Genomic DNA, 53,592 nt, shown 5'->3' on the forward strand with positions numbered 1-53,592 from the left:
GCCGTCGCGCCGCGCCGGCACCAAACCGTTCTACGTCGAGGGCCTGGACACCGAGACCGGCGACTGGGAACAGCCGCGGGCGGGCCACCGCTACGGCGAACTGCAGGCCGGCGTGCAGCTCGCCAGCCGCAGCGGCGCGCTCAACGAGATCGAGTACTCCGAGTTCGTGCAGAAGGTGCAGGCCTTCTGCGAAGCCATCGGCGCGATGCCCGACTTCCCCGACATGCTGGAAGTCGTGGCCCGCGCCCGCGAGCTCGACGGCCTGGCCAGCCCGCTGGACGCCCAGCTGACCGTCACGCTGCGCTCCAACCACGTCGCCTGGTCGGTGGGCTACCTGCAGCAGGTGTCCCAGCGCCTGGGTTTCCTGCCCGGGGCGCTGCCGGGCCGGCTGGTGCTGCCGGGGCCCGAGGCCGGGGCGCCGCCGGTGCTGGTGCTGAGCTACGACTCGCAGGCCGCGCTCGCCGACGATGCCCAGATGGCGGCCGTGCGCGACTGCACGCTGACGCTGGACGTGCCGCAGACCGAGGCCCGCCACGAACCGTTCCCGACCTGGCACCGCGTGACGACGACGCTGGCCGACGAGATGGACGCGACCATCGTCGACGACCAGGGCCAGCCGGTCACGCTGCACGCCTTCGATGCCATCGGCCGCGAGCTGCAGCAGCTCTATGCCCAGCTCGAGCAGCTGGACCTGGCCGCCGGCTCGCCGGCGGCGCGGCGGCTGTTCAGCTGAGCGGCCGACCGGCGCATTCCGTCACGCCCGGCGCCCAACGACCCGCCGAGCTCGGGGAGAGCGGAGCGCTGCCGCGCGGCCTAGACTCGCTGCGCCGATGAAGCCGTGCCGCCCTGCCGCCGTCGTGCGCGCCGCCCGAAGCGGCCGCGCCGTCCTCGCCGCCACCGCCTGCTGGCTGGTGCTGGCCGCGCACGCGCAGGCGGTGCCCGACCTGTCGGCGCTGCCGCGGCCCGACACCCCGCCGCCCGAACGCGGGCCGGTCGTGCCGGCCCAGGTCGAACGCTGGCGGCTGGAGGCCAAGGGCCACGAGTACGGCGACGGCGTGCCGCGCGACGCGCTGCTGGCCGCGCAGCTGTATTGCCGGGCCGCGCGCTACGGCGACGCCGAGTCGCAGTTCAACCTGGCCTGGATGCTGACCAACGCCCGCGGCATCGAGCGCGACGAGGCGCAGGCCGCGCACCTGTTCGCTGCCGCCGCCGAACAAGGCCTGCCGCAGGCGCTGAACATGGCCTCGCACCTGGGCGCGCCGCTCGGGCCGCCGCCGCCGTGTCTGCGGCCGCCGGAGCAGGACCCGCTGACGGCCACCGCCCGGCCGCAGCCCCGCGCCGGCGCCGTGCGTTCGCCGTCGGCGCTGTTCGCCGCGCTGCCGCCGCCGGCCAACGCGCCGCAGCCCATCGTGCGTTTCGTCGACCTCGTGGCGCCCGAGTACAAGCTCGCGCCGCAGCTCGTGCTGGCGGTGATGGCCACCGAGAGCGGCTTCGACCCCGGCGCGCTGTCGCCGAAGAACGCCCAGGGCCTGATGCAGTTGATGCCCGACACCGCGGCACGTTTCAAGGTGCGCAAGCTGTCCGACCCGGTGCAGAACATCCGCGGCGGCATGGCCTATCTGCGCTGGCTGCTGGCGTACTACCAGGGCGACGTGCTGTTCACGCTGGCCGCCTACAACGCCGGCGAAGGTGCGGTCGACCGCTACCGCGGCGTGCCGCCGTACGCCGAGACGCGGGCCTACGTGCGCCGCATCCTGGCGGCGCTGGGCGGGCAGCGCTGGCACCCGTACGACCCCGAGGCGGCGGCGCCGTCGCCGATGTTGTCGACGCTGTCGGCCGCGGCCGCGTCGCCGCCGACGCGGCTGCGCTGAGCCGGGTTCAGGCCGTCACCTCGACACGCGTGCCGTCCGGCGTCGCGATCACCGCTTCGTAGAAGCCGTCACCCGTGCGGCGCGGCGCCGAGAGCAAACAGCCTTCGGATGCACTGAGCGTCGCCAGCGCATCGACGGCCGCCGCATCGCCGAGCGAGATCGCGACGTGATCCCAGCCGACGGCGTCGCCGGCCGGTGCGTCGGCCAACCAGGGTGCGGCCATCAGCTCCAGCCGCAGCGTGTCGCCGGGCAGTGTCGCGAAGACCGAGACGAAACCCGGCCGGCGTTGGCTGCGGTAGGGCGGGGCGATCGTGGCGTCGAACAGGCGGCGCCAGAAGTCGGCCGCGGCGTCGAGGTCGCGAGTCCACAGGGCGACGTGGGCGAGGCGCATCGGGTGTCTCCGGTGAAGGTTCAGACCGGCGCGTCGGCGCGCAGGATGGTGGCGCCGGCGGCGGCCAGCGCGGCGGCGTCGGCGTCGTGTTCGACGATCACCGTGCCCAGCGCCTGCAGCGCCGCGAAACGGTGCGGCGCACGCGTGCCGAGCTTGTCGTTCGTCACCATCACCACGTGCTCGCGGCTGGCGGCCAGCAGCGCACGCTTGAACTCGGCGTCGGCCGCGTCGTGCGCGCTGGCGCCGGTCTCGGCCGAGATCGCGCAGGCGCCGACGAAGGCGCGGTCGATGTCCAGGCGCTGCAGCGCCAGCAGCGCGGTCGTGTCGACGCAGCCGCCGACCGTCGGGTCGACGACGCCGCCCAGCATCAGCAGGCGCAGGTCCGCGCGGCGAAGCAGCGCCGCGGCGATGTCGACCGAGTTCGTCGCCACGGTCAGCGCGTGGTCCTCGGGCAGCAGTTCGGCGAGCGCGAGGTTGGTGCTGCCGTTGTCCAGGAACAGGAACTCGCCGCGGCGCACGGTGGCGGCGGCCGCGCGGGCGAGTGCACGTTTGTGCACGATGTCGACGCCACTGCGCACGGCCATCGGCAGCGCTCCGGGCGTCGGCGGCAGCGCGCCGCCGTAGACACGGCGGCAGCGGCCTTCGGCGGCCAGCGCGCGCAGGTCGCGGCGGATCGCGTCTTCCGAGACGGAGAACTCAGCCGCCAAAGCCGCGGCGGCAACGCCCTGGCCGGCGGCGAGCCGCGCGGCGATCAGTTCGCGGCGGGCGAGCGGGACGTCGTGGGTTTCCATGCACCGAGAATAAACGTGCACGAACAAGGATGCAAACGTGCAACTTCTGGCGAATTGTCGGCAGGGATTACGGCGATAGGCAGTTCCTGTCGACGTACGTAATGTCTTGGCATGGCCGCCGACCCCCGATCGCTGATCCTCAGCCTGCTGCTCGGTGCCGAACGCAGCGGCGACACGGCGCTGGCGGTGCCCGAACTGCTGGCTGCGGCGGCGCTGTTCGGTCTGCCGGAGAACACCGTGCGTGTCGCGCTGACCCGCGCCGCCGCGGCCGGCCTGCTGGTGGCGCCGGCACGCGGGCGCTACGCGCTCGGCCCCGCGGCAAGGCCGCTGGCCGACGCGGTGCTGGCCTGGAAACGCCTGCCCGAACGCCTGGTCGCGTGGCGCGGCGACTGGCTGGCGGTGCACGTCGGTGCCGCCGGCCGCAGCGACCGTCCGGCGCTGCGCGCTCGCGAGCGGGCTTTCGGCCTGCTCGGCCTGGCCGAGTTCGAACGTGGCCTGCACCTGCGGCCCGACAACCTGGCCGGCGGCGTCGAGGCGCTGCGCGAGCGCCTGGCCGCGCTGCTGCCCGACGGTGCCGCCGTCGGCACGGTGTTCGTGCTCGGCGGGCTGTCGGCCGCCGACGCCACGCGTGCTGCGTCGCTCTGGGACGGCGCGGCGCTGGACGCCGGCTACCGCGAAGGCACGGCGCGGCTCGCCGCCTGGCTGGACGCCGCGCCCGGCCTGGCGCCCGAGCAGGCGGCACGCGAGTCCTTCGAACTCGGTGGCGAGGCCATCCGCCGCCTGGTCTTCGACCCGTTGCTGCCGGCGCCGCTGGTCGACGCCGAGGCCCGCGCACGCTACCTGCGCACCGTCGAACGTTTCGATGCCGCCGGCCAGGCGATCTGGCACGGCTTTCTGGCCCGATCACGCGCTGCCCGTGCCGCCGAAACCGAGGAGATCCACCGATGAACCCGAACGACAGCGTGCTGGCCGAGACCCACGAGGTCTTCAACGTCGGCGCCGAGCTGCCCGACCACGACGCCTACCGCGCCGACGCCGCGCTGGTCGAAGCCGTCGTGCGCGAAGGCGCGGCCTGGGCCGACGACGAGCTCAGCGCCTTCGGCCGTCTGACCGGCGCTGCCGCCTACCGCGAACTGGGCACCGAGGCCAACCGCCACCCGCCCGAGCTCGACACGCACGACCGTTTCGGCCGCCGCGTCGACCTCGTGCGTTTCCACCCCGCGTACCACACGCTGATGCGCACGGCGATCGAACACGGGCTGCATTCGGCGCCGCACACCGCGCCGCGCCCGGGCGCCCACGTCGCGCGTGCCGCCAAGTTCTACCTGCAGAGCCAGGTCGAGGCCGGCCACGGCTGCCCGGTGACGATGACCTTCGCCTCGGTGCCGACGCTGCGCACGACGCCGGCGCTGGCCGAGGCCTGGCTGCCGCGCATCACCGCCCGCGTCTACGACCCGCGCAACGTGCCCGACGCGCAGAAGGCCGGCGTCACGATCGGCATGGCGATGACCGAGAAGCAGGGCGGCTCGGACGTGCGCGCCAACACGACGCAGGCGCGGCCGGCCGGTGCCGGCGGCGTCTACGAACTCGTCGGCCACAAGTACTTCGTCTCGGCGCCGATGTGCGACGCCTTCCTGGTGCTGGCCCAGGCGCCGGGCGGGCTGAGCTGTTTCCTGCTGCCGCGCTGGCGGCCCGACGGCACGAAGAACGCGCTGCAACTGCTGCGGCTGAAACGCAAGATGGGCAACGTCTCCAACGCCAGCAGCGAGACCGAGCTGCGCGGCGCGCTCGCCTGGCGCGTCGGCGACGAAGGCCGCGGTGTGCGCACGATCATCGAGATGGTCGCCTGCACGCGTTTCGACTGCATGGTCGGCTCCAGCGCCGGCCAGCGTGCCGCGGCGGCGCTGGCGCTGCATCACGCCACGCTGCGTTCGGCCTTCGGTCGCCGCCTCGCCGAGCAGCCGCTGATGCAAAACGTGCTCGCCGACCTGGCGCTGGAGAGCGAAGCCTCGCTGGCGCTGACGATGCGCCTGGCGCGTGCGATGGACACGCCCGGCGACGCCCACGAGCAGGCGCTGCTGCGCCTGGGCACGGCGATCGGCAAGTACTGGGTCTGCAAGCGCACGGCCGCTCACGCCGCCGAAGCGATGGAGTGCATCGGCGGCAGCGGGGTCATGGAGGACAGCCCGTTCCCGCGCCTGTACCGCGAGGCGCCGGTCAACGCGATCTGGGAAGGCAGCGGCAACGTGCAGTGCCTGGACATGCTGCGCGCCGCCGAGAAGGCGCCGGCGGCGCTGCACGCCTTCTTCGCCGAGCTGGCGCCGGCGCGTGGCGCCGACCGCCGGCTCGACCGCTGGGTCGCGGCGCTGCAGGACGAGTTCGCCGAGCTCTCCGACCTGGAGTTCCGCGCACGCGGCCTCGTCGACCGCATGGCGCTGGCGCTGCAGGCCTCGCTGCTGGTGCGCCACGCCCCGGCAGCCGTGGCCGACGCCTTCTGCGCCTCGCGCCTGGACGGCGGCGGCGCGCGCCAGTACGGCACGCTGCCGCGTGGGGTGGACGTGGCGGCGATCGTGGCGCGGGCGATGCCGGCGCTCTGACGGCTCAGCGCGGCATCAGAAAGGTGCTGGCCTCCTCGACCCGCGGTCCCGCAGCGCCGTCGGCCGGCTCGAACACCAGGCGGATCGCCCGCACCCGTTCGCCGTCGGCCAGCACCGGCGCACGCACGCTCAGCGGCAGCGTGTGTTCGCCGGCCGGCGCCAGCTCGATCGCGCCGGCGCCCAGCACCTCGGCACCGTCCAGGCCCTGCACCCGTGCCTGCAGCCGCCAGGCGTGTTCGCTGGCGTTGGTCAGGCGCACGCGGTAGACGTTCTCGACCCAGCCCGGCTCGGCTTCGCGCGCCATCACGCCGCGGTCGCGCATCAGGTCCACGCGCAGCGGCGAGCGCATCACCAGCCCGGCGGCCAGCGCGCTGCCGACGCCCAGCAGCAGCGCGCCGTAGACCGGCACGCGCCAGCGCCGCGCCGGCGCCGGCTGGCCGTCGAAGCGGCGCTGGCTGTCGAAACGGATCAGCCCGCGCGCGTCGCCCAGCTTGTCCATCACCGCGTCGCAGGCGTCGACGCAGACGCCGCAGCTGATGCACTCGCTCTGCAGCCCGGCGCGGATGTCGATGCCGGCCGGGCAGACCTGCACGCACAGCGTGCAGTCGACGCAGGCGCCCTGGCCGCGTGCGGCGGCGTTCTCGCCGCGGGCGCGGTGGCCACGCGGTTCGCCGCGCTGTCGGTCGTAGCCGACGACGTGCGAGTCGGGGTCGAGCATCGAGCCCTGGAAACGCGCGTACGGGCACATGTGGCGGCAGACCTGCTCACGCAGCAGCCCGGCGTTCAGGTAGGTGAAGCCGCCGTAGACCAGGGCCCAGAAGGCGTACCAGCCGGCGGTGCCGGCCAGCAGCGCCGGCAGCAGCTCGCGCATCGGCGTGAACCAGGCGACGAAGCTGATGCCGGTCCACAGCGACAGCGCCGTCCAGGCCAGATGCTTGCCGCCGCGGCCCGCCAGCTTGGTGGCACCCCAGGGCGCCGCGTCCAGGCGCTGGCGCGCCGCACGGTCGCCTTCGAAGCGTGCCTCCAGCCAGATGAACATCTCGGTGTAGACCGTCTGCGGGCAGGCGAAGCCGCACCACAGCCGTCCGGCCAGCGCGGTGACGAAGAACAGCAGCAGCGCGCAGAACACCAGCAGCCCGCTGAGGAACACCATGTCCTGCGGCACCAGCACCAGGTCGAAGAGGTAGAAGCGCTGCGTCTCCAGGCTGAACAGCACCGCCGGCCGGCCGTTCCACGGCAGCCAGGGCAGGCCGTAGAACACCGCCTGCGTCAACCAGACCAGCGCCCAGCGCCAGCGTGTGTAGCGGCCGGAGGTCGAACGCGGGTGGATCTTCAGCCGCGGCGTCAGCAGCGGCGTGTGGCCGTCGGCGGCCACGGGCTTCAAGGGGATCACGCGGGCGGGTGTGCTCATGGCGTCTTGCGGGAAGTCAAGCGCACTGTGCCGCGTCGAAACTGATCCGATAAGACTCAGAAGCCAGACAAAAAACCGGATCAGATAGCCCGCCCGAGGGCATCGCACCGGGCCGCTGCCAGCGGCGCTACAGTGGCTCGCCAACCGGGACCGGATCAGTGAAGCGCTACGAACGTTATGCCGAGGAAATCGCCGAACTGATCCGCAGCGGCACGCTGCGGCCGGGCGAGCGCCTGCCTTCGGTGCGCCAGGCCAGCGCCAGCCGGCGCATCAGCCCGGCGACGGTCTTCGAGGCCTATTACCGGCTCGAGGCGCGTGGCCTGATCCAGGCCCGGCCGCGTTCGGGCTACTACGTCGCCGAGCCGGTGGCCGCACGCGCCGCCGAGCCGGCGACGGCCTCGCCGAGCCCGCGCACCACCGAAGTCGAGATCAGCGAACTGGTCTTCGACGTGCTCGGCTCGACACGCCGGCCCGACGTCGTGCCGCTGGGCTCGGCCTTCCCGAGCCCGGCGCTGTTCCCGCTGGACGCGCTGGCGCGCACGCTGACGCCGGCGATGCGCCGCCTGGACGCCGGCCGCATCGTCGAGGAGCTGACCACCGGCAGCGAGGCGCTGCGCCGCCAGATCGGCCTGCGTTACGTCGTCGCCGGCACCGCGGTCGATGCACGCGAGTTGGTCGTCACCGACGGCGCGATGGAGGCGCTGAACCTGTGCCTGCAGGCCGTCACGCGGCCCGGCGACCTGGTCGCCGTCGAGTCGCCGACCTTCTACGCCGCGCTGCAGGCGCTGGAGCGGCTGCAGTTGCGCGCCGTCGAGGTCGCCACGCACCCGCGCCACGGCATCGAGGTCGACTCGCTGGCCGAGGTGCTGCAGCGCCACCCGGTGAAGGCCTGCTGGTTCATGCCCAGCTTCCAGAACCCGCTGGGCAGCCTGATGCCCGAGGCGAACAAACGCGCGCTGGTCGAGCTGCTGGCGCGCCAGGGCGTGCCGCTGATCGAGGACGACGTCTACGGCGAGCTGCACTTCGGTGCCCGCCGCCCGCCGCCGGCCAAGGCTTTCGACCGCGACGGGCTGGTGATGCACTGCAGCTCGTTCTCCAAGTGCCTGGCGCCGGGTTACCGCGTCGGATGGACCGCGGCGGGGCGCTACGCCCAGGCGGTGCAGCGACTGAAGCTGATGACGACGCTGACCACCGCGATGCCCTCGCAGGAGGCGCTGGCCGCCTACCTGCAGCACGGCGGCTACGACCGCCACCTGCGCCAGCTTCGCCAGGCGCTGGCCGACAGCCAGGCGCGCATGCTGGCCGCGCTGGTGCGCCACTTCCCGGCCGGCACGCGCGTCACGCGGCCAGAGGGCGGCTACTTCCTCTGGGTCGAGCTGCCCGAAGGCGTCGACACGCTGCTGCTGCAGCGCCAGGCCGCGGCGCACGACATCGGCCTGGCGCCGGGGCCGCTGTTCTCGGCCGACCGGCGTTTCGCGCGCTGTCTGCGGCTGAACTACGGCCACCCGGCCGATGCGCGCATCGAGCCGGCGCTGCGCACGCTGGGGCAGCTGGCGCGGGCCCAGCTCGGCGGTGGGCACTGAAGGCGGCCGCCGCATCCCTAGCTGGCCTGCGGGCAGGCCGGGGTTCGCGGCGTAGGCTGCCGGAGCCGGCGCCTCCCCGCGTGCCGGCCCCGAGGAGGGCCCATGTCACGAGATCCCGTCCAGTACGTGCGCGCACTCGCGCTGCCCGAGATCGAACGCCGCGTCACGCGCAGCGGCGCCAGCGTGCCGGAGTTCGGCAGCGGCCAGGAGGTGGTGGCCGTGGGCGCCCAGCTCGCCGAGTTCCGGCCGGTCGTCAAGCCGGCGCAGCGCTCGGCGGTGGCCGACTGCCTGCTGTTGGCGCAGCTGGCCGCCAACAAGGCTTCCAACGGCAACCCCGACGTGATGGCCTGGTACACGAAGTACGTCGAGGTGCTGCAGAACGTCGGCTGGACGACACGGTCGATGGAGTTCCACGACACCGCCGTCGGCGACGACAACGCCGGCGTGCACCAGGCGATCCTGCCGGTGCTGACCGCCGCGCTCGGCGGCGCCGCGGTTGCCGCGACCTCGCTCGTCGTCTCGGTGCTCAAGGGCCTGAAGGAGATGGACGCCGGCAGCCCGTGGATCACGATCTTCGACCGCAGCAGCATGCACGTCGGCGGCGCCAAGTTCCAGCTCGGCTCGGTCGACGCCGACGAGGCGGCCGGGACCGTCAACGTGCGGCTGGCGGCCCTGGCGATCGAGGCGCGCCGCCAGATCACCCAGGTGCTGTTCTTCAAGCTCGCGTCGGAGCACGCGAGGCTGCGCGCGGCGCAGGCGCACTTCGACATCGGGTTCGAGCGCCTGCTCGCGGTGCAGCCGGCGGTCGCGGCGCGGGTGCAGCCCTTCCTGCTGGACAACATCGGCAAGGTCGAACTCTGAGCCCGGCCGGCCCGACGCGACACCGCTTCGCGGGTGTCGCGGCGGGCAAGGGCGCCCGGGGTCCGACGCGGCGCCGCCACGCCGGGCTTGCGCAGCGATACTGTATGCCCATACAGTTACGTATCTTCACCGGAGCCGCCGCCATGAACACCGCCGCGAAGTACCGCCAGACCTACCGTCCCGCGCCGCCGGCTCCGGCCTGGTTGCGGCGCTTCTGGCTTCTGTTCTGAGCCGCTCGCCGTGCGTGGCAGACGCTGCGCGCACGGCGGCTCCCGTCGCCGGGGCGCGGGCTTGCATGACATCTGTCGCCCCGGCTGCGTCATCGCAGCTTCATCTATCGGTCGTACAGCCGATAACAAGGCGAATGGCGCGCCGTCAAGTCTCCTGGAGTGCGCTCGTGCTCGGCACGAGCCACGGCCGCCGCACGCGCGTCTCCCAGTCGCTGCTGGCGATGCCGCCGCTGCTGCTGATCCACGCGCTGCTCGTGCTCGCGTGGCGCCAGGGTGTGCTGCCGGGCGCGACGGTCGCGTGGTACGTCGCCGTCACGCTCGTCGGCTGCGTGGCCTTCTACGCCGCGGTGCGCAGCGGCCTGGGGGAGCGGGCCCGCGTCGAGCCGTCGCTGAGCGCGCCGCAGATGGTGTTCGCGATGCTCTGCACCGCCAGCGCTTACGCCTTGTGCGGGCCCTACCGGTCAGCGCTGCTGTGCCTGATGCCGCTGATCCTGTGTTTCGGCATCTTCGCGCTGGAGTCGCGTGCGTCGCGTGCGCTGGCCAACTTCGGCATCGTGCTGATGGGCGGCGTGATGGCCGCCCTGGCGGCCGAGTCGCCGCAGTCGCATCCGGCACTGGTGGAGGCCGCGAGCTGGGCCTTCCTCGCCACGTCGATGACGATGATGCAGGTTCTGTCCGACCGTCTGAGCCGCTTGCGCTCGCGGCTGACGCGCCAGAAGAACGAGCTGAGCCAGGCGCTGGAGCGCATCCGGCTGCTGGCCACGCGCGACACCTTGACCGGCCTACTGAACCGGCGCGCCGCGATGGACGAGCTTCGGCGAGCGGCAGGGCAGGCGGCCCGACACGAACGCCCGCTGGTCGTTGCGCTGGTCGACCTGGACCGCTTCAAACAGATCAACGACGGCCATGGCCACCAGACCGGCGACCGCGTGCTCCAGGCCTTCGCCGACGTCGCCCAGCGAGAACTGCGCGCCGAGGACTGCGTCTCGCGCTGGGGAGGCGAGGAGTTCCTCTTCATCCTGCCCGACACCTCCGAGGACGAGGCCTGTGCCTGCCTGGAGCGCGTGCTGGCGGTGTGCGCCGAGATCATCGTCGACGGCCTGCCGACGAACTGGCGGATCGGCTTCTCCGCCGGCGTCGCGCGCTGCCTGGGGCCTGCCGACCTGGAGCCCGCCATCGAACGTGCCGACCGGGCGATGTACCGCGCCAAGCTGGCCGGCCGCGGACGCATCCATCGCGCGCAGCCTCCCGAGACGCGCTGAGCGGCGTTGCGGCTTGCAGGTGCCGCCATCGTGTGGGCGGTGCGGAAAGCTGAAGACGCCAGGCTGCTGTGCGACCGCCTATTTGACATAATATACATTGTCGCTGTTCTCAGGATGAGAAAGCCTGACGCGACATGACGTTGCAACTGTTCAGCATCGAGCATGCCCCGCGTGCGCTCCCACTTTGGGAAACCGTGCTGGACGACCTCGGCCGGCCGCCGCCCGCGCGCGTCGGGCGCGCGCTGGGCGTCGGCACGTCCACGGTCTACCGCTGGAACGCCAGCGGCAACGCGCCACGCATGGCGGTGCTGGCGCTGTTCTGGCTGACCCGCTGGGGCCGCTCCGCCATCGACGCCCAGGCGACGAACGACGCCATCACCGCCGTTCAACTGGCCCGGGCTCTCGCCGAGGAACGCCAGCAGCTACGCGCCCAGGTGGCCGACCTCGAGGACCTCAATAGGGCACTTCGGCTGGAGCTATCGACTCGGCCGGCGCTCCGTGACAGTGGCGCCACTGATCCCCGCTCCCGCATAGGCACTTCGCCCGAGGACCACCGGGAGGCACCCGACGCAGCAACGCGAGAGCCTCTGGCGTGGCCTCCGGTCGACGTGGCGCTGGCTTGGCCCGCTCTGCCGGCGCTGGCTTCACAAGCTCCGGCCGAGGCGCCGAGTCAGCCCCCGCGACCTGGCGCCGACTGTTCAGGTAGTCGCGAAGCGCCACCGCCAGGAGCGCACTCACCGAAATCCCGAGCGTGTCAGCGTACGCCTGCGCCTCGTTTCGCAGCGCGTCAGGCAGTCGAAGTGTCATCGCCATGCGGTGGCCCCAAGGTAGCAGAGTGCCACCATTCTGACGCCGTTTCCCGGTTGTTGGTACTAGGACAAGCCCACCGACCCCCGGCCAACCGATCCGCCGACGCGCCGGCTTCGCCGTGCGCGGCCGCGCAGCCTGTCTCGCGTCGTCCGCTTCGGCCCGGTCCCGGGCCGGGCGACGCTCCGCGCGCCTCGGCCGGTCCCTTGGTTCTCGCAGCCGCCAGCGATCCAGTGCGCGCGGGCGCCGTGGGCGGCGCGGCCACGTCGGCTCACGCGGCCAGCAGCGGCGCCAGCTCCACCGACCTCGGGCTTGAGCTGGCCCGACGGCGCTTCGCGCCTGTCTCGGCTTCGGGGCCTAAACGGCCCCTTACCTGGGGGCTCGATAGCCCCCAGACCCCGGCGCCTAGGGCGCCAGGTTCCGCAACCCCCGCCAACGCGCAAGGAGGCTCCATGCCCAACACCTGCCCCACCCCGTACCACTGGCTCAGCACCGATGAAGTCGTGCAACTGGCCCTGACCGCCTACCACGCGGCGTGCCGCAACTACGACCAGTGGGCCGCCAAGCACCCCGAGGACGCCGCAGACGACGCAGCGAGCGGCGACATGGGCAACCGCGAGCTGGCGGCCAGTGTCGGCGAAATTTTCACCTACCAGCTCGAACACCTGGGCCACACCAAAGGCGTGCCGGGGTTCGACGGCGGCTGCACGGAATGGATGCGGCGCAACCCGGAGTATTGGGGCCTGGCCAGCGAGTATGTGGACAACTCTCCGAGAAACTCGGCCGAGAAACTCGCTCAGCCTGATATACATTGTCGTTGTTTTGGCCCCATCGCTGCTGTCGGATTTCGTTACATCTTCTCCCTGAGAACATCGTCACCCTCGCTAAGTGCCTGTGCCGACACGCCGTTTCTTCGAGGGCTCGGCTTTTGCTAGCGCGTGCGGTCCATCTTGCAAGCCCCCATCCCATGATTCGTGTGCCTGGGTCGCCCCGTGCGGCCGTCGTGTCGCTGGCTTTCGGCGCCTCGTGCTGCCTCGCGGCACCGGCCACGGGTGTTCCGGACACCCCGCCTGCGGCGCCGGGTCCGTCGGCTTCGACGGCCACGGCCGGCGGCATCGACGTCGTGCCCGGCGCGTCGCAGACCATCCGCCTGCTGCTGGAACTGCAGAACGGCCAGCCGCAAGCCGCGACCGGCAGCGACGGCACCAACCCGGCGCGCGCAAGACCGCAGGACAGCGCTCGCAGCGGCACGGCCGCCGTGATGCAGGAGCCGCAGGAGCACGACGTCGCTGGCGGCCACACCGAGGCCGCGGCCGAGCCGTCGACCCAGTGGACCGGAGGCCCGGCCGGCGCCGGTGGCGAACCGTCAGCTGCGCCCGCGCCCAGCCCGGTGCGCAGCGCCGAGCCGTCTGCCGTGCGACGCGCCGTCGCCTATCTGCGCGAGCACCGCCTGCAGGTCTTCGTCGGCGGGCTGATCGTCCTGGCGGTGGCCGCCATCGGCACGGTCGTCTCGGCGCGCCAGCGTTCGGCGCGCGCGCGACGGCGTGTCACTGCAGATCCGGTTCGCCCGACTCGTCATCGTCGTCCGCAGTCACCTCCGAGCCGATGACGGCGCGGAGCACCGGACGGTCCAGCGGGCGGCAGATCCGGCGGTTCAGCTGACCCAGTCGTTCGGAACGCTCGATCGCGGCGAGCACGACCTCGGGATTCATCATCAGCGTGAACGGATTGCTGCGAGACGTGATGCGGGCCATGGCGGACCTCCCGTTGGCCGGCGATTCCGGCTGATCTCAATGTACGGGCGGCGGCTCGGCCTGCCGAGTCGGGCCGATGCCATGGCGGATGTCGGCGGCTTTCCGACAAGCGTGCTGTCAGCGCCGCGCCGCGCCGGCCTTGGCGGCGGCGTCGAGCTGGTCGGCCAGCGCGTCGTGGCCGGTCTGGCGGGCGAAGTCGGCGGCACTGAGGCCGCGGGCGTTGCGCAGTGCCGGGTCGGCGCCCAGGCCGAGCAGCGCCAGGGCGTTGCGCTGGTCGCCGTAACCGGCGGCCATCATCAGCGGCGTGCTGCCGTTGGGTGATCGGGCGTCGATGCGGGCGCCCAGCGCGACCAGCCGGGTGACGATGCGCATGTCGGGCCCGCTGGCCGCGTAATGCAGCGGCGTCCAGCCCTCGCGGTCGATCGCGGCCCCCCGCGCGACGAGGCGCTCGACCCAGTCCAGCCGGCCGTGGATCGCCGCCATCATCAGCGCCGTCTCGCCGCGGGCACTGGCGCGGTCGATGTCGATGCGCGGGTCCTGCAGCAGACGCTGCGCGACACGATCGGCGCGCTCCTTGATCGCCAGCGCCAGAGCGAGCTCACCCTGCTCGCTGACCGAGTTCGGGTCGAAGCCGCGCTCGAGCAGCCGGCTCACGGCGCTGTCGTTGTCGATCTGGACCGCGCGGAAGAAATCGACGTAGGAATCGGCTGCGGCGGGAAAAACGCTCAGTGCGACAGCTGCCTGTAGGATGAACTTCAACCAACGCTTGAACATCTGGACAGATCCCGATCTTCCGAGAAAACTCATTTCAGGACAGCAACTTGTGGCCTGAAGCTGAAGTGTCTTCTCAAGCCTGCGCAGAGGCCGTCGAGACCCTGAACAGCCGCTCGAAGTTGCGTGTCGTCGCGGCGCCCACCTCGGCCGGGTCCAGCCCCTTGAGCTCGGCGAGCCTGGCCGCGACGTGGGCGACGTAGGCCGGCTCGTTGGTCCTGCCGCGGTGCGGCACCGGGGCCAGGTAGGGACTGTCGGTCTCGATCAGGCAGCGATCGAGCGGCACCTCCAGCGCCACCGCGCGCAACTCCTCGGCGTTGCGGAAGGTCAGGATGCCGGAGAACGAGATGTGGAACCCCAGGTCCAGCGCCGCACGCGCGACCTCGCGCGTCTCGGTGAAGCAGTGGAAGACGCCGCCGACCGCCTCCGCGCCCTCCTCTTTCAGGATCGCCAGCGTGTCCTCGGCCGACGACCGCGTGTGCACGACCAGCGGCAGGCCGGTCTCGCGCGCGGCGCGGATGTGCACGCGGAAACGCTCGCGCTGCCACGCCATGTCGGCCAGGCTGCGGCCGTTGAGCCGGTAGTAGTCCAGCCCGGTCTCGCCGATGGCGACGACACGGTCGCGGCGGGCCAGCGCCACCAGCGTCGACAGGTCGGGCTCGGCCTGGCCTTCGGTGTCGGGATGCACGCCGACGCTGCACCACAGCTCGCGGTGGGCCAGCGCCAGCGCATGCACGGCCTCGAACTCCTCGAGCGTGGTGCAGATCGTCAGCGCGGCGTGCACGCCGGCGGCGGCCATGTCGGCCAGCACGGCGTCGACGCGGCCGTGCAATTCAGGAAACGTCAGGTGGCAGTGCGAGTCGACGAACATGGGCAATGCAGGACCGTGCTCGCGCCGGCCGGGTGTCACGACGGGGTCAGATCGTCTGCGTCGGCTTGGACGAGGAGATCGACGTGCCGAGCACTTCCTCGATCTTCAGCCGCAGCGCGCGGGTCTTCTCGTCGGCCGGGAAACGCACGCCGACGCCCTGGGTGCGGCCGCCGGAGGCGTTGGCCGGGGTGATCCAGGCGACCTTGCCGGCGACCGGGTAACGCTGCGGGTCCTCGGGCAGCGACAGCAGCAGGTAGATGTCGTCGCCCAGCCGGTAGTCACGCGTGGTCGGCACGAACAGCCCGCCTTCGCTGAGAAAGGGGATGTAGGCCGCGTACAGCGCGCCCTTCTCGCGGAACACCAGCTGGATCACGCTGGGGCGGCTCTGCAGGCCGGCTGGCGCCGTGGCCGGGCCCAGCCCGCCAAGTCTCGACGGCACGCGATCTGTCATGAGCGCAGTGTAAGCGCGGCGCTCGCCTGGGCGACCAGCGCGTCGACCAGCAGCGGCTCGTGCCAGGGGTGCTCGTCGTGGCGGGCGACGCGCTGCAGCGCCTGATGCCAGTCGTGCAGCGCCTGCGGACTGCGCGCACGCGGCACGCTGCCGGCCGGGAAGTAACGCGGCGCGGCGCCCGCGCCGATCGCCGCCGCGTCGTGGCAGAGCTTCTGCAGCGCGTCGACGATGCGCGGCACCGGCCAGCCCGAAACGGCCTGCGCCTGGCCGCGCGCCAGCGCCGCCGGCAGCGCGCGCCAGGCCGCGGCGCTGACACCGTCGGCAGCCAGCGCCTGGGCATCCAGGGGCCGGCCGGCGGCCGCGGCCAGCAGCACCTCGGGTTCGGCGACGCCCTGCCCGGCCAGCCAGTCCAGCGCCTGCGCCGTCGGCGGGGCGGCCAGCGCGACGCGGTGGCAGCGGCTGCGCACGGTGGGCAGCAGGTGCTGCGGGTCGCCGGCGCCGAGCAGCAGCCGGGTGCCGGGCGGCGGCTCCTCCAGCGTCTTCAGCAGCGCGTTGGCGGCCTGCAGGTTGATCGCCTCGGCCGGATGCAGCACGACGACCTTGCCGCGGCCGCGCGAGGTGGTGCGCGCCACCCAGTCGATCGCGTGGCGGATCTCGTCGATGCGGATCTGGCGGCTGGGTTTCTTCTTGCCTTCGTCCTCGGTCTTGTCCCCCGGGGCCGGCCAGGCATGGCTCTGGCGGGCCGTCGCAGGCATCAGCACCAGCAGGTCCGGGTGCAGCTTGCTCTGCACGAGATGGCAGCTCGGGCAGCGGCCGCAGGCCGGGCGCGGATGGCCGTCGTGGCCCTCGCACAGCCAGCTCTGCGCCAGCGCGACGGCGAAATGCAGCGTGCCGACACCGGCCGCGCCGTGCAGCAGCAGCGCGTGGCCACGCTGGCGTGCCAGCGTGTCGGCCAGCGGCGCGGCCAGCCAGGGCAGCGGCGGCGCGCCGTGTTCGTCGACGACCAGGTTCACCACGGGCCGCGAGACTCCAAGGCGGCTTCGAGCTGCGCCCGCACCGCGTCGGGCGTGGCTGCGGCGTCGAGGATCACGAAGCGGCCCGGGTCGGCCGCGGCGCGGCGGGCGTAACCCGAGCGCACACGCTCGAAGAAGGCCTCGTCCTGGCTCTCGAAGCGGTCGGGTGCACGCACCGCGGCGCGGCGCGCGGCAGCGACCGCCGTCGGCAGGTCGAACCACACGGTCAGGTCGGGCTGGCGGCCCTGCTGGACCCAGGTTTCCAGCGTGGCGAGCACGCCGAGGTCGAAGCCGCGGCCGGCGCCCTGGTAGGCGAAGGTCGCGTCGGTGAAACGGTCGCAAAGCACGACGGCACCCGCAGCCAGCGCCGGCTCGATGCGCGTGGCGAGGTGGTCGCGACGTGCGGCGAAGACCAGCAGCGCCTCGGTCAGCGCGTCCATCGGCTGGTGCAGCACCAGTTCGCGCAGGCGTTCGGCGAGTTCGGTGCCGCCGGGCTCGCGCGTCACCAGCACCTCGCGGCCACGCTCGCGCAGCCAGCCGGCCAGCCACTCGATGTGCGAGCTCTTGCCGGCGCCGTCGATGCCTTCGAAGCTGAGGAAGCGGCCCGCCGTCACTTGCGGCCGCGCTGGAACTGGTTCACCGCGCGATTATGGGCGTCCAGCGTTTCGCTGAACTGGCTGCTGCCGTCGCCGCGGGCGACGAAGTACAGCGCCTTGGTCGCCGCCGGCTGCACCGCGGCGCGCAGCGAGGCGCGCCCGGGCATCGCGATCGGCGTCGGCGGCAGGCCGGGACGGGTGTAGGTGTTGAACGGGCCGTCGGTTTCCAGGTGCACGCGGCGCAGGTTGCCGTCGAAACGTTCGCCCAGGCCGTAGATGACGGTCGGGTCGGTCTGCAGCGGCATGCCGACACGCAGCCGGTTGGTGAACACGCCGGCAACCAGCGAACGGTCGGCCTCGCGGCCGGTCTCCTTCTCGACGATCGAGGCCAGCGTCAGCGCCTGCTCGGGCGTCTTCAGCGGCAGGTCGGCGGCGCGTTCGGCCCAGGCAGCGTCCAGTTCCTGCTGCATCTTGGCGTAGGCGCGCTTCAACACCAGCAGGTCGCTGACGCCGACGCTGTAGGCGTAGGTGTCGGGGAAGAAGCGGCCTTCGGGCGCGATGCCGGGCGCGCCGATCGCGGCCATCAGCTCGGCGTCGCTCATCTGCGCGGTGGTCGGCTTCAGCCGCGGCGCCTTGGCGAGCTCGGCACGGAACTGGCGCCAGGTCCAGCCTTCGATCAGGCGCACGGTGGCGAGCTGCTCGTCACCCTCGACCATCTTGGCCAGCAGCGTGCGCGGCGTCGCGCCGGGTTCGACGGCATAACTGCCGGCGCGGATGCGGCGCGCCTCGCCCGACCAGCGGAACCACTCGTAGAGCAGGCGCGGCGACGTGACGACACCGGCGCGCACCCAGGCCTCGGCGATCTGCCGCGGCGGCGTGCCGGCTTCGACCGAGACTTCCACCGTCGGCGCGGCCAGCTCCAGCGGGCGGCCGAGCCACCACAGCGCGATGACCACGCCGACCAGCGGCAGCAGCAACAAGGACAGGATCGCAGCCTGCCACCGGCCCGAGCCGGACCCCCTTCTAGACATGGGCGGCGATGATAATGGGCCGCATGAAGTCAACCGTCGCTGCCATGTCAAAGCTCCAGGGTGCCGTTCGTCTGACCGACTGGGGCGTGATCCGGGCCTCCGGCAACGATGCCGCCGCCTTTCTGCAAGGCCAGTTGACGCAGGAGGTTCTGCGCCTGGATGCGGGCACCGTGCGCCTCGCCGGTTACTGCTCGGCCAAGGGCCGGCTGCTGGCCAGTTTCGTCGTCTGGCGCCGCGGCCCGGCCGAGTTCCTGCTGGCCTGCAGCGCCGACCTGCTGCCGGCCGTGCTCAAGCGCCTGAAGATGTTCGTGCTGCGCGCCCAGTGCCAGCTCGAGGACGCCAGCGCCGAATGGCCGCTGTGGGGGCTGGCCGGTGACGCGGCGGCGGCCGCGCTCGGTGCCGGGGCGCCGGCTGCGGCCTGGCGGCGCGTCGCGCCCGACGAAGCCAGCGAGCTGCTGCGCCTGGACGACGTGCAGGGCGTGCCGCGCTGGCTGTTCGCCGGCGCCGAGCCGCCGGTGCTGCCGGCGCTGCCGGCGCTGGCGCCCGAAGCCTGGGCCTGGCTGGAGGTGCAGAGCGCGGTGCCGCGCATCGTCGCCGCCACCGTCGAGCAGTTCGTGCCGCAGATGGTGAACCTGGAACTCGTCGGCGGCGTCAACTTCCAGAAGGGCTGCTACCCCGGCCAGGAGATCGTCGCGCGCAGCCAGTACCGCGGCACGCTCAAGCGCCGCGCCTTCCTGTTCGACGCCGACGCCCCGGCCGCCCCTGGCCAGGACGTCTATGCCGCCGACGATCCGGCACAGCCGGCCGGCATGGTCGTCGCCGCGGCGCCGGCACCCGACGGCTCCGGCGCCTGGGCGGTGCTGGCCGAAACCAAGATCGCCGCGCTGGCCGACGGTGTCGCGCTGCACCTGGGCGCCGCCGACGGCCCGGCGCTGCGCCCGGCCGCCCTGCCCTACGCCATCCCGGCGGCCGAGGCCTGATGGCCGCGCCGGCGCGGCGCTACGTCTACTACCGCGTCGCCGAACGCGACGTCGAGGCTTGCGCGGTGGCGGCGCGCGCCGCCTTCGCAGCGCTGCCCTTCGCCGTCGAGCTGTTGCGCCGGCCCGAGACACGCGACGGCTTGGCGACGCTGATGGAAGTGCACGGCGCTGCTGACGAACGCGAGGCCGACACCGCCGAGGCGCACCTGGCGGCGGCGCTGGCACCGTGGATCGTCGGCGAGCGCCACGTCGAGCGCTTCGTGCCGCTGGCCTGAACTTGCGCCGCGCACCGGCTCAGATCCGGCGGCGCATCTCCTGGTGCACGATGCCGGCCTCGACGAAGCTCGGGCCGACGGCCTCGAACCCCGCCCGGTCGTAGAAGCCGATCGCGCTCTCTTGCGCGTGCAGCATCACCGTGGCGTGGCCCGCGGCACGCGCGGCGTCGATCAGGGCGTCGAGCACCCGGCGGCCGAGACCACCGCCTCGGTGCGCCGCCAGCACGGCCATGCGGCCCACACGCACCACGCCCGGCTCGTCGCTGGTCAGCCAGCGCCCGGTGGCCACCGGCACGCCATCCGCGCAGGCGACGACGTGCAGCGCGCCGGCGTCGGCCGCGTCCCATTCCAGTTCGGCCGGGATGCCCTGCTCGACGACGAAGACTGCGCTGCGCACGGCCTGCGCGTCGGTGCCGAGTTCAGCCCAGGTGCCGACGCGCAGCGTCGTCGGCGATCGGAAGGTGTCGTGCGTCGTCATGGGTTCCAGGCGTGTTTCAGCGCCGCGGCAGCCTGTTCGAGAGCCATGGCGGCCTCGGGCAGCGCGCGGCCCATCTTGATGAAGTCGTGGGTCAAACCGCGCGCGATCTCCAGCGCCACCGGCACGCCGGCGAGGCGCAGCCGGTCGGCGTAGGCGATGCCTTCGTCGACCAGCGGGTCGCATTCGGCCAGCAGCAGGCAGGCCGGCGCGACGCCATCCAGGTCCTCGGCCTCCAGCGGCGCGAAACGCCAGTCGCGGCGGTGGTGGTGGTCGATGTAGCGGTCGAAGAACCAGGCGATCGTCGCGGCGTCGATCAGAAAGCCGTTGGCGAACAGCGTGTGGCTGGCGGTGTCGGCGTGCGCCGTCGTGCCCGGCGTCAACAGCAGCTGCAGCGCCAGCGGCAGGCCGAGGTCGCGGGCGTGGATCGCGCAGACCGCGGCCAGCGTGCCGCCGGCGCTGTCGCCGCCGACCGCCAGCCGGGAGCTGTCCAGCCCCAGCGTGCCGGCGTTCGCCGCCAGCCAGGCCATCGCCGCCCAGGCGTCGTCGACCGCGGCCGGAAAACGATGCTCGGGCGCCAGCCGGTAGTCCAGCGCGACGACGGCGCCGCCGCTGCGCCGCGCGAGCTGGCGGCACAGGCTGTCGTGGGTCTCCAGGCTGCCGACGACGAAGCCGCCGCCATGCAGGTACAGCAGCAGCGGCAGGCGTTCGTGCGACGGCGCGTAGAGCCGCGCGCGCAGCGCCGTGCCGTCGGCGGCGGGGATCGTGAAGTCCTCGACACGCGCCAGCGGCGCACGCGGCAGGTCCAGCACTTCGGCGGCGGTTTCGTAGGCGGCGCGGGCGGCCGCGGGTTCCATCGCATGGAAGGGCCTGCGCTCGGCGCGGCGGATGCGTTCGAGCAGGCCCGCCATTGCGGGTTTCAGCAGATGCGTTCCCAAGGTGGCCGCGAGGATACTGGCCCGATGGCCCGAATGTTCTACGTCACCCAGATCGACCTCGATTTCGGCGCGGTGCGCCTGCTGCGCGCCGAGTGCGAACGCACCGGCATGCGCCGCCCGCTCGTCGTCACCGACGCCGGCGTGCGTGCTGCCGGCGTGCTGCAGCCGGCGCTGGACGCGCTCGGCGACCTGCCGCACGCGGTCTACGACGGCACGCCGTCCAACCCGACCGAAGCCGCGGTGCGCGAGGCCGTGCGCGTCTGGCGCGAACACGGCTGCGACGGGCTGGTGGCCGTCGGTGGCGGCTCGTCGATCGACCTGGCCAAGGGCGTCGCGATCGCCGCGACGCACGACGGCCCGCTGGCGCACTACGCGACGATCGAAGGCGGCAGCGCACGCATCAGCGAGCGTGTCGCGCCGCTGATCGCGGTGCCGACGACCGCAGGCACCGGCAGCGAGGTCGCACGCGGTGCGATCGTCATCGTCGACGACGGCCGCAAGCTGGGTTTCCACAGCTGGCATCTGGTGCCCAAGGCCGCGCTGCTCGACCCCGAGCTGACGCTGGCGCTGCCCCCGAAGCTGACCGCGGCCACCGGCATGGACGCGATCGCGCACTGCATCGAGACCTTTCTCGCCCCGGCGCCGATCCCGCCGGCCGACGGCATCGCGCTCGACGGCCTGGCGCGCGGCTGGGCGCACATCGAACGTGCGACCCGCGACGGCCAGGACCGCGAGGCGCGCTGGAACATGATGAGCGCCAGCATGCAGGGCGCGCTGGCCTTCCAGAAAGGCCTGGGCTGCGTGCATTCGCTGAGCCACGCGCTGGGCGGTGCCGACCCGCGGCTGCACCACGGCAGTCTGAACGCGGTCTTCCTGCCGGCGGTGCTGTGTTTCAACGCCAAGGCCGAGTCGGTGCGCCGCGACAAGCGCATGCAGCGCCTGGCGCAGGCGATGGGCCTGCCGGGTTGCGGCGACGACGGTGCCGAAATCGCCGAGGCCGTGCGTGCGCTCAACGCCCGCCTCGGCCTGCCCTCGGGTCTGGCCGAGATGGGCGTCACGCGCGAACTGTTCGGCAAGGTCGTGGCCGGCGCGCTGGCCGACCACTGCCACAAGACCAACCCGCGGCTGGCCAGCGCCGAGGACTACCGGGCGATGCTCGAAGCGTCGATGTAGTTCAGCCCGGGGTCAGCTGCGACCAGGCGTCGCGCAGCACCTGCGCCGAATGCGCCAGGGCCTCGGCTTCGTCGTCGGCGAGCGACGGCGGGATCACCTTCGTCGCGCCGTCGCGGCCGACGATCGCCGGCAGCGACAGCGCGACACCGTCCAGCCCCTCGCCCGCGTGGCAGCGTGTGACGGTCAGCACGCGGTGCTCGTCACGCACGATGGCGCGCACCAGGTCGGCGGTGACGAGGCCGATCGCGTGGTTCGTGACCCCCTTGCGCTGGATGATCTCGTAGGCCGCGCGCTTGACCTCATGGCCCAGCCGCTGTTCGTCGTCGCGCGTCCAGCCCGGCCAGTCGCGCAGCGGGCAGCCGCCGACCTGGGCGCCGGACCATTGCACGATCTCCGAGTCGCCGTGTTCGCCCAGCACCTGGGCGTGCACCGAACGCGAGTCCACCGCCAGCCGTTCGGCCAGCGCCTGGCGCAGGCGCGCGGTGTCGAGCATCGTGCCGGTGCCGAGGACACGCTCCGGCGGAAGCCCCGAGGACTGCTGCAGCACGCGCGTCAACACGTCGACCGGGTTGGAGATCGCGACGATGATCCCCGCATGGCGGCCGACGACGCGGCCGATGTCGCTGGCGACGCGGAAGTTGTCGGCCAGCAGCTGCAGCCGCGATTCGCCCGGACGGCCGTTGCGGCCGGCGGCGAAGACGACGACGTCGCAACGCGAGACCTCGTCGAGGTCGACCGCACGCACCGTGGCGCGTGGGTAGTACGGCGCGCCCTGCGCCAGGTCCATCGCCTCGCCTTCGGCGCGCGCGGCGTCGCGGTCGTGCAGCAGCAGTTCACGCGTGACGCCGCCGTGCAGCAGCGAGACCGCCACGCTGGCGCCGACATAACCGACGCCGATGATTCCGACTTTCATCGAGTCACCTCCTGGCGGGCCATGCTACGCCGCCGGGCTTCCCGCGGGGCAAATCCCGACTTCGCATGGCAAAACGGCACGACCCTCGCGGGCCGTGCCGTTCGCCTGTCTCCTCTGGCTTCCTCTCGGAACCGGTTGCGCGCCGGGCGCTGCGGCCCGGCGCGGGGCGCGTCAGTGCGCGCCGTCGAGGAACTGCTCGTCCTCGGTCGAACCCTTCAGCGCGGCCGTCGAGGCCTGCTTCTCGATCGTCGTCGTCACGGCGTCGAAGTAGCCGGTGCCGACCTCGCGCTGGTGCTTCACCGCGGTGAAGCCACGCTCGGCGGCGGCGAACTCCTTCTGCTGCAGCTCGACGAAGGCGGTCATGTTGTCGCGGGCGTAGCCGTAGGCCAGGTCGAACATGCCGTAGTTCAGGCTGTGGAAGCCGGCCAGCGTGATGAACTGGAACTTGTAGCCCATCGCGCCCAGCTCGCGCTGGAACTTGGCGATCGTCGCGTCGTCGAGGTTCTTCTTCCAGTTGAACGACGGCGAGCAGTTGTAGGCCAGCAGCTTGCCCGGGAACTTTGCGTGGATCGCGTCGGCAAACGCCTTGGCGAACGCCAGGTCGGGCTTGCCGGTCTCGCACCAGATCAGGTCGGCATACGGCGCGTAGGCCAGGCCGCGGCTGATCGACTGCTCGAGGCCGTTCTTCGTGCGGAAGAAGCCTTCGACGGTGCGCTCGCCGGTCAGGAAGGGCTGGTCGTTCTCGTCGACGTCGCTGGTCACCAGGTCGGCGGCCTCGGCGTCGGTGCGCGCCAGCAGCACGGTGGGCGTGCCCATCACGTCGGCGGCCAGACGGGCGGCGACGAGCTTGCTGATCGCTTCACGCGTCGGCACCAGCACCTTGCCACCCATGTGGCCGCACTTCTTGACGGCGGCGAGCTGGTCCTCGAAGTGCACGCCGGCAGCACCGGCGTCGATCATGGCCTTCATCAGCTCGAAGGCGTTGAGCACACCGCCGAAGCCGGCTTCGGCGTCGGCGACGATGGGCGCGAAGAAGTCGATGTCGTTCTTGCCTTCGCTCCACTGGATCTGGTCGGCACGCTGGAAGGTCGCGTTGATGCGCTTGACGACCTTGGGCACCGAGTCCACCGAGTACAGCGACTGGTCGGGATACATCTCGCCGTTGCTGTTGGCGTCACCGGCGACCTGCCAGCCCGACAGGTAGATCGCCTTCAGGCCGGCCTTGACCTGCTGCATCGCCTGGTTGCCAGTGAGCGCGCCGAGCGCGTTGATGAACGGCTCGTTGTTGATCAGCGTCCACAGCTTCTCGGCACCACGCTTGGCGAGCGTGTGCTCGATGGCGAGCGAGCCGCGCAGGCGCACCACGTCGGCGGCGGTGTAGCCGCGCTTGATGCCTTTCCAGCGCGGGTTCTCGGCCCACTCTTTTTCGAGTGCGGCGGCCTGTTGTTCGCGGGTCGGTTGCGTCATCGGAAGACTCCTGGTCCAAGGGAGAAACGATGACGCAAGCGTACCCTTCGCGACGCGCGCTGCCAAGACTTCTGTCTTATATAAGACAAAAGATTGAGTCTCGACAAATCAACGACTTAGCAAGACATTCCCGCGATGCGAGATCGCTTTCTTTCATATGGCGCATTTTGCTGCGGTGCAGCGTCGCCCGATCCCGCGATGCGGAAGAAGCCTTCCATCACGTGAGATCGATGCCGCTCGCCGCCAGCCAGCGCCGGTAAAAGCCATCGGCCAGGCCTTGCTGCGCGGCCAGTGCGGCCAGGCCATGCCGACGCATGGCCTCGCCGTCCTGCACGCTGGCGTGCGCGCCGAGCGCCTGCCGATAGCGCGCGCCGTCGTCGCACGACCATCGCGCCAGCTTCTCGGCGTCCTGCTCGACATGGAACTGCAGCGCCAGGTGCGGGCCGATCGCGAAGGCCTGGTTCGGACAGGCTGCGCTGCCGGCCAGGCGCACGGCGTCACGCGGCAGCTCGAACGCCTCGTAGTGCCACTGGAAGACCGTGTGCTGCCGCGCCTCGCCGAACCAGGCGCGCGCGACGTCCGAGTCGGCGACGTCGATCGGCAACCAGCCGATCTCGGGGGCCGGCGACTCGACGACACGCGCACCGAGTGCCCGCGCCATCAGCTGCCCGCCGAGGCAGTGGCCGATCACCGGCCGCGAGCGCTGCATCGCGTCGAGGATCAGGCGCTCGCCGGCGCGCAGCGCCGACAGCGGGTCGTTGGCGCTCATCTCGCCGCCCAGCAGGGCCAGCGCGGCATAGGCTTCGGTCGATTCGGGGAACGCCTCTCCGGCCTCGGCGTTGCGGACCTCGAAGGCGACGCCACGCGCGCGCAGCCACGTCGCCAGAAAGGCCGGCCCGTCGCTCGACTGGTGCTGCAGCACGAGCACCGGCTTCATCGCCCGCGCTTCCTTATGATGGCTGCCACTGCGGCGCGATCGCGCCGCTGCCCTCCCGTCCGATGAGCCACTTCGCCTTCCTTTCCGATCACGCCTCGTTCCTGAAGGTGCCGACGCGCGAGGCCGCGCCGGCGATGCCGTTCTGCGTCGCCGGCGTCGCCTGGGACGGCGCGGTGACCAACCGGCCCGGTGCACGCTTCGGGCCACGCGCGATCCGCGCCGCCAGCCACATGCTCTGCGACGCCACGCATCCGCTGTTCGGCACGTCGCCGATCGGCGCGCTGGCCGACGCCGGCGACCTGCCGCTGCCCAACACCTCGATCGAGGGCATGCGGCGTGCGCTGCAGCCCGCGGCGGCGGAACTGATCGCCGCCCACCACATGGCCTGGCTGGGCGGCGACCACTCGATGACGCTGCCGCTGCTGCGCGAGTACCGCGCCCGGCTCGGCCGGCCGCTGGCGGTGATCCATTTCGACGCCCATTGCGACACCTGGGAAGACCACTTCGGCGAGCCCTCGGGCCACGGCACCTGGGTGCACGAGGCCTTCGTCGAAGGCCTGGTCGATCCTGCCTGCTTCGTCCAGGTCGGCATCCGCTCGGCCGCGGTGCGCGAGGCCCGCGACTACGTGCCCGACCGGGGCGGCCTGTTCTTCGGCGCGCGCGAGCTGCGCGGCCTGGAGAGCCCGGCGCAACTGGCTCCGGTGCTGGCCGCGGTGCGCGAGCGTTTCGCCGCGCACGGCATGCCGCCGGTCTATCTGTCGCTGGACATCGACTGCCTGGATCCGGCGTTCGCGCCCGGCACCGGCACCCCGGAACCGGGCGGCATGAGCACCAACCAGGTGCTGACGCTGCTCGAGGAGTGGGCAGACCTTGCTTTCGTGGGCATGGATTGCGTCGAGGTCTCGCCGCCGTACGATCATGCGGAACTCGCGTCGTCGGCCGCCGCGACCTTCGTCTGGACCTACCTGTCCGGCCGGCTGTCCCAGGCCCCGACCGGAGCAGGAGCGGTGCGCCGGTGACGGCGAACCGAACTTGATCCCGCGCAAGTCCGGCACTTTGCTCGTTCGAACAATCAGGAAAACCCTGAAGGAGTCGCGATGGTTGCTAGCTCTGGAACCAAGGCCCGTCCCGCCCGCATCCCGGCGCCGCCGGTTCCGCCTTTCGAGGCGCTCGACCGCACGCATGCCCGCGTGATCGAGGTGCTGGGCCAGTTCGACCGCCTGCTGGCGCACATCGACGAGAACGGTGCCGACGAGGTGGCGCGCGCCAGCGCCGCCGAGATCCACGCGTTCTTCAGCGGCCACGCCCGCCAGCACCACGCCGACGAAGAGCGTTTCGTCTTCCCGCAGCTGCTGGCCAAGGGCGATGCCGAACTGGTGCAGAGCATCAAGCGTCTGCAGCAGGACCACGGCTGGCTCGAGGAAGACTGGCTGGAGCTGGCGCCGCAGATCGAGGCCATCGCCGAGGGCTACAACTGGTACGACCTGGTGATGCTGCGCCACGCGCTGCCGGTCTTCACCGCGCTCTACTACGAGCACATCGGCCTGGAGGAGTCGCTGGTCTACCCGGCGGCCCGGCGCCACCAGGCCTCGCTGGAGGAAGGCGCGAAGTCGCGCGGCTGAGCGGCATCGTCTCCAGCCGACGCGGGCGCCCGAGGGCGCCCGTTTTCGTTGTGGCGTCACAGCGGCAAGGCGCTGGTCTTCTTCACGGTGCGCAGCACCAACATGGAGTTGGAGCGCACCACGCCGGGCAGGCGGGGCAGCACCTCGGCGTGGAAACGCTCCAGGTCCTCGGCGTCGCGGTAGGTGAAGCGCACCAGGTAGTCGTTGGCCCCGGCGACGTAGAAGCAGTCGAGGATCTCCGGCGTGTCCTTCACCGCGCGCTCGAAGGCTTCGAGCTTGCCCGGCTGCGTGCTCTCCAGGTTGACGATGGTGTAGCTCGTGCCGTGGCGACCGATGGCGCGTGGATTGAGCAGCGCGACGTAGCGGTCGACGACGCCCTGCTCCTCCAGCGCCTTGACGCGCCGCAGGCAGGCCGACGGCGACAGGTGAACACGCTGCGCGAGGTCGACGTTGGACAGCCGGCCGTCGATCTGCAGTTCCTGCAGGATGGCCCGGTCGATCGCGTCGAGTTTGGCAGGCCATTGCGGCGATGCTTCGCTAGTTCGCATGAAATTGCGCTTTCCGTCAGTTCGATCGCATCATAGTGCGTTGCCACGGGCCAACCCGCATCGACCGAGCACGCACATTGCTAACGGTCCTGGCTAGACTGAGGCCGGGTCCCGCACCCGTCTTCCCACGTCGAAACACCCGGCGCCGGCCTTGGCGCCACCCCGGAACACCGCCATGACTCAGGATCTTTCCGCCTACTGGATGCCCTTCACCGCCAACCGGCAGTTCAAGAAGGCTCCGCGCCTGCTGACCCGCTCGGAAGGCATGTACTACTGGGACGACCGTGGCCGCCAGATCCTCGATGGCGTGGCCGGCCTGTGGTGCGTCAACGCCGGCCACGCGCGCCCGAAGATCGTGCAGGCCATCCAGGCCCAGGCCGCCGAACTGGACTACGCGCCGCCGTTCCAGATGGCGCACCCCAAGGCGTTCGAGCTCGCCGACCGTCTCGCCAAGCTGGCACCGGCCGGGCTGGACCACGTCTTCTTCACGAACTCGGGCTCCGAGTCGGTCGAGACGGCGCTGAAGATCGCGCTGGCCTATCACCGCGCGCGCGGTGAAGGCAGCCGCACGCGGCTGATCGGCCGCGAGCGTGGTTACCACGGCGTCAACTTCGGCGGCATCTCGGTCGGCGGCATCGTCGGAAACCGCAAGGTCTTCGGCACGCTGCTGGGGGGTGTCGACCACATCCGCCACACCCACGACCCGGCGCGCAACGCCTTCAGCGTCGGCCAGCCCGCGCACGGCGCCGAACTCGCCGACGACCTGGAGCGCCTGGTCGCGCTGCACGACGCGTCGACGATCGCCGCGGTCATCGTCGAGCCGGTCGCCGGCTCCACCGGCGTGCTGCTGCCGCCCCAGGGCTACCTGCAGCGCCTGCGCGAGATCTGCGACCGCCACGGCATCCTGCTGATCTTCGACGAGGTCATCACCGGTTTCGGCCGCACCGGCCAGCCCTTCGCGGCGCAGACCTTCGGCGTGACGCCGGACCTCGTGACGCTGGCCAAGGGCGTGACCAACGGCACCGTGCCGATGGGTGCCGTGCTCGTGAAGGACACGATCCACGACACCTTCATGAACGGGCCCGAGCACCTGATCGAGTTCGCCCACGGCTACACCTATTCCGGCCACCCGCTGGCCTGCGCCGCCGGCCTGGCGACACTCGACACCTACGCCGAGGAAGGCCTGCTGACCCGCGCCACCGAGCTCGGCGGCCACTTCGCGCAGGCGGTGCATTCGCTGAAGGGCGAGCCGCACGTCATCGACGTGCGCAACGTCGGCTTCGTCGGCGGCATCGAGCTGGCCACGCGCCCGGGCGAGCCCGGCAAGCGCGCCTTCGACGCCTTCCTCGATTGCTACGAGCAGGGCGTGCTGATCCGCACCACCGGTGACGTCATCGCGCTGTCGCCGCCGCTGATCATCGAGACGGCTCAGATCGACCGCATCGTCGAGACGATCCGCACGGCCCTGCGCCGCCTGGCCTGACGCACGGACGCCCGGAGGCCGCCGCGATGCCGCTGCTCGACACGGACCAGGACCTGGCCCGCGACTCCTATTACGCGGCGACCGCGGCGCGTGGCCCCGGCCATGCACCGCTGACCGGCACGACGAGCTGCGACGTCGCCGTCGTCGGCGGCGGTCTGGCCGGGCTGTCGGCGGCGCTGGAGCTGCGCCAGCGCGGCTTCGACGTCGTGCTGATCGAAGGCCGCCAGCTCGCCTGGGGCGGCAGCGGCCGCAACGGCGGCCAGGCGATCCACGGCCTGGCCTGCGACCAGGCCACGATCGAGGCCCAGCTCGGCCTGGACGAAGCCAAACGTGTCTGGGCGATGTCGATCGAGGCGCTGGACCTGATCCGCGAGCGCATCGCCCGCCACGACATCGAGTGCGAATGGCGCGACGGCTACCTCGGCCTGGCGACCAACGCCCGCAAGGGCGCCGAACTCGCCGAATGGGCCGACCGCATGGACTCGGTCTACGGCTACCCGCTGACCCGCGTCGGCCACGCCGAGGTGCGCGACTGGATCGACAGCCCGCGATTCCACAGCGGCGTGCACGACCCGCGCTCCGGGCACCTGCATCCGCTGAAGTACGCGCTGGGCATCGCGCGCGCGGCCGCCGAGGCCGGCGTGCGCCTGCACGAACACAGCCCGGTGGTGTCGATGACGCCGGGCGAGCCGGCCGTGCTGCGCACCGCCGGCGGCGAGGTGCACGCCCGGCGCGTGCTGCTCGCCGGCAACGTGTACCTCTCGGGACTGGCGCCGGCGCTCGAGCCGCGCATCATGCCGGTCGGCACGTACATTGCGTGCAGCAGCGTGCTCGACGACGCGGTGGCCGACCGGCTGATCCCGTCGCGATCGGCGGTCTGCGACACCAACTTCGTGCTCGACTACTTCCGCACCACCGACGACAACCGCATGCTCTACGGCGGCCGCGTCAGCTACAGCACGCTGACGCCGTCCAACCTCGCACAGAGCATGCGCCAGCGCATGCTGCTGAGCTTCCCCCAGCTCGCGTCGGCCCAGGTCGACTACGCCTGGGGCGGTTTCGTCGACATCTCGATGAACCGCGCCCCCGACTTCGGCCGCCTCGCCGGCGCGCCCAACGTCTACTACCTGCAAGGTTTCTCCGGTCACGGGCTCGCCCTGACCGGAATGGCCGGCCGCCTCGTCGCCGAGGCGATCGCCGGCGACGCGTCCCGCTTCGACGTCTTCGCCAGGCTGCGCCACCGGGCCTTCCCCGGTGGCCGGATGCTGCGTACACCCGCATTGGTGCTCGGCATGGCCTGGTATAGGCTGCGGGACATCCTAGGCTGACCCTCGCTACTTCATGAGTCAAAGCACGCCCGTCGTTCTCGTCACCAGCTGCAATCGCCCCTCGGGCGAACACCCGTTCCACGTCGCCGGACGCAAGTACGTCGACGCCGTGCGCCTCGCCGGCGCCTTGCCGCTGATCGCACCGCCCTTCGGGCCCGACGAGATCGACGCGCTGCTGGACACCTGCGACGGCGTCCTGCTGACGGGCTCGCAATCCAACGTGCACCCCTCGCATTTCAACGAGGCGGTGCTCGACCCCTCGCTGCCGCTGGACCCGGACCGCGACGCCTGGACGCTGCCGCTGATCCGGCGGGCGCTCGAACGCGGCGTGCCGCTGTTCGGCATCTGCCGCGGTTTCCAGGAGGTCAACGTCGCGCTCGGCGGCACGCTGTACCAGGCGGTGCACCAGGCCGAGGGCCGCCACGACCACCGCGCGCCGGCCGACCAGCCGGCGGCGATTCAGTACGACCTGGCGCACCGTGTCGACGTCGTCGCCGGCGGCGTGCTGGCGGCGATCACCGGGCGCGAGCACTTCGAGGTCAACTCGGTGCACGGCCAGGGCGTCTGCCGGCTCGCGCCCGGCCTGCGCGCCGAGGCCCATGCGCCCGACGGTCTCGTCGAAGCCTTCACCCTGCCCGCCGCGCCGTGCTTCAACCTCTGCGTCCAGTGGCACCCCGAGTGGCGTGCCGCGGACAACCCCGTCTCGGTCCAGCTCTTCAACGCGTTCGGCGTCGCCGTGCGTGCCTACCGCGACCGGGTGCGCGGGCCCTTGCCTCGCGTCCCTGCCGCTTGAACGACAGGGTTTCGTGCGCCGCCCCTTCGATCGCGGCGCGCCGACAGCGAAGACAGGTACCCCATGGTCAAGAAAGATCCCTACACCTTCAGCGAGCTCGAACAGTGGCTCGACAAGAACCGCGTCACCGAGATCGAGTGCCTCGTGCCCGACCTCACCGGCGTGGCCCGCGGCAAGATCCTGCCGCGCGAGAAGTTCACCGAAGACCGCGGCATGCGGCTGCCCGAGGCCATCGTCGCGATGGGCGTGACCGGCGAGTTCCCCGAGGAGGGGCCGTACTACGACGTCATCACGCCGACCGACCGCGACATGCACCTGCAGCCGGACCCGACGACGGTGCGCATCGTGCCCTGGGCGAGCGACCCGACGGCACAGGTCATCCACGACTGCTACGACCGCGAAGGCAAGCTCGTGCCGTTCGCGCCGCGTTCGGTGCTGCGCCGCGTCTGCGACCTGTACGCCGATCTCGGGCTGGAGCCGGTGGTGGCGCCCGAGCTCGAGTTCTATCTCGTGGCGCGCAACACCGACCCCGACGTGCCGCTGAAGCCGCCGGTCGGCCGCAGCGGCCGCAGCGAGACCTCGCGCCAGGCGTATTCGATCGACGCGGTCAACGAGTTCGACCCGCTGTTCGAGGACGTCTACGACTACTGCGAGAAGATGGGCCTGAACGTGGACACGCTGATCCACGAGATCGGCGCCGGGCAGATGGAGATCAACTTCTTCCACGCCCACCCGCTGGGCCTGGCCGACGAGGTCTTCCTCTTCAAGCGCACGGTGCGCGAGGCGGCGCTGCGCCACGACATGTTCGCGACCTTCATGGCCAAGCCGATCGCCGGCGAGCCGGGCAGCGCGATGCACGTGCACCAGAGCATCGTGCGCAAGAGCGACGGCCGCAACATCTTCAGCAACGACGACGGCACGCCGAGCAAGGAGTTCTACTGGTACATCGGCGGCCTGCAGAAATACATCCCGGCGGCGATGGCGCTGTTCGCCCCCTACGTCAACAGCTACCGCCGGCTGGCGCGCTTCACCGCGGCGCCGATCAACATCCAGTGGGGCACCGACAACCGCACCGTCGGCATCCGCAGCCCGGTGGCGTCGCCGAACGCGCGCCGCATCGAGAACCGCGTCATCGGCGCGGACGCCAACCCGTACGTCGCGCTGGCCGCGACGCTGGCCTGCGGCTGGCTCGGCATCCAGCACCGCATCGAGCCCTCGGCCGAGTGCAAGGGCGACGCCTACCTCGGCGAGTACGCCCTGCCCCGCAGCCTGGGCGAGGCGCTGACGCTGCTGCGCGACGAGCGCGAGCTCGCGCGTGTGCTCGGCGAGGACTTCATCACCGTCTACACCGAGGTGAAGGAGATCGAGCACGCCGAATTCATGAAGGTGATCTCGCCCTGGGAGCGTGAACACCTGCTGCTCCACGTCTGAAGGAAGCCCGATGTCCACGCAACGCACCACCCGGGAATGGCAGGCCGCCGACGCGGCGCACTTCCTGCACCCGTTCACCGACTTCCAGGCGCTGTCGCGCAAGGGAGCGCGCGTCATCGAACGCGCCGAGAACATCTACCTCTGGGACACCGAGGGCCACAAGATCCTCGACGCGATGAGCGGGCTGTGGTGCGTCAACGTCGGCTACGGCCAGCAGGCGCTGGTCGACGCCGCGACCGCGCAGCTCAAGCAGCTGCCGTTCTACAACGCCTTCTTCCAGACCGCGACGCCGCCGGCCATCGAGCTGGCCGAGCTGCTGGCCGAGGTGACGCCGCCGCAGTTCCAGCACGTCTTCTTCAGCGGCTCGGGCAGCGAAGGCAACGACACCGTGGTGCGCATGGTGCGCCGCTACTGGGACCTGCTCGGCCAGCCCGAGCGCCAGGTCATCATCAGCCGCGACAACGCCTATCACGGCTCGACGATGGCTGGCGCCTCGCTGGGCGGCATGAGCGGCATGCACGCCCAGGGCGGGCTGCCGATCCCCGGCATCGTGCACATCGGCCAGCCCTACTGGCACGAACACGGCAAGGGCCTGTCGCGCGACGAGTTCGGCCTCGTCGCCGCACGCTGGCTCGAAGCCAAGATCCTCGAGCTCGGCCCCGAGCGAGTCGCCGCCTTCATCGGCGAGCCGATCCAGGGCGCCGGCGGCGTCATCATCCCGCCGGCGACCTACTGGCCCGAAGTCCAGCGCATCTGCGACCAGTACGGCATCCTGCTGGTCAGCGACGAGGTCATCTGCGGCTTCGGCCGCACCGGCCGCTGGTTCGGCTGCGAGACCATGGGCACCAGGCCCGACCTGATGACCTTCGCCAAGGGCGTGACCAGCGGCTACGTGCCGCTGGGCGGCGTGATGGTCGGCGAGCGCATCGCCAAGGTGCTGATCGAGAAGGGCGGCGAGTTCAACCACGGCTACACCTACAGCGGCCACCCGGTGGCCTGCGCGGTGGCCCTGGCCAACATCAAGCTGATGCGCGAGCTCAAGCTCGTCGAGCACGTGCGCGACGACGTCGGCCCGTATCTTGCGAGTCAGTTCGCGACGCTGCGCGACCATCCGCTGGTCGCCGACGCGGAAAGCTGCGGGCTGATGGGGGCGATCCTGCTGGCCAAAGACAAGGCGACGGGCACGCCCTTCCCCGAGTCCGTGGAGATCGGCATGGTCTGCCGGGGCCACTGCTTCCGCGAAGGCCTGATCATGCGGGCGGTCGGTGACCGGATGATCATCGCGCCCCCGCTCGTGATCACCCGGCAGCAGATCGACGAGATGATGGGTCTGATCCGTCGTTGCCTGGATCTGACGCTTGCCGACGCCAAGGCGGGCGGCTGGCTGTCCTAGCTGTCTTAGACTCGCGCGCTGTTCACGACAATCCCCACCCCTTCGGAGGTTCCCTCATGAACTTGAAGTCCGTCCTAGCGATGGCAGGCCTGGCCCTGGCCTGCTCATCCGTGTTCGCCCAGGAAGAAGAAAAGATCCTGAACGTCTACAACTGGTCGGACTACATCGCCGAGGACACGATCCGCAACTTCGAGAAGGAAACCGGGATCAAGGTCCGGTACGACAACTTCGACAACAACGAGATCGTGCACGCCAAGCTGGTGGCGGGCAAGACGGGCTACGACATCGTCGTGCCGTCGTCCAACTGGGCCAAGCTGCAGCTCGAAGGCGGCCTGCTGCGCAAGCTGGACAAGGCGCAGATCCCGAACCTGAAGAACCTCGACCCGGCGGTGCAGGCGGCGCTGGCCAAGATGGACCCGGGCAACGAGTACATGGTCGACTGGCTGTGGGGCTACACCACGGTCGGCATCAACGTCGACAAGGTCAAGGCGGCGCTGGGCTCGATGCCGATGCCCGACAACGCCTGGGACCTGGTCTTCAAGCCCGAGTACATCTCCAAGCTCAAGAGCTGCGGCGTCAGCTTCCTGGACTCGGCCTCCGAGGTCGTGCCCGCGGCGCTGCACTACCTGGGCAAGCCCTCGTTCAGCAAGACGCCGAGCGACTACGCCGCGGCCGGCCAGCTGCTGAAGAGCGTGCGGCCGCACATCACGCTGTTCAGCTCGTCGGGCTACATCAACGACATGGCCAACGGCTCGATCTGCCTGGCGCTGGGCTGGTCGGGTGACATCAACATCGCGCGCCAGCGGGCGATCGACGGCAAGACCGGCCAGAAGATCGAGGCGCTGATCCCGAAGACCGGCGGCCTGCTGTTCTTCGACGTGATGGTGATCCCGGCGGACGCGCCGCGTCCGGGCAACGCGCACAAGTTCATCAACTACATCCTGCGTCCCGAGGTTCACGCGTCGCTGACCAACAAGGTCTTCTACGCCAACCCGAACGCCGAGTCGCGCAAGTTCGTCAAGCCCGAAGTGGCCAACAATCCGACGGTCTTCCTGTCGCCCTCGGACATGGCCCGCATGGTTTCGCCGGACTCGCTGAACAACGACCTGCGCCGGCTGATGACCCGGACCTTCACCTCGTTCAAGACGGGGATGTAGCCCCCGGGATCTGAGCCCCCCGTAGCGCCTGCGGCGCTCCCCCCCGAGGGGGGCGCCGCCAGCGGACCGGCGGAGCCGGTCCGCGGCGGCAGCTTGACTCGCTTTCCGCTCGTTCTTTTTCCTTCTTCAGATAGACACAGGCCCGCCGCTGAGATGGTTGCCACCGACAAAGAAAAGCAGTTCCTGCAGATCCAGGACGTCGTCAAGGACTTCGACGGTCACCGTGCCGTCAACCACGCCAACGTCGACATCGCCAAGGGCGAGATCTTCGCCCTGCTCGGCCCCTCGGGCTGCGGCAAGAGCACGCTGCTGCGCATGCTCGCCGGCTTCGAGACGCCGACCTCCGGGCGCATCCTGCTGAACGGCGTCGACCTGGCGACGCTGCCGCCGTACGAGCGGCCGATGAACATGATGTTCCAGAGCTACGCGCTCTTCCCGCACCTGACGGTGTGGGAGAACATCGCTTTCGGCCTGCGCCGCGAAGGCCAGCCCAAGGATCGCATCGCCGAACGTGTCGAGGCCATGCTCAAGCTGGTGCAGCTGGGCAAGTACGCCCAGCGCAAGCCGCACCAGCTCTCCGGCGGCCAGCAGCAGCGTGTCGCGCTGGCGCGCAGCCTGGCCAAGCAGCCGCAACTGCTGCTGCTCGACGAGCCGATGGGCGCGCTCGACAAGAAGCTGCGCGAACAGACCCAGATCGAGCTCGTCAACATCATCGAGCAGGTCGGCGTGACCTGCGTGATGGTCACCCACGACCAGGAAGAGGCGATGACGATGGCCACCCGCCTGGCCATCATGTCCGAAGGCCGCTTCCTGCAGGTCGGCGCCCCCAGCGAGATCTACGAGACGCCGGCGACGCGCTTCGTCGCCGACTTCATCGGCAACGTCAACCTGATGGACGGCACGCTGACCGTCGACGAGCCCGACCACGTCGTCATCGACTGCGCCGACTGCCGCCACTTCGTCGGCCACGGCATCACCGGCACCGAGGGCATGCCGGTCACGGTGGCCCTGCGCCCCGAGAAGATCCACATCTCGCACCACCAGCCGGCCGAGCACGAGTTCAACTGCGCCCCCGGCAAGATCAAGGAGCTGTCGTACTTCGGCATGTTCACCGTCTATCACGTCGTGCTGCCCAGCGGCGCGCTGATCAAGGTGAGCGTGGCCAACACGCAGCGTCACCGCGACGAGAGCTACACCTGGGGCGACGAGGTCTGGGTGCACTGGTCTCGTTCGGCCCACGTCGTCCTCACCCAGTGAGCGCGGCCGTGCAACGTCTGAAGTCCTGGTTCAACGGCCGGCAGCTCGTCATCGCGCTGCCGTACGCGTTCCTGCTGCTGTTCTTCCTGTTCCCGTTCCTGATCGTCGGCAAGATCAGCGTCTCCGAGATGGAGACGGTCGCGTTCAAGGACGTGATCAGCTTCGCCGACGGCGTCTTCCAGCTGACGCTGAAGTTCGGCAACTACCTCTACATCGCCGAGGACAGCCTCTACTTCCGCACCTACCTGAGCAGCGTGCAGTACGCGGCGACGACGACGCTGCTGTGCCTGGCCATCGGCTACCCGTTCGCCTACTTCATGGCACGCGCGCGCAGCACGGTGCAGCCGGCGCTGCTGATGCTGGTGATGCTGCCGTTCTGGACCTCGTTCCTGCTGCGCGTCTACGCCTGGAAGGGTCTGCTGAGCGACGGCGGCGTCGTCGCCCAGTTCGTCGTCGGCATCGGCCTGGACCAGTTGCTGGCCGCCATCGGCCTGATCCCGGCGCCGGGCAAGCTGATGAACACGCCGTTCTCGCTGATCCTCGGCATGGTCTACACCTACCTGCCGTTCATGATCCTGCCGCTGTACGCCAACCTGTCCAAGATGGACCTGCGGCTGCTGGAGGCGGCGGCCGACCTCGGCGCCTCGCCCTGGGTGGCCTTCTGGAAGATCACCGTGCCGCTGTCCAAGGCCGGGATCATCGCCGGCTCGATGCTGGTGTTCATCCCCTGCGTCGGCGAGTACGTGATCCCCGAACTGCTCGGCGGCCCCGAGACGCTGATGATCGGCCGCGTCATCTGGGACGAGTTCTTCTCCAACAACGACTGGCCGATGGCCTCGAGCGTCGCGGTCATCATGATCCTGCTGATCATCGTGCCGCTGGCGATCTTCAACAAATACCAGGCCGAAGCCCAGGAGGCACAGCGATGAAGCCTTCGCGTTTCAACCTGTGGTTCGGGCGCGCCTGGCTGGCGGCGGGCTACACCTTCCTGTTCGTGCCCATCGTCGCGCTGGTCGTCTACTCGTTCAACGACTCGCCGCTGCCCAACGTCTGGCGCGGCTTCACGCTGCGCTGGTACCAGTCGCTGATCCACGACACCGAGATCATCTCGGGGCTGTGGCTGAGCCTCAAGGTCGCCTTCCTGACGGCCTGTGGCTCGGTCGTGCTGGGCACCTTGGCGGCCTTCGTGCTCGTCAAGTACAAGCGCTTCTTCGGCCGCACCGTGTTCTCCGGCATGGTCAACGCGCCGCTGGTGATGCCCGAGGTCGTCGTCGGCCTGTCGCTGCTGCTGATGCTGGTCAGCGTGCAGCGTGCGCTGGGCTTCCCCGAACGCGGCCTGACGACGATCTGGATCGGCCACCTGCTGCTCGGCATGGCCTACGCGACGGTGGTCGTGCAGTCGCGGCTGCACGACCTGAACCCGCGGCTGGAGGAGGCGGCGATGGACCTCGGCGCCCGCCCGGCCCAGGTCTTCTGGCTGGTGACGCTGCCGATGATCGGCCAGTCGCTGGTCTCGGCCTGGCTGCTGACCTTCACGATCTCGCTGGACGACGTCGTGCTGTCGAACTTCCTGTCCGGCCCCGGGGCGACGACGATGCCGCTGGTCATCTTCTCGCGTGCCCGCCTGGGGCTGAACCCGAGCGTCAACGCCGTCGCCGCGATCACCGTCGCCGTCGTCGCGATCGGCGTGATCGTCGCCAGCTACGTCATTGCCCGTCGCGAGCGCCAGCGTCTGCTGGACCTGGCCGCCGCGTCCCGCGCCTGAGCATCGAACCGGATCCGAAGACCACCCGAGGAGGAATCCTGATGAAGCCCGTCCGCCTGACCGCCCTCGTCATCGCGATCGGGGCCGCCTTCCCCGCGGCCGCCCAGAGCAACGAGGAACTGCTGAAGGAACTGCGTGCGCTGCGCGACCGCGTCGGCGAACTCGAGAAGAAGCTCGCCGCGCAGCCCGCGGCCGCGCCGCAGCCCGGCCAGTGGGGCATGACGCCCGAGCAGGCGCAGGAGCTGGCGCGCATCGGCACCAAGGCCGAGGCGCTGCAGGACGACCTCGAGATGCAGGGCTTCAAGGGCCTGAAGATCAGTGGCCAGATCGACCCGACCTGGATCTACAACCGCCGCGCCGACAACGCCTCCTTCGTGCTGCTCAACGGCGAGGATGGCCGCTACACCTACGACAACTCGTACTTCGGCATGGCCGTGCTCGATTTCCTGAAGGAGACCGAGGGCGGCACGATCTGGCACCTGACGCTGGCGCCCGAACGCGGCACCGGCGCGCTGACCAACGGCGGCTCGATCGTGCACGAGGCCTCGGTGTCGATCCCGTTGGGCGACCTGCAGAACCGCCTCTGGGTGGGCCAGATCCCCGACTGGACCGGCTACGAGATGACGCTGCCCGACGGCAACAAGCTCGTCACCCACAACCTGCTGTTCGACTTCATGGCGCCGACGTCGTACACCGGCGCGGTCTACGAGCTGACCAGCGGCAAGTGGGTGGCCAAGGTCGGCCTGGCCAACTTCAACACGCCGCGCCAGGGCCGGGGCCAGAAGTCGCCGTCGCTGATCTACCGCGTCGACTACTCGAAGGGCGAGTTCAGCGGCTTCGGCTTCACCGGCCTGCACGGCAAGACCGTCAACTACGCCGCCGACGGCACCGACGCCGAAGGCGAGCGCACCCAGGTCCACCTGCTCGAAGCCGACGCCTACTACACGCGGGGCGACCTCTCGCTGTTCGGCCAGATCAGCTACGGCCAGCAGAAGAAGGCCGCGATCTACCAGGAGGACGGCCCGCGCGACGCACGCTGGTGGGGCCTGTCGACGACCGCGGCCTACAAGATCACGCCGCGTCTGGAAGGCGTGGTGCGCGCCGACTACATCCACAACCGCAAGAACGGCGGCGGCCTGCTCGGCTACAGCTTCGACGACGGTGCCAACGGCATCGGCCGGGCGCTCAGCGGCTACGACGAAGACGGCAATCCGATCGTCGTCGGCGATCCGTCCAAGGGCGCCAACCGCTACGCGCTGACGGTCGGCGGCAACTACCTCTACGACGAGAACACGATCTTCAAGCTCGAGTACCGCTACGACGGTGCCTCGCTGGCCGTGTTCGAGGACGTGAAGGACGGCAGCTACCGCAAGAACAACCACCTGCTCGGCGCCTCGGTGGTCGTCAAGTTCTGACGCCGCGCCCCCCGGCGGGCCGGCACGGCCCGTGCCGAGCCCTCCAGGAGACGCGATGACTTCCTCTACCCCGAACTGGCACGAACGTGCCGCGGCGCTGGCCTTCGACGGCCGCGCGCTGATCGACGGCCAGCGCATTGCCGGAGCCTCCGGCGAGACCTTCGAGAAACGCTCGCCGATCGACGGCCGCCGCCTCGGCGACGTGGTGCGCGGCCGCGCCGAGGACGTGGACCGCGCGGTGGCTGCGGCCCGCGCCGCCTTCGACGACCGCCGCTGGGCCGGCAAGGCCCCGGCGGTGCGCAAGAAGATCCTGCAGCGTTTCGCCGACGCCATCCTCGCCGCCAAGGACGAGCTGGCCCTGCTCGAGACGCTGGACATGGGCAAGCCGATCCGCTGGTCGCTGGCGGTCGACGTGCCGGCGACGGCACGCTGCATCGCCTGGTACGCCGAGGCGGTGGACAAGGTCTACGACGAGATCGCGCCGACCGCCGACAACGCGCTGGCGCTGATCACGCGCGAGCCGATGGGCGTCGTCGGCGCCATCGTGCCCTGGAACTACCCGATGATCATGGCCGCCTGGAAACTCGGGCCGGCGCTGGCGGCGGGCAACTCGGTGGTGCTGAAGCCCAGCGAGAAGAGCCCGTTCACCGCGCTGCGGCTGGCCGAGATCGCCATCGAGGCCGGGCTGCCGCCGGGTGTCTTCAACGTCGTGCCGGGTTACGGCGGTGAAGCCGGCGAGGCGCTGGCGCTGCACCCCGACGTCGACGCGATCGGCTTCACCGGCAGCACGCGCATCGGCCGGCGCATGCTGGAGTACGCGGGCCGCTCCAACCTGAAGCGCGTCTACAACGAGCTGGGCGGCAAGTCGGCATTCCTCGTCTTCCCCGACGCCGACCTGGGCCGCGCCGCCGAGACGGTGGCCGACAGCATCTTCTTCAACCAGGGCGAGAGCTGCAACGCACCGTCGCGCCTGCTGGTGCACGACAGCATCGCCGACGAGTTCGCCGCACGCGTGGCGGCGCTGGCGCCCAGGTTCACGCCGGCCGACCCGCTGGAGCCCTCGACCGTGATGGGCGCGCTGGTCGACGAGCAGCAGATGGCCACGGTGCTCGGCTACATCGACGCCGGCCTGGCCGAAGGTGCGAGCTGCCTGGCCGGCGGCCGGCGCGCGCGCGCCGACAGCGGCGGCTTCTACGTCGAGCCGACGGTCTTCGCCGGCGTGACGAACACGATGCGCATCGCCCGCGAGGAGATCTTCGGCCCGGTGCTGTCGGTGCTGCGTTTCGCCGACGAGGCCGAGGCGGTGGCGATGGCCAACGCCAGCGCCTACGGCCTGCAGGCCAGCGTCTGGAGCGACAACGTGCACCGCGCGCACCGCGTCGCGCGTGCGCTGCGCGCCGGCACCGTGCACGTCAACCAGTACGACGAGGACGACATCACCGTCCCGTTCGGGGGCTACAAGCAGAGCGGCAACGGCCGCGACAAGAGCCTGCACGCCTTCGACAAGTACACCGAGTTGAAGACCACCTGGCTGCGCATCAACCCGGCATGAAGCCGCTGCGCGAGCGGCTCGAAGCCGCCGGCGTGCACACGCTGCTGGTCCAGTTCACCGACGTGCACGGCGTCGCCAAGGGCAAGCTCGTGCCGCTGGCGCACCTGGACGAGGTGCTCGCCACCGGCGCCGGTTTCGCCGGGCCGTCGATCTGGGGCACGGCGCTGCCGCGCTGCGGCCCGCGCTCCGAGTACTACGCCCGCGGCGACGCCGCGACCGCCCTGCCCTTGCCGTGGTGGCCGGGGGTCGCGCGCCTGGTCGGCGACGGTTTCGTGGCCGGCGAACCCTTCGACGCCTGTCCGCGCCAGGTGCTGCGCCGCGCGCGCGAGCGCCTGGCCGCGCACGGGCTCGCGATGCAGACCGGCATCGAGCCCGAGTTCTTCCTGCTCAAGCGCGACGAGGCCGGCCGCTGGCTGCCGGCCGACGACGCCGACCGCCTGGACAAACCGTCGTACGACCTGAAGTCGCTGCCGCGCCAGCATGGGTTTCTGCACGCGCTGTCTTCCGCGCTGGCCGACGCCGAGCTGGACGTGCTGCAGATCGACCACGAGGACGCCCACGGCCAGTACGAGGTCAACTTCGCGCACGACGAGGCGCTGGCGAGCTGCGACCACCTGATGCTGTTCAAGCTGGCCGCGCATGCACTGGCCGAGGAGCGTGGGCTCGTCTTCTCGATGATGCCCAAACCCTTCGCCGACCAGCCGGGCAGCGGGCTGCACTTCCACGTCTCGCTGTGGCGCGGCGCCGAACCGGCGGCCGAGCTGCTGCCGGCCTTCGTCGCCGGTGTGCTGGCCCATGCACCGGCGCTGGCCGCGCTCGCCGCGCCGACCGTCAACTCGTACAAGCGGCTGACGGTCGGCGAATCGCTGTCGGGCACGACCTGGGCGCCGGCCTGCATCGCCCACGGGCCGAACAACCGCACCGCGCTCGTGCGCACCCTGCCCGGCCGCTTCGAGTGGCGGCTGCCCGACGCCAGCGCCAACCCATACCTGGCCACCGCAGGGCTGATCGCCGCCGGGCTCGACGGCCTCGAACGCGGCCTGGTGCCGCCGCCGGCCGTCGACGACGACCTGTTCGCACTCGACCTGGCGACGATCCGCGCGCGTGGCATCGGCCTGCTGCCGCAGTCGCTGGCCGAGGCGCTGGACGCGCTGGCCGCCGACCCGGTGGTGCTGGGCGCGCTCGGGCCCACGCTGGGCCCGGAGTTCCTGCGCCTCAAACGCGCCGAGTGGACCGCGTACACGCGCCACGTCAGCGGCTGGGAGCTGGAGCGCTACGCCGCGGCTTTTTGATGACCTCGCCTCGTGTTCCGCTGCTGGCCTATGCCTGCCTGGCCTCCGGCATGGCGCTGGTCGGCTGCTATGTCGGCCTGTCGCGGCTGCTCGTCGCGGCGCTGCCCGTCTTTCTGCTCGCCTGGCTGAGGTTCGGCATCGCCGCGGTGGCGATGGCGCACTGGGTCAAGCGCCCGGCCGACGAAGCGCCCTTGTCGGCGCACGACCGCAAGCTGCTGTTCTGGGAGAGTTTTCTCGGCAACTTCCTGTTCAGCATCTGCATGCTGTTCGGCGTCAAGGCGACCTCGGCGCTGGCCGCCGGTGTCGTGATGGCGGCAATCCCCGCCGCGGTGGCGATCCTGTCGCGGATCTTCCTCGGCGAACGCATCTCGCGGCGGGTGATGGCGGCCATCGTGCTGGCCGTGGCCGGCATCGCGCTGTTGGCGCTGGCCAAGGCGCCGGCCGGCAGCGCCGAGGCCGAGGCCCCTTGGTGGGGCTACGCGCTGCTGCTGGGCGCCGTGGTCTGCGAGGCGAGCTACGTCGTCATCGGCAAACGCCTCACCGGCAACGTCTCGCCCAAGCGCATCAGCGCGCTGATCAACCTCTGGGGGCTGGCGCTGGTCACGCCGTTCGGCGTCTGGCAGGCGCTCAGTTTCGACTTCGGCGCCGTCGCGCCGTCGACCTGGGCGCTGCTGGTGTTCTACGCCATCGCCGCCAGCATGGTGACGGTCTGGCTGTGGATGGCCGGGCTGCGCCACGTGCCGGCGTCGCAGGCGGGGGTGTTCACCGTGATGCTGCCGGTTGCCGCCGCGCTGGTCGGCGTCGTCTTCCTCGGCGAGCACTTCGGCGCCGGCCATGCCTGGGCATTTGCGCTGGCGCTGGGCGGGCTGTTGCTCGCCACCTGGCCGGCGCGGCAGGGGGCAGCGGCGGGTCAGCGGTAGGGGTCAGCGGTAGGGGTCAGCGGTAGGGGTCAGGTCCCGAGGGACCTGACCCCGGCCTTTCCGGCCTCTCTGCCCCCAGCCTCATTTCTTGCCCTTGCTGGTCTCGTGGCCGATGACGCCACCGACCGCGGCGCCGCCGATCGTGCCGGCCGCGCTGCCGCCGGTCAGCACCGAGCCGGCGACACCGCCGATGCCGGCGCCGATCGCGGTGTCGCGCTGCTGGGTCGTCATGCCGGAGCACCCGGCGAGCGCCACGGCGGCCACAACGCTGGCAATGGCGAGAGGGCGTGTCGTGTTCATGGTTCCACTCCTTGCAGGATCCGGGGCTCGGTGGCCCCGATGGAACCAGTGTGGAACACCGCCGGTGCGGCCGGCGTCGGCGGGCTCCTAAGCCGCTGTACGGCCTGTCCTACGCCGTCAGCCGCGCCGCGCGCTGCGGCCGTAGCTGCGGAACCTGGCGATCACCTCGTCCATCTCGGCACGGCCGAGCACCCGCGGCTCGGTCACCGCCAGCGCCTTCAGGTAGACCTCGCACAGCGACTCGATCTCCTGGCAGACCTTCATCGCCTCGGCCAGCGTCGCGCCGGCGGCCACCAGCCCGTGGTGCGCCAGCAGGCAGGCCTTGCGATCGGCCATCGCCTCGCCGACCGCCGCCGAAAGCGCCTCGGTGCCGAAGGTGTGATACGGCACCAGCGGCACGGTGTCGCCACCGGCCACCGCGATCATGTAGTGGAAGGCCGGCAGCGGCCGGTCCAGGCAGGCCAGCGCGGTGGCGTTCGGCGAATGCGTGTGCACGACGGCGTTCAGGTCCGGCCGGGCGCGGTAGACCGCCTGGTGGAAATGCCACTCCGACGACGGCTGCCAGGTGCCTTCGACACGCCCGTCGGCGAGGAAGACACGCACGAAGTCCTCGCCGCAGACCTCGGAGCCCATGCCGGTCGGCGTGATCAGCATCGCGTCGCCGCAGCGAACGCTGAGGTTGCCGGTGCTGCCGCGGTTCAGCCCGCGCGCGTCGAGCAGCCGCACCGCGGCGGCGGCGTCCTCGCGTGCGGCGACCTCGACGAAGGGCACGCTCATCGTGCGCTCCGGGCGGCCAGCGCGCGCAGCGCCGTCTCGTCGGCCGGGAAGACGCCGTGCTCGGTGACGAGGCCGCTGACCAGGCGCGCCGGCGTGACGTCGAAGGCCGGGTTGGCGGCCGTCGTGCCCTGGGGCACCAGGCAGACCTCGGCCAGTTCGCCGGCCGCCGTCAGCCCGGCGATGTGCGTCACCTCGCGCGCGCTGCGTTCCTCGATCGGAATCTCGCGCACGCCGTCGGCGAGCTTCGGGTCCAGCGTCGAGGTCGGCATCGCGACGTAGAACGGCACGCCGTTGTCGTGCGCGGCCAGCGCCTTCAGATAGGTGCCGATCTTGTTGCAGACGTCGCCGCGGATCGTCACGCGGTCGCAGCCGACGATGCACAGGTCGACCTCGCCACGCTGCATCAAATGGCCGCCGGCGTTGTCGGCGACCAGCGTGTGCGGCACGCCGGCCTTGCCCAGTTCCCAGGCCGTGAGGCTCGCGCCCTGGTTGCGCGGGCGGGTCTCGTCGACCCAGACGTGCAGCTCGATGCCGCGCTCCTGGGCGCGGTAGATCGGCGCCGTCGCGGTGCCCCAGTCGACGGTGGCCAGCCAGCCGGCGTTGCAGTGCGTCAGCACCCTGACCGGGCCGGGGCGCTTCGCCGCGATGGCCTCGATCAGCGCCAGGCCGTGGTCGCCGATGGCACGGTTGACGGCCACGTCTTCCTCGGCGATCGCGTCGGCCAGCGCCCAGGCGGCGGCGCGGCGCTCGGCGGCCGGCAGCGGGCGCAGGTGGCTCAGCATGCGGTCGACGGCCCAGGCCAGGTTGACGGCGGTCGGGCGCGCGGCGCGGATGCGTTCGCAGCCGGCTTCGAGCGCGGCATCGCCGGCGTCGGCGTTCATCAGCAGCGCCACGCCGTAGGCGGCGCTGGCGCCGATCAGCGGCGCGCCGCGCACCCACATGTCGCGGATCGCGACGATCATCTCGTCGGCGCTGGCGACGCGTTCGATGACCAGGCGGTGCGGCAGCAGGCGCTGGTCGATGATCTCGACCGCCTCGCCGCCGGCGACGGCGCGGATGGTGCGCAGCGGGGTTCCGTCGACCTTCATCCGAGCACCCGGCCGGCGATGGGTTGCAGGCGCTTGACGACCTCGGGGTCGCGTGCGGCGGGCGCGGTGATGATCGCGTTGTCCAGCGCGTGGCGGCAGCGGCAAGTGGCGGCGTGTTCGTCGTGCGCGACGTCCTCGGCCAGGCCGCGCACCATCTGGCGTGCGTTCTCGGCGTTGTCCAGCAGCACCTTGACGATCGCGTCGACGGTCACGGCGTCGTGGCCGACGTGCCAGCAGTCGAAGTCGGTGACCATGCTGACCGAGCAGTAGCAGAGCTCGGCTTCGCGTGCGAGCTTGGCCTCGGGCATGTTGGTCATGCCGATGACGCTGCAGTTCCACGAGCGGTACAGGTGCGACTCGGCGCGGGTCGAGAACTGCGGCCCTTCCATCGTCAGGTAGGTGCCGCCGCGAACATGCGGCACGCCCTGCTCGGCCAGGCGCTTCTGCACGTGGTCGCCCAGACGCGGGCAGGTCGGGTCGGCCATCGAGACGTGGGCCACGCAGCCGGTGCCGAAGAAGCTCTTCTCGCGCGCGAAGGTGCGGTCGATGAACTGGTCGACGATGACGAAGGTGCCCGGCGGCAGGTCGGCGCGCAGGCCGCCGACGGCGCTGCACGACAGCACGTCGGTGGCGCCCAGCTGCTTCAGCGCGGCGATGTTGGCGCGGTAGTTGACCTCGCTCGGCGGGATGCGGTGGCCGCGGCCGTGGCGCGGCAGGAAGGCCAGTTCGGCGTCGCCCAGGCGGCCGAGGAAGATCTCGTCGGAGGGCGCGCCCCAGGGCGTGTCGACCGAGACCCAGCGGGTGTCGGTGAGGCCGGGCAGGTCGTACAGGCCGCTGCCGCCGATGATGGCGAGTCGTTTCGTCATAGGTCGTCGAGGCGCCGCGGCACGCGGCGGAGTCGGGAACGAGGAAGGCCGGCGCCCGCGTAGGCGGCCGGCCTCGTGCCGCCGGCGTTCACGCCGCCGGCGATGCGGCATCCTACGTCGCGCTGCCGCGTCTGCGGCTGCCGAATGTCAAGCCGCCGGAGCGCCCTGCTCCGCCGCGGCACGCGCCGGGCGCTGCGCCAGCGCGTGCACGACGGCCGCCGGCTCGGCCTTCAGGCGGTGGTCCGACCAGACCTGGCGCCAGCGACGCGCGCCGGGTTCGCCGTTCCACAGGCCCAGCATGTGGCGCGCGACGTGCGCCCAGGGCACGCCGGCGGCGGCCTGGCGCTCCATGTAGCGCACCATCGCCAGCTCCACGGCCGCACGGTCCTGCGCCGGCGCGGGCTCGCCGAAGAACCGTTCGTCCCAGGTCGAGAGCGTCCAGGGCTCGTGATACGCGGCGCGGCCGACCATCACGCCGTCGACGTGGGCGAGCTGCGCGGCGATCGCCTCGTCGCCGGCGATGCCGCCGTTGACGACGATGGTGAGCTGCGGGAACTCGGTTTTCAGCCGGTGCGCGACCTCGTAGCGCAGCGGCGGGATGTCGCGGTTCTCCTTCGGGCTCAGGCCTTCGAGCCAGGCGTTGCGCGCATGCACGATGAAGACCTCGCAGCCGGCCTCGGCCACGCTGCCGACGAAGTCGCGCACGAAGGCGTAGCTCTCGTCCTTGCCCAGGCCGATGCGGTGCTTGACGGTCACCGGCAGCGACACCGCGTCGCGCATCGCCTTCACCGCGTCGGCGACCAGCGCCGGCTCGTTCATCAGGCAGGCGCCGAAAGCGCCGCGCTGCACACGCGGGCTGGGGCAGCCGCAGTTCAGGTTGACCTCGTCGTAGCCCCAGCGCTCGGCCAGCTTCGCGCAGGCGGCCAGGTCGGCGGGCTCGCTGCCGCCGAGCTGCAGCGCGACCGGATGCTCCTCGTCGCCGAAGTCGAGGTGCCGCGGCTGGTCGCCGTGCAGCAGCGCACCGGTGGTCACCATCTCGGTGTACAGGCGCGCGTGCTGGGTCAGCAGGCGGTGGAAGTGGCGGCAGTGGCGGTCGGTCCAGTCCAACATAGGCGCAACACAAAGGCGCCAGGGGCTGGGTTCGACGGCAGGGACGGAAGCAGGAACGGCAGACATCGCAGGGCTCGCGCGCCGGGCGGCGCAGCCGGCGATTGTCTCAGCCCGGCGCGCGCACGAAGTCCTGCAGGGCCTCGATCACGCGCTCCGGGGCGCTCATGTGCGGCAGATGACCTTCGGCATCGATGACACGCAGCGTGCTGCCGGCGATCGTGCGGTGCAGGAACTCGGCCGCCTCCAGCGGCACGGCGGCGTCGGCTCGTGTCTGCAGCAGCAGCGTCGGGCGCTGCAGGCGCTGCAGGGTCTGGCGGTAGTCGCACTGGAAGATCGAGCACAGCACGGTCAGGATCGCGTCGGCCGGCACGCTCTTGATCGCCCGGGCGAAGTGCTCGGCGAGTTCGGGCCGGTCGCGGTTGCCCATCGCCACCGGCGCGAACTGTTCGGCCCAGGCGTCGCGGCCGATCGTCACCGCGCGGTACAGCGCGTTCAGGTCGGCCTCGCTGAAGCCGCCGTGGTAGCCGGGCTCGTCGAGGTAACGCGCCGACGCGCCAATGCAGGCCAGGCGCGCAAACTGCTCCGGACGCGCGATCGCGGCGAGCATGGAGGCCGTGGCGCCCATCGAATGGCCGACCAGCACGACGTCCTTCAGTGCCAGTTCGTCGAGCAGCATGTTGAGGTCACGCGCGTAGCCGTCCATCGTCAGGTAACGATGCTGCTCGAAGGCCGCCGGGTCCGAACGGCCGGCGCCGACGTGGTCGTACAGCACGATGCGGAACTCGTCGGCGAATGCGGGCCAGATCGTGTCCCAGGCGCGCTGATCGGTGCCGAAACCGTGCGCGAACACGAGGCTCCGGGCCGCGCCGGCGCGGCCCACGATGTGGACGTGGTGCTTGTCTCGCACTTCCAAGAGCGGCCTCCCCAAGGTCCTCCGCGAGCGATTGTCACCAGCGACCGGACGGCAAGAAGCCGGTCTCAGGCCCGGCGTGTATTGGCTTCGATCGTGTCGGCAAAACGCGGCAGCAGCTCGGCCGGCAGGTCGTGGCCCATGCCGTCGACGATCTCGACCTGCGCGCCGCGGATCTTGACGCCCAGGTCGTGCGCCGCCGCCGGCGGCACCAGCGGGTCGGCGCGGCCGTGCAGCACGACGGTCGGCGCGCGGATCGCGCCGAGCATCGGCGTGCGGTCGCCGTCGGCGATGACGGCGGCGATCTGGCGCGCCGTGCCGGCCGGGCGCCAGGCGCGGTCGACCGCCTGCTCGAAGCGGCGGCGCATCACCGCCGGGTCGGGCGGATAGCCGGGGCTGCCGATGCGCTGCATCACGCGCTCCAGGTGGGCGACGATCGCGGCGCGCGAGTTGTCCGCCGGGCGAGCGAGCAGCGCCTGGCGCGCACGCAGCGTCGGCTGCGGCAGGCCGCGCGCGCCCGAGGTCGTCATCATCAGCGCCAGGCTGCGCACGCGCTCCGGGCGACGCGCGGCGATGTGCTGGGCGATCATGCCGCCCATCGAGGCGCCGCACAGGTGCGCAGAAGCCAGTCCCAGCGCGTCCATCACGCCCAGCGTGTCGGCCGCCATGTCGGCCAGCCGGTACGGCGAGCGTGACGGCAGGTGCAGCGCGTAGCGGATGCCGGCGAACGCGAGGTTGGGCACGCCCAGCGCGTCGAAACCCTGGCTCAGGCCGGCATCGCGGTTGTCGAAGCGCACGACGCGAAAGCCCCGCTCGACGAGCTGCTGCACGAACTCCTCGGGCCAGGCCGTGAGCTGCATGCCCAGCCCCATCACGAGCACCAGCGGCGTGCCGTCGGGCGGGCCGCGGTCGTCGACTTCGATGGCGATGCCGTTGGCGGTGACCTGCATCAGCGGCCCCCTGCCCCGGCGCGGAACGGGCCGCGGCGGCGGCACGGGACGCGGACAGTCATGGCGCCGATGTTATCGGCAGCCGTGCCGCCGCGGTCTCAGGCGGCGGGCGCCGCACGTTCGCCGCCGAACTCCTCGTAGGCCTGCAGGGCCTTGGCCGCGTACATCAGCGACGGCCCGCCGCCCATGTAGACGCACAGCCCCAGCATCTCCTCGAACTCGGCACGCGTGCAGCCGAGCTTGACCAGCGCGTCGGCGTGAAAGCCGACACAGGGATCGCAGCGTGCGCCGACCGACAGCGCCATCGCGATCAGTTCCTTGGTCTTCTTGTCCAGCGTGCCGCTCTTCGTGGCCGCCATGGCCAGGGCGGAGAAGCCCCGGGTGGTGTCGGGAATGTCGGCGCGCAGCTTGGCCAGCGAGGCCGAGATCGAGGCGGTGAGGTCGCGATAGGAGTCGGTCATGATACGGGGCGGGGTATGGTTGCCAACCCGCATTCTGCCCCTTCCGACGGCCGTGTGCTTGCCCTGGCACAAGCCGCGGCAGCGTCGGGCCAGCGGCCTGCCCGCCCGCACCAGCGTCTCACTCGACGACGAAGAGGAAGCCGACCAGCTCGCCGCGCTCGTCCTGCATCTCGTAGACGTCGGCGCCGTCCACCGCCGCCGGGCCGGACATCCGGGTCGCGGCCGCCCGGGCCGCAGCCAGCGCCGCCAGGCGGTCGGGCACGGCGTCCCAGGCGGCATGCTGCTGCTGGTGCGCCTGTTCACGCGCCGCCAGCACCGCCGGCGTGTCGCCGGCTTCGCCGTCGGGGGTCAGCGTGCCATCGGCGCGCGCACGCAGGTACTCGTCGCGCACGGCCGCGCGTGACGGCGCCTCGGGAGCGGCCACCGGCACCAGGCGCACGCCGGGCGGCACGCGGGCCGGCTCGGCCAGCGGCTCCTGGGCGACGGCGCTGCCGGCGGCCAGGGCCAGCGCAGCGATCAAGGGGGACATCGGGTTCATCGGACATCTCCTGGTGCGAGGGCGGGTTCGAGCCGGCCGGCATCGGGCGGTCGTACAGGCTGGTCGCCGTCCTCGTGACGGGCCGCCGGGAAGGCTGCCCCATGACGACAACCGTACGCCGCCACCCGGCGGGTGCAGGTCGGGCGGCAAGGCACGGTGGCGTAGGACGAAGCCGTGTGCAGCGCGCGCCCGGCCTTGGAGCAGGCGCGACGAGGCGCGAGCCCGCACGCCTGACGGTGTGACCGCCGCGGGGGAACGCGGTGCCCCCGCTGTTCGCGTCGTCAGACGCGGCCCGGTGTGCGCGTCGCGGCGTCGCCGCCCGGGTCGGCGGCTCCGTCCTCCGGCGGGAGATGCAGGTGCAGCCGCTCGACGGCGAAGCCTTCGCTGCGCGCGATGTCCAGCAGGGCCTGCAGCGTCTGCGGCGCAACCGACGGCGTGCGCGACAGCAGCCACAGCGACTCCCGGCTCGGGTGGCCGAGCAGCGCCACCGTGTAGCCGCGATCCAGCGCGAGGATGCGGCAGTCGGCCCAGCCCAGCGGCAGCGCGTGCAGCCAGGACGGCAGGAAGTTCTGCTCCAGCCGGGCATTGCCGCTGCCCGGCACCACGCGCACCACGCCGCGGGCGACACGCTCGCGGCCGTCGGCCCCACGGCCACGGTTCTCGACCCGCAGCCCGTCGCCGGACAGGGTGTAGTGCACCTGCGGCGAGCCGACGCCCGCGGCAGCGCGCCGCGAGCCCAGCCGCGCCACCTCGTGCCAGGTGCCGGCGTAGCGCGCCAGATCGACGTGCTCGACGGTGGCCAGCGGCGGCCAGGCCGGCGGCTGCATCCACTTCTGCAGCAGCGGCACGCCGACTCCGAGCACGGCAGCCGCCGTGGCGGGGCTGGTGCGGTCGCGCCAGCGTGCCGGCAGCAGCGGCCACAGCAGCCCCAGCAGGCTGGCCCAGGGCAGCGCGGCGGCGTCGCCACCCACGGGCGGCGGCACGCGGGCGGACGGCGGAACGGTGGCAGGCCCCGTCTTCAGCACGCGCCACAGCGCTGTTCCGGCGAGCAGCACGGCCAGCCCCGAGGCCGCCAGGCGCCACGGGCTGGCCGCGCGGCGCGCACGCCGGCCCAGCGTCTCGGCGCCGGCGACCAGCCGCCGTTGACGCGCGATCAGCGCCGCCTCGGCCGCCTCGATGCGCGCGTCCAGGTCGGCGTCAGGCGGCAGCACGTTCATCGGCAGGGCCCGGGTTGGCCTGGCGCGGCGGGGACGTCGGCGTCAGCGTCAGGTGACGCCGCGTGCGCGGCAGTTGCAGCAGCGGCACCAGACGGCGGATGCGCCGCAGCGCCAGCAGCGCCGCCGCCAGATTCAGCGCCAGCACCAGGGCCAGTGCCCAGGCCCAGTGCAGGCCGGCTTCGAGCAGCGCGACGGTGGCGCCGGCCCACAGCGCCAGCCAGCCGGTGACGGCCAGTACCGCGACCGCCACGACCAGCATCAGGATCTGCGCCAGCGCACGGCCGGCGCGCACCAGCTCGAGCGACAGCAGCTCGACCCGGTCGCTGACCAGGCCGGGCAGTTCCTGCAGCAACGACTGCAGCGTGCCCAGCCAGCCCTGGGGCGGCGGCGGGGACGAGGCCGCACCGGCCCCGCCCTCGCCGTCCGGTGCTGCGCTGCGGGCGTCGTCCATCGGCGCCGCTCAGCGCGTCAGGCGCGCGATCAGCACACCGACGGCCAGCGCGGTGGCGATCGCGGCGATCGGGTGCTCGCGCACCGTCTCGCGCAGGCTCTCGGTCCACTCGTCGCCGGTCTCGCGCAAGGCATCGGCCTTGGCATGCAGGCGCTCCTGGGCGTCGTGCACGCCGTCGTGCAGCCGGCTGACGTGCGGCGCGGCACGATCGGCCAGACGGTCGATGGTCTCGTGCGCGCCCTGCACCACGCGCTGCAGCAGTTCGTCCTGCTGGACGCGGCCGTCGGGGCTGCCGGCCGTGGCGGCGGCGGCAGCGCGGGGGGTGTCGTCGGGAGTCGAAGTCATCGGGGGTCTCCAGTCAACGCGGCGTGCCGCGACGGAACAGGTTGACGAGGGTCGGCACGATGACCGCGCCGGCCAGCGAAACGAGGAGCGCGCCAAGGCTGGACTCGCCGATGCCGACCTGCGGCGACAGCAGCCAGACCGCCAACGCCGCGCCGATGACGCCGCCGACGGCGTGGAGGAACAGGCCCTGCTGCGCGTCGGAGCGCGTGATCCTGCGGGCGCCCCCGCCGACGGCAAGCCAGACGACGGGGTTCATCACCGGCAGCTCCAGTCTCCATCATCTGGCAATCGCAGTGCCCGGACCGATGCGGGGGGCTTCGCGCCGAGGCCGGGGCGCGGCGCGCTCAGGCGTCGAAGCCGGCGGCCAGGGCCTTGACGACCTCGGCCGCGGGCGCTTCGCGGCAGCCGTCGCGGCGCGTGCCCGACCACAGCGGCGTGAAGTCGTCGCGGCCCAGCGCCTCGGCACGTTCACGCAGCGGCGCCAGCGCCGCCGACGCCAGCGGGAACGGCGGCGCCACCGCGCTCAGCGGGCCCAGCTCGCGCATCGCCCGGTTGACGAGCCCGCGCGCCAGGCCGCCGGAGAACAGGTTGGTCAGCACCGTTGGCTCCGACGGCTCGCGCAGCCGGGCGCGGTGCAGCGCCGAGGTGCGGGCCTCGTCGCAGAGCAGGAAGGCGGTGCCGCACTGCACGGCCGTGGCGCCGCGCTCCATCGCCGCACGCACGCCGGCCGCGTCGGCGATGCCGCCGGCGGCGATGACCGGCACGTCCAGCCGCGCCACCAGCGCCGAGACCAGCGTCGCGGTGTCGAGCTGGCGCGCCGGGTCCGGGTCGAGGAAGTGGCCGCGGTGGCCGCCGGCCTCCAGCCCCTGGGCGATGACGGCGTCGACGCCGCGAGCCTGCAGCCAGAGCGCCTCGTCCAGCGTCGTCGCCGAAGCCAGCACGAAGGCGCCCCAGCGGTGCACGCGCGCCAGCAAGGCCGGCTCGGGCAGGCCGAAGTGGAAGCTGACGATCGGCGGACGCACGGCCTCCAGCAGTTCCGCGGCCTCGGCGCCGAAGGGTTGTCGGCTGGCCACTGCCGCACCGGGCCCGGGCGGCGGCAGGCCCAGTTCGTCGTAGTACGGCGCCAACGCGGCCAGCCAGCGGCGGTCGAACGCCGCCGCGGGCGGCGGCGGCA

General features: G+C 71.6%; 57 protein-coding genes (2 of these 57 running past the window's edge). 27 read left to right on the forward strand and 30 right to left on the reverse strand.

The genetic code is table 11. The features are described from left to right. A protein-coding gene (locus tag RBXJA2T_RS08355; protein ID WP_009856904.1) for a cell division protein FtsZ crosses the window boundary here: on the forward strand, positions 1-733 show its 3' portion. It extends 317 nt beyond the left edge of the window; the window shows 733 of its 1,050 coding nt (coding positions 318-1,050); its start codon lies off the left edge, out of view; it ends in the stop codon at positions 731-733. A gap of 97 nt (positions 734-830) precedes the next feature. After that, positions 831-1,871, forward strand: coding sequence for a lytic transglycosylase domain-containing protein (locus tag RBXJA2T_RS08360; RefSeq protein ID WP_009856905.1), 1,041 nt, complete (start codon positions 831-833; stop codon positions 1,869-1,871). A gap of 7 nt (positions 1,872-1,878) precedes the next feature. Here RBXJA2T_RS08360 and RBXJA2T_RS08365 read toward each other — a convergent pair whose 3' ends face one another. Together RBXJA2T_RS08365 and RBXJA2T_RS08370 are read right to left on the reverse strand one after the other, a co-directional pair. After that, entirely contained in the window at positions 1,879-2,262 is a 384-nt protein-coding gene (locus tag RBXJA2T_RS08365) for a glyoxalase/bleomycin resistance/extradiol dioxygenase family protein (protein WP_009856906.1), read from the reverse strand. 20 nt (positions 2,263-2,282) lie between these two features. Beyond that, a complete protein-coding gene (locus RBXJA2T_RS08370) occupies positions 2,283-3,053 on the reverse strand; it encodes a DeoR/GlpR family DNA-binding transcription regulator (RefSeq protein ID WP_009856907.1) in 771 nt (256 codons plus the stop codon). 111 nt (positions 3,054-3,164) lie between these two features. On the opposite strand from RBXJA2T_RS08370, the gene RBXJA2T_RS08375 reads away from it, so the two are divergent. Both RBXJA2T_RS08375 and RBXJA2T_RS08380 read left to right on the forward strand, forming a co-directional pair. Further along, positions 3,165-4,001, forward strand: a complete 837-nt coding sequence (locus RBXJA2T_RS08375; protein ID WP_009856908.1) for a PaaX family transcriptional regulator C-terminal domain-containing protein — start codon at positions 3,165-3,167, stop codon at positions 3,999-4,001. After that, entirely contained in the window at positions 3,998-5,650 is a 1,653-nt protein-coding gene (locus RBXJA2T_RS08380) for an isovaleryl-CoA dehydrogenase (RefSeq protein WP_009856909.1), read from the forward strand. The genes RBXJA2T_RS08375 and RBXJA2T_RS08380 overlap by 4 nt, the downstream gene beginning before the upstream one ends. 4 nt (positions 5,651-5,654) lie before the next feature. Here the strand turns inward: RBXJA2T_RS08380 and ccoG are convergent, their stop codons facing one another. Then, positions 5,655-7,061, reverse strand: coding sequence for a cytochrome c oxidase accessory protein CcoG (gene ccoG, locus RBXJA2T_RS08385; protein ID WP_029718373.1), 1,407 nt, complete (start codon positions 7,059-7,061; stop codon positions 5,655-5,657). Positions 7,062-7,219: 158 nt separating this feature from the next. Here ccoG and RBXJA2T_RS08390 point away from each other — a divergent pair, with 158 nt between their 5' ends. The 5 genes from RBXJA2T_RS08390 (at position 7,220) to RBXJA2T_RS08410 (ending at position 13,413) form a co-directional block, all read left to right on the forward strand. Beyond that, entirely contained in the window at positions 7,220-8,644 is a 1,425-nt protein-coding gene (locus tag RBXJA2T_RS08390) for an aminotransferase-like domain-containing protein (protein ID WP_009856911.1), read from the forward strand. Between the two features lie 102 nt (positions 8,645-8,746). Continuing rightward, positions 8,747-9,505, forward strand: a complete 759-nt coding sequence (locus tag RBXJA2T_RS08395; protein ID WP_029718372.1) for a hypothetical protein — start codon at positions 8,747-8,749, stop codon at positions 9,503-9,505. Positions 9,506-9,869: 364 nt separating this feature from the next. Beyond that, positions 9,870-10,997, forward strand: a complete 1,128-nt coding sequence (locus RBXJA2T_RS08400; protein ID WP_029718371.1) for a GGDEF domain-containing protein — start codon at positions 9,870-9,872, stop codon at positions 10,995-10,997. A gap of 1,259 nt (positions 10,998-12,256) precedes the next feature. Next, positions 12,257-12,739 (forward strand): hypothetical protein, encoded by a 483-nt coding sequence (locus RBXJA2T_RS08405; RefSeq protein ID WP_009856915.1) that lies wholly within the window; start codon positions 12,257-12,259, stop codon positions 12,737-12,739. A gap of 41 nt (positions 12,740-12,780) precedes the next feature. Continuing rightward, positions 12,781-13,413, forward strand: coding sequence for a hypothetical protein (locus tag RBXJA2T_RS08410; RefSeq protein WP_009856916.1), 633 nt, complete (start codon positions 12,781-12,783; stop codon positions 13,411-13,413). On the opposite strand, the gene RBXJA2T_RS19770 is transcribed toward RBXJA2T_RS08410, so the two are convergent. The 7 genes from RBXJA2T_RS19770 to mltG all read right to left on the reverse strand — a co-directional run bounded on the left by RBXJA2T_RS19770 (position 13,352) and on the right by mltG (position 18,291). Next, the gene (locus tag RBXJA2T_RS19770; RefSeq protein ID WP_081467607.1) at positions 13,352-13,558 is read right to left on the reverse strand and encodes a hypothetical protein; all 207 of its coding nucleotides are present in this window, start codon (positions 13,556-13,558) and stop codon (positions 13,352-13,354) included. The two genes, RBXJA2T_RS08410 and RBXJA2T_RS19770, sit on opposite strands and share 62 nt — an antisense overlap. A gap of 117 nt (positions 13,559-13,675) precedes the next feature. Continuing rightward, entirely contained in the window at positions 13,676-14,365 is a 690-nt protein-coding gene (locus tag RBXJA2T_RS08415) for an ankyrin repeat domain-containing protein (RefSeq protein WP_375136163.1), read from the reverse strand. A gap of 40 nt (positions 14,366-14,405) precedes the next feature. Beyond that, entirely contained in the window at positions 14,406-15,200 is a 795-nt protein-coding gene (locus RBXJA2T_RS08420; RefSeq protein WP_009856919.1) for a TatD family hydrolase, read from the reverse strand. A 46-nt stretch (positions 15,201-15,246) separates the two neighbouring features. Continuing rightward, positions 15,247-15,651 (reverse strand): PilZ domain-containing protein, encoded by a 405-nt coding sequence (locus tag RBXJA2T_RS08425; RefSeq protein WP_050801748.1) that lies wholly within the window; start codon positions 15,649-15,651, stop codon positions 15,247-15,249. Further along, positions 15,648-16,664, reverse strand: coding sequence for a DNA polymerase III delta subunit-related protein (locus tag RBXJA2T_RS08430; RefSeq protein WP_237704867.1), 1,017 nt, complete (start codon positions 16,662-16,664; stop codon positions 15,648-15,650). Before RBXJA2T_RS08430 ends, RBXJA2T_RS08425 begins: the two co-directional genes overlap by 4 nt. Next, positions 16,661-17,278, reverse strand: coding sequence for a dTMP kinase (gene tmk / locus RBXJA2T_RS08435; RefSeq protein ID WP_009856922.1), 618 nt, complete (start codon positions 17,276-17,278; stop codon positions 16,661-16,663). The genes RBXJA2T_RS08430 and tmk overlap by 4 nt, the downstream gene beginning before the upstream one ends. Then, positions 17,275-18,291, reverse strand: coding sequence for an endolytic transglycosylase MltG (gene mltG, locus RBXJA2T_RS08440; RefSeq protein WP_310731945.1), 1,017 nt, complete (start codon positions 18,289-18,291; stop codon positions 17,275-17,277). The genes tmk and mltG overlap by 4 nt, the downstream gene beginning before the upstream one ends. Positions 18,292-18,335: 44 nt before the next feature. Here mltG and ygfZ point away from each other — a divergent pair, with 44 nt between their 5' ends. Together ygfZ and RBXJA2T_RS08450 are read left to right on the forward strand one after the other, a co-directional pair. Next, a complete protein-coding gene (ygfZ, locus tag RBXJA2T_RS08445; protein WP_037289768.1) occupies positions 18,336-19,271 on the forward strand; it encodes a CAF17-like 4Fe-4S cluster assembly/insertion protein YgfZ in 936 nt (311 codons plus the stop codon). Further along, on the forward strand, positions 19,271-19,546 hold the full coding sequence (locus RBXJA2T_RS08450; RefSeq protein WP_009856925.1) for a DUF4936 family protein: 276 nt from the start codon (positions 19,271-19,273) through the stop codon (positions 19,544-19,546). Before ygfZ ends, RBXJA2T_RS08450 begins: the two co-directional genes overlap by 1 nt. A 19-nt stretch (positions 19,547-19,565) precedes the next feature. On the opposite strand, the gene RBXJA2T_RS08455 is transcribed toward RBXJA2T_RS08450, so the two are convergent. Together RBXJA2T_RS08455 and RBXJA2T_RS08460 are read right to left on the reverse strand one after the other, a co-directional pair. Then, on the reverse strand, positions 19,566-20,024 hold the full coding sequence (locus tag RBXJA2T_RS08455; RefSeq protein ID WP_009856926.1) for a GNAT family N-acetyltransferase: 459 nt from the start codon (positions 20,022-20,024) through the stop codon (positions 19,566-19,568). Beyond that, positions 20,021-20,932 carry an alpha/beta hydrolase gene (locus RBXJA2T_RS08460; protein WP_009856927.1) on the reverse strand — a complete coding sequence of 304 codons (912 nt, stop codon included), beginning with the start codon at positions 20,930-20,932 and terminating at the stop codon, positions 20,021-20,023. Before RBXJA2T_RS08460 ends, RBXJA2T_RS08455 begins: the two co-directional genes overlap by 4 nt. Positions 20,933-20,983: 51 nt before the next feature. On the opposite strand from RBXJA2T_RS08460, the gene gbd reads away from it, so the two are divergent. Then, positions 20,984-22,132 (forward strand): 4-hydroxybutyrate dehydrogenase, encoded by a 1,149-nt coding sequence (gene gbd / locus RBXJA2T_RS08465; protein WP_009856928.1) that lies wholly within the window; start codon positions 20,984-20,986, stop codon positions 22,130-22,132. A gap of 1 nt (position 22,133) precedes the next feature. On the opposite strand, the gene RBXJA2T_RS08470 is transcribed toward gbd, so the two are convergent. The 3 genes from RBXJA2T_RS08470 to RBXJA2T_RS08480 form a co-directional block, all read right to left on the reverse strand. After that, complete coding sequence (locus tag RBXJA2T_RS08470; protein ID WP_009856929.1) at positions 22,134-23,045, reverse strand: L-lactate dehydrogenase; 912 nt, start codon at positions 23,043-23,045, stop codon at positions 22,134-22,136. Positions 23,046-23,216: 171 nt separating this feature from the next. Beyond that, positions 23,217-24,512 (reverse strand): isocitrate lyase, encoded by a 1,296-nt coding sequence (gene aceA / locus RBXJA2T_RS08475; protein ID WP_009856930.1) that lies wholly within the window; start codon positions 24,510-24,512, stop codon positions 23,217-23,219. Positions 24,513-24,729: 217 nt separating this feature from the next. Next, complete coding sequence (locus RBXJA2T_RS08480) at positions 24,730-25,449, reverse strand: type 1 glutamine amidotransferase (protein WP_009856931.1); 720 nt, start codon at positions 25,447-25,449, stop codon at positions 24,730-24,732. Between the two features lie 62 nt (positions 25,450-25,511). On the opposite strand from RBXJA2T_RS08480, the gene RBXJA2T_RS08485 reads away from it, so the two are divergent. Both RBXJA2T_RS08485 and RBXJA2T_RS08490 read left to right on the forward strand, forming a co-directional pair. Further along, positions 25,512-26,468, forward strand: coding sequence for an agmatinase (locus RBXJA2T_RS08485; protein WP_009856932.1), 957 nt, complete (start codon positions 25,512-25,514; stop codon positions 26,466-26,468). Between the two features lie 78 nt (positions 26,469-26,546). Further along, complete coding sequence (locus tag RBXJA2T_RS08490) at positions 26,547-27,071, forward strand: hemerythrin domain-containing protein (RefSeq protein WP_029718366.1); 525 nt, start codon at positions 26,547-26,549, stop codon at positions 27,069-27,071. A gap of 56 nt (positions 27,072-27,127) precedes the next feature. Here RBXJA2T_RS08490 and RBXJA2T_RS08495 read toward each other — a convergent pair whose 3' ends face one another. Further along, complete coding sequence (locus RBXJA2T_RS08495; protein ID WP_009856934.1) at positions 27,128-27,619, reverse strand: Lrp/AsnC family transcriptional regulator; 492 nt, start codon at positions 27,617-27,619, stop codon at positions 27,128-27,130. A 175-nt stretch (positions 27,620-27,794) separates the two neighbouring features. On the opposite strand from RBXJA2T_RS08495, the gene aptA reads away from it, so the two are divergent. From aptA to RBXJA2T_RS08560, 13 genes are all read left to right on the forward strand, one after another. After that, entirely contained in the window at positions 27,795-29,102 is a 1,308-nt protein-coding gene (aptA, locus tag RBXJA2T_RS08500) for an omega-aminotransferase AptA (protein ID WP_029718365.1), read from the forward strand. Positions 29,103-29,128: 26 nt separating this feature from the next. Beyond that, positions 29,129-30,430 (forward strand): NAD(P)/FAD-dependent oxidoreductase, encoded by a 1,302-nt coding sequence (locus RBXJA2T_RS08505; RefSeq protein ID WP_009856936.1) that lies wholly within the window; start codon positions 29,129-29,131, stop codon positions 30,428-30,430. A 13-nt stretch (positions 30,431-30,443) separates the two neighbouring features. Further along, positions 30,444-31,223: a gamma-glutamyl-gamma-aminobutyrate hydrolase family protein gene (locus RBXJA2T_RS08510; protein WP_009856937.1), complete on the forward strand. Its 780-nt coding sequence runs from the start codon at positions 30,444-30,446 to the stop codon at positions 31,221-31,223. Between the two features lie 63 nt (positions 31,224-31,286). After that, positions 31,287-32,654 carry a glutamine synthetase family protein gene (locus RBXJA2T_RS08515; RefSeq protein ID WP_009856938.1) on the forward strand — a complete coding sequence of 456 codons (1,368 nt, stop codon included), beginning with the start codon at positions 31,287-31,289 and terminating at the stop codon, positions 32,652-32,654. A 10-nt stretch (positions 32,655-32,664) separates the two neighbouring features. Continuing rightward, positions 32,665-34,047: an aspartate aminotransferase family protein gene (locus RBXJA2T_RS08520; RefSeq protein WP_009856939.1), complete on the forward strand. Its 1,383-nt coding sequence runs from the start codon at positions 32,665-32,667 to the stop codon at positions 34,045-34,047. A gap of 56 nt (positions 34,048-34,103) precedes the next feature. Then, complete coding sequence (locus RBXJA2T_RS08525; RefSeq protein ID WP_029718364.1) at positions 34,104-35,204, forward strand: polyamine ABC transporter substrate-binding protein; 1,101 nt, start codon at positions 34,104-34,106, stop codon at positions 35,202-35,204. Between the two features lie 153 nt (positions 35,205-35,357). Beyond that, entirely contained in the window at positions 35,358-36,461 is a 1,104-nt protein-coding gene (locus RBXJA2T_RS08530) for an ABC transporter ATP-binding protein (protein WP_009856941.1), read from the forward strand. Positions 36,462-36,469: 8 nt separating this feature from the next. Then, positions 36,470-37,390: an ABC transporter permease subunit gene (locus tag RBXJA2T_RS08535; RefSeq protein WP_037289828.1), complete on the forward strand. Its 921-nt coding sequence runs from the start codon at positions 36,470-36,472 to the stop codon at positions 37,388-37,390. Beyond that, a complete protein-coding gene (locus RBXJA2T_RS08540; protein WP_009856943.1) occupies positions 37,387-38,226 on the forward strand; it encodes an ABC transporter permease subunit in 840 nt (279 codons plus the stop codon). The genes RBXJA2T_RS08535 and RBXJA2T_RS08540 overlap by 4 nt, the downstream gene beginning before the upstream one ends. Before the next feature lie 41 nt (positions 38,227-38,267). Next, positions 38,268-39,641, forward strand: coding sequence for a DUF3138 family protein (locus tag RBXJA2T_RS08545; protein ID WP_009856944.1), 1,374 nt, complete (start codon positions 38,268-38,270; stop codon positions 39,639-39,641). A 55-nt stretch (positions 39,642-39,696) separates the two neighbouring features. Then, positions 39,697-41,193, forward strand: a complete 1,497-nt coding sequence (locus RBXJA2T_RS08550; protein ID WP_009856945.1) for an aldehyde dehydrogenase — start codon at positions 39,697-39,699, stop codon at positions 41,191-41,193. Further along, the gene (locus RBXJA2T_RS08555; protein WP_009856946.1) at positions 41,190-42,485 is read left to right on the forward strand and encodes a glutamine synthetase; all 1,296 of its coding nucleotides are present in this window, start codon (positions 41,190-41,192) and stop codon (positions 42,483-42,485) included. The genes RBXJA2T_RS08550 and RBXJA2T_RS08555 overlap by 4 nt, the downstream gene beginning before the upstream one ends. Further along, complete coding sequence (locus tag RBXJA2T_RS08560) at positions 42,485-43,405, forward strand: DMT family transporter (protein ID WP_009856947.1); 921 nt, start codon at positions 42,485-42,487, stop codon at positions 43,403-43,405. The genes RBXJA2T_RS08555 and RBXJA2T_RS08560 overlap by 1 nt, the downstream gene beginning before the upstream one ends. 81 nt (positions 43,406-43,486) lie before the next feature. Here the strand turns inward: RBXJA2T_RS08560 and RBXJA2T_RS08565 are convergent, their stop codons facing one another. The 14 genes from RBXJA2T_RS08565 to RBXJA2T_RS08630 form a co-directional block, all read right to left on the reverse strand. Continuing rightward, positions 43,487-43,705, reverse strand: a complete 219-nt coding sequence (locus RBXJA2T_RS08565; RefSeq protein WP_009856948.1) for a YMGG-like glycine zipper-containing protein — start codon at positions 43,703-43,705, stop codon at positions 43,487-43,489. Between the two features lie 117 nt (positions 43,706-43,822). Next, complete coding sequence (locus RBXJA2T_RS08570) at positions 43,823-44,482, reverse strand: class II aldolase/adducin family protein (RefSeq protein WP_009856949.1); 660 nt, start codon at positions 44,480-44,482, stop codon at positions 43,823-43,825. Beyond that, entirely contained in the window at positions 44,479-45,570 is a 1,092-nt protein-coding gene (mtnA, locus tag RBXJA2T_RS08575) for an S-methyl-5-thioribose-1-phosphate isomerase (protein ID WP_009856950.1), read from the reverse strand. The genes RBXJA2T_RS08570 and mtnA overlap by 4 nt, the downstream gene beginning before the upstream one ends. Continuing rightward, positions 45,567-46,436, reverse strand: coding sequence for an S-methyl-5'-thioadenosine phosphorylase (locus RBXJA2T_RS08580; RefSeq protein ID WP_009856951.1), 870 nt, complete (start codon positions 46,434-46,436; stop codon positions 45,567-45,569). The genes mtnA and RBXJA2T_RS08580 overlap by 4 nt, the downstream gene beginning before the upstream one ends. Before the next feature lie 147 nt (positions 46,437-46,583). Then, positions 46,584-47,546, reverse strand: a complete 963-nt coding sequence (dusA, locus tag RBXJA2T_RS08585; protein ID WP_009856952.1) for a tRNA dihydrouridine(20/20a) synthase DusA — start codon at positions 47,544-47,546, stop codon at positions 46,584-46,586. A gap of 106 nt (positions 47,547-47,652) precedes the next feature. Further along, positions 47,653-48,453, reverse strand: a complete 801-nt coding sequence (locus RBXJA2T_RS08590) for an alpha/beta fold hydrolase (RefSeq protein ID WP_237704871.1) — start codon at positions 48,451-48,453, stop codon at positions 47,653-47,655. A gap of 71 nt (positions 48,454-48,524) precedes the next feature. After that, positions 48,525-49,406 (reverse strand): alpha/beta fold hydrolase, encoded by an 882-nt coding sequence (locus tag RBXJA2T_RS08595; RefSeq protein WP_009856954.1) that lies wholly within the window; start codon positions 49,404-49,406, stop codon positions 48,525-48,527. Between the two features lie 98 nt (positions 49,407-49,504). Continuing rightward, on the reverse strand, positions 49,505-49,867 hold the full coding sequence (locus tag RBXJA2T_RS08600; RefSeq protein ID WP_009856955.1) for a carboxymuconolactone decarboxylase family protein: 363 nt from the start codon (positions 49,865-49,867) through the stop codon (positions 49,505-49,507). Positions 49,868-49,985: 118 nt separating this feature from the next. Beyond that, positions 49,986-50,405, reverse strand: a complete 420-nt coding sequence (locus RBXJA2T_RS08605; protein WP_009856956.1) for a hypothetical protein — start codon at positions 50,403-50,405, stop codon at positions 49,986-49,988. A gap of 281 nt (positions 50,406-50,686) precedes the next feature. Then, a complete protein-coding gene (locus tag RBXJA2T_RS08610) occupies positions 50,687-51,622 on the reverse strand; it encodes a lipocalin family protein (protein ID WP_009856957.1) in 936 nt (311 codons plus the stop codon). Next, positions 51,603-52,073 (reverse strand): phage holin family protein, encoded by a 471-nt coding sequence (locus tag RBXJA2T_RS08615; protein WP_009856958.1) that lies wholly within the window; start codon positions 52,071-52,073, stop codon positions 51,603-51,605. The genes RBXJA2T_RS08610 and RBXJA2T_RS08615 overlap by 20 nt, the downstream gene beginning before the upstream one ends. Before the next feature lie 9 nt (positions 52,074-52,082). Next, the gene (locus RBXJA2T_RS08620) at positions 52,083-52,418 is read right to left on the reverse strand and encodes an ElaB/YgaM/YqjD family protein (RefSeq protein ID WP_009856959.1); all 336 of its coding nucleotides are present in this window, start codon (positions 52,416-52,418) and stop codon (positions 52,083-52,085) included. A gap of 13 nt (positions 52,419-52,431) precedes the next feature. Then, entirely contained in the window at positions 52,432-52,674 is a 243-nt protein-coding gene (locus RBXJA2T_RS08625) for a GlsB/YeaQ/YmgE family stress response membrane protein (RefSeq protein ID WP_009856960.1), read from the reverse strand. Between the two features lie 88 nt (positions 52,675-52,762). Then, positions 52,763-53,592 carry the 3' portion of an NAD(P)H-dependent flavin oxidoreductase gene (locus tag RBXJA2T_RS08630; RefSeq protein ID WP_009856961.1) on the reverse strand. 202 nt of this gene lie beyond the right edge of the window, so only the last 830 of its 1,032 coding nucleotides appear in the window; the start codon falls outside the window, past its right edge; the stop codon is at positions 52,763-52,765.

The sequence above is a fragment of the Rubrivivax benzoatilyticus JA2 = ATCC BAA-35 genome, assembly GCF_000190375.1.
In the GTDB taxonomy this organism is placed as follows: Bacteria; Pseudomonadota; Gammaproteobacteria; order Burkholderiales; family Burkholderiaceae_C; genus Rubrivivax; species Rubrivivax benzoatilyticus.

Bases quoted from the DNA above. Each gene is read 5' to 3' on its own strand.
- RBXJA2T_RS08395 (WP_029718372.1), top strand. From the start codon at position 8,747: ATGTCACGAGATCCCGTCCAGTACGTGCGCGCACTCGCGCTGCCCGAG.
- RBXJA2T_RS08510 (WP_009856937.1), top strand. From the start codon at position 30,444: ATGAGTCAAAGCACGCCCGTCGTTCTCGTCACCAGCTGCAATCGCCCC.
- RBXJA2T_RS08470 (WP_009856929.1), bottom strand. From the start codon at position 23,045: ATGAAAGTCGGAATCATCGGCGTCGGTTATGTCGGCGCCAGCGTGGCG.
- dusA (WP_009856952.1), bottom strand. From the start codon at position 47,546: ATGTTGGACTGGACCGACCGCCACTGCCGCCACTTCCACCGCCTGCTG.
- RBXJA2T_RS08415 (WP_375136163.1), bottom strand. From the start codon at position 14,365: ATGAGTTTTCTCGGAAGATCGGGATCTGTCCAGATGTTCAAGCGTTGG.
- RBXJA2T_RS08405 (WP_009856915.1), top strand. From the start codon at position 12,257: ATGCCCAACACCTGCCCCACCCCGTACCACTGGCTCAGCACCGATGAA.
- RBXJA2T_RS08595 (WP_009856954.1), bottom strand. From the start codon at position 49,406: ATGCAGGTCACCGCCAACGGCATCGCCATCGAAGTCGACGACCGCGGC.
- ygfZ (WP_037289768.1), top strand. From the start codon at position 18,336: ATGTCAAAGCTCCAGGGTGCCGTTCGTCTGACCGACTGGGGCGTGATC.
- RBXJA2T_RS08370 (WP_009856907.1), bottom strand. From the start codon at position 3,053: ATGGAAACCCACGACGTCCCGCTCGCCCGCCGCGAACTGATCGCCGCG.
- RBXJA2T_RS08420 (WP_009856919.1), bottom strand. From the start codon at position 15,200: ATGTTCGTCGACTCGCACTGCCACCTGACGTTTCCTGAATTGCACGGC.
- aptA (WP_029718365.1), top strand. From the start codon at position 27,795: ATGACTCAGGATCTTTCCGCCTACTGGATGCCCTTCACCGCCAACCGG.
- RBXJA2T_RS08485 (WP_009856932.1), top strand. From the start codon at position 25,512: ATGAGCCACTTCGCCTTCCTTTCCGATCACGCCTCGTTCCTGAAGGTG.
- RBXJA2T_RS19770 (WP_081467607.1), bottom strand. From the start codon at position 13,558: ATGGCCCGCATCACGTCTCGCAGCAATCCGTTCACGCTGATGATGAAT.
- RBXJA2T_RS08615 (WP_009856958.1), bottom strand. From the start codon at position 52,073: ATGGACGACGCCCGCAGCGCAGCACCGGACGGCGAGGGCGGGGCCGGT.
- RBXJA2T_RS08380 (WP_009856909.1), top strand. From the start codon at position 3,998: ATGAACCCGAACGACAGCGTGCTGGCCGAGACCCACGAGGTCTTCAAC.
- aceA (WP_009856930.1), bottom strand. From the start codon at position 24,512: ATGACGCAACCGACCCGCGAACAACAGGCCGCCGCACTCGAAAAAGAG.
- RBXJA2T_RS08625 (WP_009856960.1), bottom strand. From the start codon at position 52,674: ATGAACCCCGTCGTCTGGCTTGCCGTCGGCGGGGGCGCCCGCAGGATC.
- ccoG (WP_029718373.1), bottom strand. From the start codon at position 7,061: ATGAGCACACCCGCCCGCGTGATCCCCTTGAAGCCCGTGGCCGCCGAC.
- RBXJA2T_RS08530 (WP_009856941.1), top strand. From the start codon at position 35,358: ATGGTTGCCACCGACAAAGAAAAGCAGTTCCTGCAGATCCAGGACGTC.
- RBXJA2T_RS08490 (WP_029718366.1), top strand. From the start codon at position 26,547: ATGGTTGCTAGCTCTGGAACCAAGGCCCGTCCCGCCCGCATCCCGGCG.
- RBXJA2T_RS08620 (WP_009856959.1), bottom strand. From the start codon at position 52,418: ATGACTTCGACTCCCGACGACACCCCCCGCGCTGCCGCCGCCGCCACG.
- RBXJA2T_RS08365 (WP_009856906.1), bottom strand. From the start codon at position 2,262: ATGCGCCTCGCCCACGTCGCCCTGTGGACTCGCGACCTCGACGCCGCG.
- mltG (WP_310731945.1), bottom strand. From the start codon at position 18,291: ATGTCTAGAAGGGGGTCCGGCTCGGGCCGGTGGCAGGCTGCGATCCTG.
- RBXJA2T_RS08400 (WP_029718371.1), top strand. From the start codon at position 9,870: ATGGCGCGCCGTCAAGTCTCCTGGAGTGCGCTCGTGCTCGGCACGAGC.
- RBXJA2T_RS08515 (WP_009856938.1), top strand. From the start codon at position 31,287: ATGGTCAAGAAAGATCCCTACACCTTCAGCGAGCTCGAACAGTGGCTC.
- RBXJA2T_RS08545 (WP_009856944.1), top strand. From the start codon at position 38,268: ATGAAGCCCGTCCGCCTGACCGCCCTCGTCATCGCGATCGGGGCCGCC.
- RBXJA2T_RS08525 (WP_029718364.1), top strand. From the start codon at position 34,104: ATGAACTTGAAGTCCGTCCTAGCGATGGCAGGCCTGGCCCTGGCCTGC.
- RBXJA2T_RS08610 (WP_009856957.1), bottom strand. From the start codon at position 51,622: ATGAACGTGCTGCCGCCTGACGCCGACCTGGACGCGCGCATCGAGGCG.
- RBXJA2T_RS08605 (WP_009856956.1), bottom strand. From the start codon at position 50,405: ATGAACCCGATGTCCCCCTTGATCGCTGCGCTGGCCCTGGCCGCCGGC.
- RBXJA2T_RS08600 (WP_009856955.1), bottom strand. From the start codon at position 49,867: ATGACCGACTCCTATCGCGACCTCACCGCCTCGATCTCGGCCTCGCTG.
- RBXJA2T_RS08580 (WP_009856951.1), bottom strand. From the start codon at position 46,436: ATGACGAAACGACTCGCCATCATCGGCGGCAGCGGCCTGTACGACCTG.
- RBXJA2T_RS08555 (WP_009856946.1), top strand. From the start codon at position 41,190: ATGAAGCCGCTGCGCGAGCGGCTCGAAGCCGCCGGCGTGCACACGCTG.
- gbd (WP_009856928.1), top strand. From the start codon at position 20,984: ATGGCCCGAATGTTCTACGTCACCCAGATCGACCTCGATTTCGGCGCG.
- RBXJA2T_RS08540 (WP_009856943.1), top strand. From the start codon at position 37,387: ATGAAGCCTTCGCGTTTCAACCTGTGGTTCGGGCGCGCCTGGCTGGCG.
- RBXJA2T_RS08425 (WP_050801748.1), bottom strand. From the start codon at position 15,651: ATGACAGATCGCGTGCCGTCGAGACTTGGCGGGCTGGGCCCGGCCACG.
- RBXJA2T_RS08550 (WP_009856945.1), top strand. From the start codon at position 39,697: ATGACTTCCTCTACCCCGAACTGGCACGAACGTGCCGCGGCGCTGGCC.
- RBXJA2T_RS08375 (WP_009856908.1), top strand. From the start codon at position 3,165: ATGGCCGCCGACCCCCGATCGCTGATCCTCAGCCTGCTGCTCGGTGCC.
- RBXJA2T_RS08450 (WP_009856925.1), top strand. From the start codon at position 19,271: ATGGCCGCGCCGGCGCGGCGCTACGTCTACTACCGCGTCGCCGAACGC.
- mtnA (WP_009856950.1), bottom strand. From the start codon at position 45,570: ATGAAGGTCGACGGAACCCCGCTGCGCACCATCCGCGCCGTCGCCGGC.
- RBXJA2T_RS08570 (WP_009856949.1), bottom strand. From the start codon at position 44,482: ATGAGCGTGCCCTTCGTCGAGGTCGCCGCACGCGAGGACGCCGCCGCC.
- RBXJA2T_RS08560 (WP_009856947.1), top strand. From the start codon at position 42,485: ATGACCTCGCCTCGTGTTCCGCTGCTGGCCTATGCCTGCCTGGCCTCC.
- RBXJA2T_RS08505 (WP_009856936.1), top strand. From the start codon at position 29,129: ATGCCGCTGCTCGACACGGACCAGGACCTGGCCCGCGACTCCTATTAC.
- RBXJA2T_RS08455 (WP_009856926.1), bottom strand. From the start codon at position 20,024: ATGACGACGCACGACACCTTCCGATCGCCGACGACGCTGCGCGTCGGC.
- RBXJA2T_RS08495 (WP_009856934.1), bottom strand. From the start codon at position 27,619: ATGCGAACTAGCGAAGCATCGCCGCAATGGCCTGCCAAACTCGACGCG.
- RBXJA2T_RS08360 (WP_009856905.1), top strand. From the start codon at position 831: ATGAAGCCGTGCCGCCCTGCCGCCGTCGTGCGCGCCGCCCGAAGCGGC.
- RBXJA2T_RS08520 (WP_009856939.1), top strand. From the start codon at position 32,665: ATGTCCACGCAACGCACCACCCGGGAATGGCAGGCCGCCGACGCGGCG.
- RBXJA2T_RS08480 (WP_009856931.1), bottom strand. From the start codon at position 25,449: ATGAAGCCGGTGCTCGTGCTGCAGCACCAGTCGAGCGACGGGCCGGCC.
- RBXJA2T_RS08460 (WP_009856927.1), bottom strand. From the start codon at position 20,932: ATGGCGGGCCTGCTCGAACGCATCCGCCGCGCCGAGCGCAGGCCCTTC.
- RBXJA2T_RS08565 (WP_009856948.1), bottom strand. From the start codon at position 43,705: ATGAACACGACACGCCCTCTCGCCATTGCCAGCGTTGTGGCCGCCGTG.